Origin of the sequence: Sphingomonas sp. IC-56 (genome assembly GCF_021043375.1) — a bacterium.
In the GTDB taxonomy this organism is placed as follows: Bacteria; Pseudomonadota; Alphaproteobacteria; order Sphingomonadales; family Sphingomonadaceae; genus Sphingomonas.
Genome location: NZ_JAJNDV010000005.1, coordinates 227,986 through 283,246, shown reverse-complemented (window position 1 = coordinate 283,246; position 55,261 = coordinate 227,986). Strand labels below are relative to the sequence as shown.

General features: G+C 65.1%; 61 protein-coding genes (2 of these 61 running past the window's edge). 45 read left to right on the top strand and 16 right to left on the bottom strand.

The features are described from left to right. The 9 genes in view from LQ953_RS09550 to LQ953_RS09510 are tightly spaced (at most 35 nt apart) and all read left to right on the top strand, a layout consistent with a single transcriptional unit that may run on beyond the window. A protein-coding gene (locus LQ953_RS09550; protein WP_231030498.1) for a chemotaxis protein CheW crosses the window boundary here: on the top strand, positions 1–253 show its 3' portion. The gene continues 239 nt to the left of window position 1, outside the view; 253 of the gene's 492 nt are visible here — the last part of the coding sequence; its start codon lies beyond the left edge, outside the window; it ends in the stop codon at positions 251–253. After that, positions 250–1,137: a CheR family methyltransferase gene (locus tag LQ953_RS09545; protein ID WP_231030497.1), complete on the top strand. Its 888-nt coding sequence runs from the start codon at positions 250–252 to the stop codon at positions 1,135–1,137. Before LQ953_RS09550 ends, LQ953_RS09545 begins: the two co-directional genes overlap by 4 nt. Further along, the gene (locus LQ953_RS09540) at positions 1,134–2,174 is read left to right on the top strand and encodes a protein-glutamate methylesterase/protein-glutamine glutaminase (protein WP_231030496.1); all 1,041 of its coding nucleotides are present in this window, start codon (positions 1,134–1,136) and stop codon (positions 2,172–2,174) included. The genes LQ953_RS09545 and LQ953_RS09540 overlap by 4 nt, the downstream gene beginning before the upstream one ends. Further along, positions 2,175–2,564 carry a response regulator gene (locus tag LQ953_RS09535; protein ID WP_231030495.1) on the top strand — a complete coding sequence of 130 codons (390 nt, stop codon included), beginning with the start codon at positions 2,175–2,177 and terminating at the stop codon, positions 2,562–2,564. Then, positions 2,564–3,088 carry a chemotaxis protein CheD gene (locus tag LQ953_RS09530; RefSeq protein WP_231030494.1) on the top strand — a complete coding sequence of 175 codons (525 nt, stop codon included), beginning with the start codon at positions 2,564–2,566 and terminating at the stop codon, positions 3,086–3,088. Before LQ953_RS09535 ends, LQ953_RS09530 begins: the two co-directional genes overlap by 1 nt. Next, positions 3,088–3,447: a hypothetical protein gene (locus tag LQ953_RS09525; RefSeq protein WP_231030493.1), complete on the top strand. Its 360-nt coding sequence runs from the start codon at positions 3,088–3,090 to the stop codon at positions 3,445–3,447. Before LQ953_RS09530 ends, LQ953_RS09525 begins: the two co-directional genes overlap by 1 nt. After that, positions 3,437–4,270 (top strand): flagellar motor protein MotB, encoded by an 834-nt coding sequence (locus LQ953_RS09520; protein ID WP_231030492.1) that lies wholly within the window; start codon positions 3,437–3,439, stop codon positions 4,268–4,270. Before LQ953_RS09525 ends, LQ953_RS09520 begins: the two co-directional genes overlap by 11 nt. A 10-nt stretch (positions 4,271–4,280) precedes the next feature. Beyond that, positions 4,281–4,721 (top strand): hypothetical protein, encoded by a 441-nt coding sequence (locus LQ953_RS09515; protein ID WP_231030491.1) that lies wholly within the window; start codon positions 4,281–4,283, stop codon positions 4,719–4,721. Between the two features lie 35 nt (positions 4,722–4,756). After that, positions 4,757–5,401: a PilZ domain-containing protein gene (locus LQ953_RS09510; protein WP_231030490.1), complete on the top strand. Its 645-nt coding sequence runs from the start codon at positions 4,757–4,759 to the stop codon at positions 5,399–5,401. Between the two features lie 84 nt (positions 5,402–5,485). Here the strand turns inward: LQ953_RS09510 and fliP are convergent, their stop codons facing one another. Genes fliP through LQ953_RS09495 form a run of 3 tightly spaced genes read right to left on the bottom strand, consistent with a single transcriptional unit; the run spans position 5,486 to position 7,048 of the window. Then, positions 5,486–6,226, bottom strand: coding sequence for a flagellar type III secretion system pore protein FliP (fliP, locus tag LQ953_RS09505; protein ID WP_231030489.1), 741 nt, complete (start codon positions 6,224–6,226; stop codon positions 5,486–5,488). Then, positions 6,219–6,812 (bottom strand): FliO/MopB family protein, encoded by a 594-nt coding sequence (locus tag LQ953_RS09500; RefSeq protein WP_231030488.1) that lies wholly within the window; start codon positions 6,810–6,812, stop codon positions 6,219–6,221. Before LQ953_RS09500 ends, fliP begins: the two co-directional genes overlap by 8 nt. Further along, positions 6,812–7,048: a FliM/FliN family flagellar motor switch protein gene (locus tag LQ953_RS09495; protein WP_231030487.1), complete on the bottom strand. Its 237-nt coding sequence runs from the start codon at positions 7,046–7,048 to the stop codon at positions 6,812–6,814. The genes LQ953_RS09500 and LQ953_RS09495 overlap by 1 nt, the downstream gene beginning before the upstream one ends. Positions 7,049–7,245: 197 nt before the next feature. Between LQ953_RS09495 and flgC the strand changes: the two genes are divergently transcribed. Genes flgC through flhB form a run of 5 tightly spaced genes read left to right on the top strand, consistent with a single transcriptional unit; the run spans position 7,246 to position 10,086 of the window. Continuing rightward, a complete protein-coding gene (gene flgC, locus LQ953_RS09490) occupies positions 7,246–7,653 on the top strand; it encodes a flagellar basal body rod protein FlgC (RefSeq protein WP_231030486.1) in 408 nt (135 codons plus the stop codon). Between the two features lie 24 nt (positions 7,654–7,677). Then, a complete protein-coding gene (locus LQ953_RS09485; RefSeq protein WP_231030485.1) occupies positions 7,678–8,001 on the top strand; it encodes a flagellar hook-basal body complex protein FliE in 324 nt (107 codons plus the stop codon). Further along, complete coding sequence (locus LQ953_RS09480; protein WP_231030484.1) at positions 8,001–8,264, top strand: flagellar biosynthetic protein FliQ; 264 nt, start codon at positions 8,001–8,003, stop codon at positions 8,262–8,264. The genes LQ953_RS09485 and LQ953_RS09480 overlap by 1 nt, the downstream gene beginning before the upstream one ends. Beyond that, entirely contained in the window at positions 8,261–9,019 is a 759-nt protein-coding gene (gene fliR, locus LQ953_RS09475) for a flagellar biosynthetic protein FliR (RefSeq protein WP_231030483.1), read from the top strand. Before LQ953_RS09480 ends, fliR begins: the two co-directional genes overlap by 4 nt. Then, positions 9,019–10,086, top strand: a complete 1,068-nt coding sequence (gene flhB / locus LQ953_RS09470) for a flagellar biosynthesis protein FlhB (RefSeq protein ID WP_231030482.1) — start codon at positions 9,019–9,021, stop codon at positions 10,084–10,086. Before fliR ends, flhB begins: the two co-directional genes overlap by 1 nt. Positions 10,087–10,395: 309 nt before the next feature. Here flhB and LQ953_RS09465 read toward each other — a convergent pair whose 3' ends face one another. Then, complete coding sequence (locus tag LQ953_RS09465) at positions 10,396–10,821, bottom strand: flagellar assembly protein FliX (protein WP_231030481.1); 426 nt, start codon at positions 10,819–10,821, stop codon at positions 10,396–10,398. A gap of 84 nt (positions 10,822–10,905) precedes the next feature. Here LQ953_RS09465 and LQ953_RS09460 point away from each other — a divergent pair, with 84 nt between their 5' ends. The 3 genes from LQ953_RS09460 to LQ953_RS09450 are packed head-to-tail and all read left to right on the top strand — an operon-like array spanning position 10,906 to position 12,727. After that, complete coding sequence (locus LQ953_RS09460; protein WP_443026560.1) at positions 10,906–12,009, top strand: flagellar basal body P-ring protein FlgI; 1,104 nt, start codon at positions 10,906–10,908, stop codon at positions 12,007–12,009. After that, positions 12,009–12,305, top strand: coding sequence for a rod-binding protein (locus LQ953_RS09455; protein WP_231030480.1), 297 nt, complete (start codon positions 12,009–12,011; stop codon positions 12,303–12,305). The genes LQ953_RS09460 and LQ953_RS09455 overlap by 1 nt, the downstream gene beginning before the upstream one ends. Continuing rightward, entirely contained in the window at positions 12,305–12,727 is a 423-nt protein-coding gene (locus LQ953_RS09450) for a flagellar protein FlgN (RefSeq protein ID WP_231030479.1), read from the top strand. The genes LQ953_RS09455 and LQ953_RS09450 overlap by 1 nt, the downstream gene beginning before the upstream one ends. A 376-nt stretch (positions 12,728–13,103) precedes the next feature. Here LQ953_RS09450 and LQ953_RS09445 read toward each other — a convergent pair whose 3' ends face one another. Together LQ953_RS09445 and LQ953_RS09440 are read right to left on the bottom strand one after the other, a co-directional pair. Then, positions 13,104–13,505: a flagellar basal body protein gene (locus LQ953_RS09445; RefSeq protein ID WP_231030478.1), complete on the bottom strand. Its 402-nt coding sequence runs from the start codon at positions 13,503–13,505 to the stop codon at positions 13,104–13,106. A 4-nt stretch (positions 13,506–13,509) separates the two neighbouring features. Continuing rightward, positions 13,510–16,251, bottom strand: a complete 2,742-nt coding sequence (locus tag LQ953_RS09440; protein WP_231030477.1) for a hypothetical protein — start codon at positions 16,249–16,251, stop codon at positions 13,510–13,512. Positions 16,252–16,386: 135 nt separating this feature from the next. Here LQ953_RS09440 and LQ953_RS09435 point away from each other — a divergent pair, with 135 nt between their 5' ends. The 8 genes from LQ953_RS09435 to LQ953_RS09400 all read left to right on the top strand — a co-directional run bounded on the left by LQ953_RS09435 (position 16,387) and on the right by LQ953_RS09400 (position 26,136). Further along, entirely contained in the window at positions 16,387–17,421 is a 1,035-nt protein-coding gene (locus LQ953_RS09435; RefSeq protein ID WP_231030476.1) for a flagellar motor switch protein FliG, read from the top strand. Positions 17,422–17,433: 12 nt separating this feature from the next. Continuing rightward, the gene (locus tag LQ953_RS09430) at positions 17,434–18,105 is read left to right on the top strand and encodes a FliH/SctL family protein (protein WP_231030475.1); all 672 of its coding nucleotides are present in this window, start codon (positions 17,434–17,436) and stop codon (positions 18,103–18,105) included. A 255-nt stretch (positions 18,106–18,360) separates the two neighbouring features. Next, complete coding sequence (gene fliF / locus LQ953_RS09425) at positions 18,361–19,935, top strand: flagellar basal-body MS-ring/collar protein FliF (protein ID WP_231030474.1); 1,575 nt, start codon at positions 18,361–18,363, stop codon at positions 19,933–19,935. A 10-nt stretch (positions 19,936–19,945) separates the two neighbouring features. Next, complete coding sequence (gene fliN, locus LQ953_RS09420) at positions 19,946–20,296, top strand: flagellar motor switch protein FliN (RefSeq protein ID WP_231030473.1); 351 nt, start codon at positions 19,946–19,948, stop codon at positions 20,294–20,296. Continuing rightward, positions 20,296–21,627 (top strand): sigma-54-dependent transcriptional regulator, encoded by a 1,332-nt coding sequence (locus tag LQ953_RS09415; RefSeq protein ID WP_231030472.1) that lies wholly within the window; start codon positions 20,296–20,298, stop codon positions 21,625–21,627. The genes fliN and LQ953_RS09415 overlap by 1 nt, the downstream gene beginning before the upstream one ends. Positions 21,628–21,685: 58 nt before the next feature. Then, positions 21,686–23,773, top strand: coding sequence for a flagellar biosynthesis protein FlhA (flhA, locus tag LQ953_RS09410; RefSeq protein WP_231030471.1), 2,088 nt, complete (start codon positions 21,686–21,688; stop codon positions 23,771–23,773). 56 nt (positions 23,774–23,829) lie between these two features. Beyond that, complete coding sequence (locus tag LQ953_RS09405; RefSeq protein ID WP_231030470.1) at positions 23,830–25,470, top strand: flagellar hook-length control protein FliK; 1,641 nt, start codon at positions 23,830–23,832, stop codon at positions 25,468–25,470. A 9-nt stretch (positions 25,471–25,479) separates the two neighbouring features. After that, positions 25,480–26,136, top strand: coding sequence for a flagellar hook assembly protein FlgD (locus tag LQ953_RS09400; RefSeq protein WP_231030469.1), 657 nt, complete (start codon positions 25,480–25,482; stop codon positions 26,134–26,136). Positions 26,137–26,525: 389 nt separating this feature from the next. Here LQ953_RS09400 and LQ953_RS09395 read toward each other — a convergent pair whose 3' ends face one another. The 6 genes from LQ953_RS09395 to LQ953_RS09370 all read right to left on the bottom strand — a co-directional run bounded on the left by LQ953_RS09395 (position 26,526) and on the right by LQ953_RS09370 (position 30,930). Continuing rightward, complete coding sequence (locus LQ953_RS09395; protein ID WP_231030468.1) at positions 26,526–26,927, bottom strand: hypothetical protein; 402 nt, start codon at positions 26,925–26,927, stop codon at positions 26,526–26,528. 142 nt (positions 26,928–27,069) lie between these two features. Then, positions 27,070–27,888 carry a flagellin gene (locus tag LQ953_RS09390; RefSeq protein ID WP_231030467.1) on the bottom strand — a complete coding sequence of 273 codons (819 nt, stop codon included), beginning with the start codon at positions 27,886–27,888 and terminating at the stop codon, positions 27,070–27,072. A 295-nt stretch (positions 27,889–28,183) separates the two neighbouring features. Further along, complete coding sequence (gene flgH / locus LQ953_RS09385) at positions 28,184–28,945, bottom strand: flagellar basal body L-ring protein FlgH (protein ID WP_231030466.1); 762 nt, start codon at positions 28,943–28,945, stop codon at positions 28,184–28,186. Positions 28,946–28,956: 11 nt separating this feature from the next. Next, a complete protein-coding gene (gene flgA / locus LQ953_RS09380) occupies positions 28,957–29,382 on the bottom strand; it encodes a flagellar basal body P-ring formation chaperone FlgA (RefSeq protein WP_231030465.1) in 426 nt (141 codons plus the stop codon). Then, entirely contained in the window at positions 29,382–30,164 is a 783-nt protein-coding gene (gene flgG / locus LQ953_RS09375) for a flagellar basal-body rod protein FlgG (protein WP_231030464.1), read from the bottom strand. The genes flgA and flgG overlap by 1 nt, the downstream gene beginning before the upstream one ends. 28 nt (positions 30,165–30,192) lie before the next feature. Further along, positions 30,193–30,930: a flagellar hook-basal body complex protein gene (locus tag LQ953_RS09370; protein ID WP_231030463.1), complete on the bottom strand. Its 738-nt coding sequence runs from the start codon at positions 30,928–30,930 to the stop codon at positions 30,193–30,195. 116 nt (positions 30,931–31,046) lie between these two features. Between LQ953_RS09370 and LQ953_RS09365 the strand changes: the two genes are divergently transcribed. From LQ953_RS09365 to LQ953_RS09350, 4 genes are read left to right on the top strand one after another with little or no spacing between them, the layout of a single operon-like run. Further along, positions 31,047–31,592, top strand: a complete 546-nt coding sequence (locus LQ953_RS09365) for a flagellar basal body-associated FliL family protein (protein ID WP_231030462.1) — start codon at positions 31,047–31,049, stop codon at positions 31,590–31,592. After that, entirely contained in the window at positions 31,589–32,614 is a 1,026-nt protein-coding gene (gene fliM, locus LQ953_RS09360) for a flagellar motor switch protein FliM (RefSeq protein WP_231030461.1), read from the top strand. The genes LQ953_RS09365 and fliM overlap by 4 nt, the downstream gene beginning before the upstream one ends. Beyond that, positions 32,611–32,985 (top strand): DUF6468 domain-containing protein, encoded by a 375-nt coding sequence (locus LQ953_RS09355; protein ID WP_231030460.1) that lies wholly within the window; start codon positions 32,611–32,613, stop codon positions 32,983–32,985. The genes fliM and LQ953_RS09355 overlap by 4 nt, the downstream gene beginning before the upstream one ends. After that, positions 32,985–33,536, top strand: a complete 552-nt coding sequence (locus LQ953_RS09350) for a MotE family protein (RefSeq protein ID WP_231030459.1) — start codon at positions 32,985–32,987, stop codon at positions 33,534–33,536. Before LQ953_RS09355 ends, LQ953_RS09350 begins: the two co-directional genes overlap by 1 nt. 77 nt (positions 33,537–33,613) lie before the next feature. Here the strand turns inward: LQ953_RS09350 and LQ953_RS09345 are convergent, their stop codons facing one another. Then, positions 33,614–34,030: a hypothetical protein gene (locus LQ953_RS09345; protein WP_231030458.1), complete on the bottom strand. Its 417-nt coding sequence runs from the start codon at positions 34,028–34,030 to the stop codon at positions 33,614–33,616. Between the two features lie 76 nt (positions 34,031–34,106). Here LQ953_RS09345 and LQ953_RS09340 point away from each other — a divergent pair, with 76 nt between their 5' ends. Together LQ953_RS09340 and LQ953_RS09335 are read left to right on the top strand one after the other, a co-directional pair. After that, on the top strand, positions 34,107–34,331 hold the full coding sequence (locus LQ953_RS09340) for a hypothetical protein (protein ID WP_231030457.1): 225 nt from the start codon (positions 34,107–34,109) through the stop codon (positions 34,329–34,331). Next, a complete protein-coding gene (locus tag LQ953_RS09335; protein WP_231030456.1) occupies positions 34,331–36,067 on the top strand; it encodes a hypothetical protein in 1,737 nt (578 codons plus the stop codon). Before LQ953_RS09340 ends, LQ953_RS09335 begins: the two co-directional genes overlap by 1 nt. A gap of 73 nt (positions 36,068–36,140) precedes the next feature. Here LQ953_RS09335 and LQ953_RS09330 read toward each other — a convergent pair whose 3' ends face one another. The 3 genes from LQ953_RS09330 to LQ953_RS09320 are packed head-to-tail and all read right to left on the bottom strand — an operon-like array spanning position 36,141 to position 40,424. Then, positions 36,141–37,049 carry a flagellin N-terminal helical domain-containing protein gene (locus tag LQ953_RS09330; protein ID WP_231030455.1) on the bottom strand — a complete coding sequence of 303 codons (909 nt, stop codon included), beginning with the start codon at positions 37,047–37,049 and terminating at the stop codon, positions 36,141–36,143. An 11-nt stretch (positions 37,050–37,060) separates the two neighbouring features. Continuing rightward, the gene (locus tag LQ953_RS09325; protein ID WP_231030454.1) at positions 37,061–39,181 is read right to left on the bottom strand and encodes a flagellar hook-associated protein FlgK; all 2,121 of its coding nucleotides are present in this window, start codon (positions 39,179–39,181) and stop codon (positions 37,061–37,063) included. A gap of 25 nt (positions 39,182–39,206) precedes the next feature. After that, complete coding sequence (locus tag LQ953_RS09320) at positions 39,207–40,424, bottom strand: flagellar hook protein FlgE (protein ID WP_231030517.1); 1,218 nt, start codon at positions 40,422–40,424, stop codon at positions 39,207–39,209. Positions 40,425–40,702: 278 nt separating this feature from the next. Between LQ953_RS09320 and LQ953_RS09315 the strand changes: the two genes are divergently transcribed. The 14 genes from LQ953_RS09315 to LQ953_RS09250 all read left to right on the top strand — a co-directional run. Next, positions 40,703–41,098 carry a flagellar biosynthesis repressor FlbT gene (locus tag LQ953_RS09315; protein ID WP_231030453.1) on the top strand — a complete coding sequence of 132 codons (396 nt, stop codon included), beginning with the start codon at positions 40,703–40,705 and terminating at the stop codon, positions 41,096–41,098. A 12-nt stretch (positions 41,099–41,110) separates the two neighbouring features. After that, complete coding sequence (fliI, locus tag LQ953_RS09310; RefSeq protein WP_231030452.1) at positions 41,111–42,436, top strand: flagellar protein export ATPase FliI; 1,326 nt, start codon at positions 41,111–41,113, stop codon at positions 42,434–42,436. Further along, positions 42,433–42,855: a hypothetical protein gene (locus tag LQ953_RS09305; protein ID WP_231030451.1), complete on the top strand. Its 423-nt coding sequence runs from the start codon at positions 42,433–42,435 to the stop codon at positions 42,853–42,855. Before fliI ends, LQ953_RS09305 begins: the two co-directional genes overlap by 4 nt. Further along, positions 42,852–43,913 (top strand): peptidoglycan-binding protein, encoded by a 1,062-nt coding sequence (locus LQ953_RS09300; RefSeq protein WP_231030450.1) that lies wholly within the window; start codon positions 42,852–42,854, stop codon positions 43,911–43,913. Before LQ953_RS09305 ends, LQ953_RS09300 begins: the two co-directional genes overlap by 4 nt. A 224-nt stretch (positions 43,914–44,137) precedes the next feature. Then, positions 44,138–45,169, top strand: a complete 1,032-nt coding sequence (locus LQ953_RS09295; protein WP_231030449.1) for a sigma factor-like helix-turn-helix DNA-binding protein — start codon at positions 44,138–44,140, stop codon at positions 45,167–45,169. 125 nt (positions 45,170–45,294) lie between these two features. Beyond that, positions 45,295–45,759: a hypothetical protein gene (locus LQ953_RS09290; RefSeq protein WP_231030448.1), complete on the top strand. Its 465-nt coding sequence runs from the start codon at positions 45,295–45,297 to the stop codon at positions 45,757–45,759. A 178-nt stretch (positions 45,760–45,937) separates the two neighbouring features. Beyond that, a complete protein-coding gene (tmk, locus tag LQ953_RS09285) occupies positions 45,938–46,621 on the top strand; it encodes a dTMP kinase (RefSeq protein WP_231030447.1) in 684 nt (227 codons plus the stop codon). 134 nt (positions 46,622–46,755) lie between these two features. Then, positions 46,756–48,021, top strand: coding sequence for a tyrosine-type recombinase/integrase (locus LQ953_RS09280; protein WP_231030446.1), 1,266 nt, complete (start codon positions 46,756–46,758; stop codon positions 48,019–48,021). A gap of 169 nt (positions 48,022–48,190) precedes the next feature. Further along, a complete protein-coding gene (locus LQ953_RS09275) occupies positions 48,191–50,125 on the top strand; it encodes a hypothetical protein (RefSeq protein ID WP_231030445.1) in 1,935 nt (644 codons plus the stop codon). Then, a complete protein-coding gene (locus LQ953_RS09270; protein WP_231030444.1) occupies positions 50,122–52,266 on the top strand; it encodes a hypothetical protein in 2,145 nt (714 codons plus the stop codon). Before LQ953_RS09275 ends, LQ953_RS09270 begins: the two co-directional genes overlap by 4 nt. Then, complete coding sequence (locus LQ953_RS09265; protein WP_231030443.1) at positions 52,259–52,846, top strand: hypothetical protein; 588 nt, start codon at positions 52,259–52,261, stop codon at positions 52,844–52,846. Before LQ953_RS09270 ends, LQ953_RS09265 begins: the two co-directional genes overlap by 8 nt. Before the next feature lie 121 nt (positions 52,847–52,967). Next, positions 52,968–53,639, top strand: coding sequence for a thymidylate kinase (locus LQ953_RS09260; protein ID WP_330999404.1), 672 nt, complete (start codon positions 52,968–52,970; stop codon positions 53,637–53,639). Between the two features lie 92 nt (positions 53,640–53,731). Beyond that, entirely contained in the window at positions 53,732–54,868 is a 1,137-nt protein-coding gene (locus tag LQ953_RS09255; RefSeq protein ID WP_231030516.1) for a fumarylacetoacetate hydrolase family protein, read from the top strand. Positions 54,869–54,886: 18 nt separating this feature from the next. Continuing rightward, a protein-coding gene (locus tag LQ953_RS09250) for an SDR family NAD(P)-dependent oxidoreductase (RefSeq protein WP_231030441.1) crosses the window boundary here: on the top strand, positions 54,887–55,261 show its start. The gene runs 417 nt beyond the window's last position; 375 of the gene's 792 nt are visible here — the first part of the coding sequence; it begins with the start codon at positions 54,887–54,889; its stop codon lies beyond the right edge, outside the window.

The following is a 55,261-nucleotide window of genomic DNA, read 5'->3' as shown; positions in this document are numbered from 1 at the left end:
CATCCTGGTCGTCAACATCCTGGGCAAGCAGGCCGGCTTCCTGGTCGACGAAGTCAACGACATCGTCGCCATCAACCGCTCGGAAATCCAGCCGGCGCCTGAAGTCGAGACCATCGAGTCCAGCGTCATCGACGGCCTGGTCCGCATCACCACCCGCGCCAAGGACGGCACCCGGGACGAGAACGGGACCATGGTGCTGCTGCTCGATCTCGACGCGCTCAGCCTCACCCGCCACCTGGACCTCGCAGCATGAACGCAGCCGGCAGCGCCGGTCTGGCGCTCGCCGGCAGCTCCGGCAGCGCAGCGGCCCACAATGCGGAGCTGACGCCCCGCGACTTCGCGGCGATCGCGGCGATCATGCACAGCGATGCGCGGATCGAACTGATCCCGGCAAAGGCCACGCTGGTCCAGTCCCGCCTGGCCCGCCGTCTGCGCGAACACGGCCTGTCCCGCTTCTCCGAATATGTCGCGATGGTGCAGTCCGATCCGCAGGAGCGGCATGCGATGGTGGTGGCGCTCACCACCAACCACACGCACTTCTTCCGCGAGCCGCATCATTTCGACCATTTCCGCGAGCATGTCCTGCCCCAGCTTCAGCGCAAACAGGGCCCGGTGCGCATCTGGTCGGCGGGCTGCTCGTCGGGTGAGGAAGTCTACACCATCGCCATGTGCCTGCTGGGCAAGGACCGCACCTCGGCCTCCTGGCTGCGCAACGCCGATGTGCGCCTGCTCGCCACCGATATCGCCCCGCATGTGGTGGAATCGGTGCAGCGCGGCTTCTACGCCGACAATGTCGCCTCGGGCGTGCCCGAGCCCTATCGCAGCGCCTGGATGCGCCCTGCCCCCGGCGGCTTCACCATGGCGGACGAAGCGCGCCAGCTGGTCACGGCCCGCGTGCTGAACCTGTTTCAGCCGACCTGGCCGCTCAAGGCGCAGTATGACGTGATCTTCTGCCGCAACGTCATGATCTATTTCGCCGATCCGGCGAAGGAAGAGCTTGAGGAACGGTTCGTGAAGCAGCTGGCCCCCGGCGGCCACTTGTATATCGGCCATTCCGAACGCCTGATCGGCGCGGCCGCGACGCAGATGAAGTCGTGCGGCCACACCATCTATGCCAAGCCGGATGGCCGCGCGTGAAGCCGGTCCGCACTCTGATCGTCGACGACAGCGCGTCCATGCGCGCGACGCTGAAGCGGATGCTGTCCGCCGATCCGGCAATCGAGGTCGTCGGCGCGGCAAATGATCCCTTCGCCGCGCGCGACATGATCAAGACGCTCAATCCCGACGTGCTGACGCTCGACGTCGAAATGCCGGGGATGGACGGCCTGTCATTCCTGGAACGCATCATGCGCCTGCGCCCCATGCCGGTGGTGATGTGCTCCACCCTCACTGCGCGCGGCGCCGAAGTGACGATCGAGGCACTGCGCCTGGGCGCGGTGGACTATGTCACCAAGCCCAGCGGCACGCCCGAGGATATCGAGCGTGACGCCGAGTTGCTGTGCGAAAAGGTCAAGAACGCCGCGCGTTCGGTCGCCCGCTCCGGGCCGCAGCGCGTTGCCGAGCAGCCGAGCCTTGCCGGCGGCGGCGCGGGCAAGCTGATCGCCATCGGTTCGTCCACCGGCGGCGTCGAGGCGCTGTTCTCGCTATTGCCGGCGCTGCCCGCCGATTGCCCGCCCGTGCTGATCGTCCAGCACATGCCCGCCAGCTTCACGCGAAGCTTCGCGGACCGGCTGAACGGCGATTGCCGCGTTCATGTGACGGAAGCGTCGCATGGCATGCAGGTGCAGCCTGGAACCGTCTATATTGCACCAGGGGGGGAAACACACATGGAGCTGTCCGGCGGCGTCGCTGGGCGGATCACGCTACGTCCGGGAGACCCGGTGACGGGGCACCGTCCTTCGGTGGACGTGCTGTTCCGCTCGGTCGTGCCGCTCGGGGCCGCGGCGGTCGGAGTGATCCTGACCGGCATGGGCTCGGACGGCGCCGAAGGATTGCTGGCCATGCGGCGCGCGGGTGCGCGCACGCTGGGTCAGAGCCGCGACACCTGTGTCGTGTGGGGCATGCCCCGCGCGGCCAAGGAACTTGGCGCGGTGGAGAAAGAAGTTGGTCTGGCTGGCATGCCTGAGGCGATCCTCAAGGCGTGCCGCGAAACGAGTAGAGTTGGGAGCGCGTAAATGCCTGCTGCTGCAGCAATCAAGGTGATGGTCGTGGACGACCAGACCAGCATGCGTGCGATGATCCGTCGCGCGCTGCAGGATCTCGGTTTCAAGGATGTCCGGGACAAACCCGGCGCGATCGAAGCGCTCGAAGCGATCAAGACCGACCGGGTGCACCTGGTCATCTCCGACTTCAACATGCCCGACATGGACGGCCTCCAGTTCCTGGAAGCGGTGCGCAAGGATCCCGTTATCGGGAAGACCGTGTTCATCATGCTGACCGGTTCGGCCGACAAGGAAATCGTGCAAAAGGCCGCCGCTCTGGGCGTCAACAACTATGTCGTGAAGCCCTTTGCCCCCGCCGCCCTGAAGGAAAAGATTGAGCGCGTTTTTGGCGAGTTGAGCTGATGCGCCGCGTCTCGATCGTACAAGGTGAGAATGCGATCGTCGTCGAGCCGGAGGTCATGATCTCCACGCTTCTCGGCAGCTGCGTTGCTGCTTGCCTCTTTGATCCGGTCGCCCGGATCGGCGGCATGAACCATTTCCTCCTGGGTGAGCCCGGGGCCGACCACCGCGTCGGGGTGAGTGAGATGTCGCGCTACGGCGTCCATGCCATGGAATTGCTGATCAACGGCATGATGGCGCGTGGCGCCATGCGGAACCGGCTGCGCGCGCATCTGTACGGCGGGGCGAACATCGTCTCGGGCCTTGGTTCGATCGGGTCGTCCAATGCGGCCTTCGCGCGCCGCTTCATGGCGGATGAAGGTATCGAAGTCGCGCACAGCGATCTCGGTGGCACCTCGGCGCGCAAGGTCGAATTCCTGCCCTTCGACGGACGCAGCCGCTGCACCAAAGTGGCCGAGCGCGTACCCGAACGGCCCCCTGTTCCCATTGCCATGCCGGCGATCGTCGGCGAGTTGGAGCTTTTCTGATGTCGTGCCTGCCCGTTCCCGCCGATACCGTTCAGGGCGAGCCGCTACCGGGCTACGATCCTTATGCGGACGCGCTGCACAGCGTGATCGCGGGCGAACTGCGTGAGATGCGCGACATGCTCGAAAAGCTGGCCGAGGTGCTCGTCGCCGACGAACAGTTCGCCCATGCCCATATCGAACAGCTCCAGTCGTTCGATTACCTGATCCAGCACACGGATGAATGCGCGAGCCTGCTCCAGCGGGTCGTGGAGGGTCAGAACACCCTGACGGCGATCGGCGGGGTCCGCCTCGCCGAGGTCCAGGCGCGCCTGCGCGACGCGCTCAACAATCAATGGCGGGGTTTCACCGATGTCGAATGAACGCCCGATCATCATCAAGAAGGTCAAGAAGGTTGCCGGCGGCCACCATGGCGGCGCCTGGAAGGTCGCCTATGCCGACTTCGTGACGGCGATGATGGCGTTCTTCATGCTCCTCTGGCTGATCTCGAACCCCGACCAGGAACGGCTAAAGGGTCTCGCCCAGTATTTCTCGCCTTCTATCGGCGACGGCACGCCCACCACGCCCGTGATGGGCGCGTCGGAGGGCATGGGTGGCCAGGCGCGCAATTCCTCCACGGACCAGAGCAAGGCCAATGGCACCCCGACCACCGCGGCGGCCACCGCCGGGGCCGCGCGCGGCGGCACCGCCAACGTGCCCGCCTCGATGCGCGTCTTGGCTTCCGAGCTTCAGGTCGCGCTCGACGCGGTCAGCCAGGAGCAGGGCAAGAACACCCAGATCGAATCCACCAAGGACGGTCTGCGCATCACCCTTATGGACAGCGACAAGCAGTCGATGTTCCGCTCCAACACCGCCGAGATGAACCCGTTCGCCCGTTCGCTGCTGGCTAAGGTCGCCGAACGGCTCGCGACCTCTGGCGCACAGCTCGCCATTGAAGGGCATACCGACGGTGCGGGCGGTCAGAGCGACCAGAACTGGCGCTTGTCGGGTGAGCGCGCGCTCGCCGCACGCTCGGCGCTGATCGCGATGGGCATGACCCCGGACCGCTTCTCCGAAGTGATCGCGATGGGCGCGACCAAGCCGGTCTATCCCAACCAGCCCGACCGCGCGGAAAACCGCCGCATCACCGTGCTGGTAAAGGCCGAGGCACCTTCGCTTCCGTCCGACAGCAGCTTCCAGTTCTGAAGGCCAGACGATGAAAAAGGTCCTGTTCCTCTTGGGCACCCTGCTCGCCGGCCTCGGCGCCGGCGGCGGCGCTGCCTATGCCACGGTCAGCATCATGGGTCCCGCTAAGCCCGGCGCCCATGCTGCCGAAGACACCACGCCGCCCAGCTTCGTGGACGGCGGCAAGGTGCTGGCCCCTCTGGTCTTCGCCGATGGCCGTCTGTCGGGTTATGTCCAGTTCCAGCTTCAGCTGGAGGTAGCGCAGGACAAGGTCGACACCGTGAGCGCCCGCCTGCCCTTGCTGCTGCATGCGATCAACATGCGCACGTTCAAGACGCCGATGGCCGCCGGGGTTGACGGCCAGCTGCCCGACGTGGAAGCGTTCCGGAAGGTTGTGATGGCTGCGGCGCCCGAAGCGTTTGGTGCCGGTATTGTGAAGAAAGTGGCGATCACGGCGGCTACGCCCGCCTGACCGTCGAGTGTGTTGAGTAACAGGAGTACCCCGTCGTGAGAGCCGATATCCCTACCCAGGATATGGAGGCCGCCGCCGATCAGGCAGCCCCAGTGGAGCGGGCCGAGCGCATCGTCACGACCCTGCTGATCGGCAAGCTGCACTGCGCCAACAGCCCTGAGCATCTCTGCCGCATCCGCAACATCTCGATGACCGGCATGCTGATCGAAACGCACCGCCCCTTGGGCTTCGGCACCTGGGTGGCGGTGGAGCTGCGCAGCGGCGAGAAGCTTCAGGGCACGGTTGCCTGGAATGGCACCGGCCGCGCGGGCGTGCAGTTCATCGCGCCTATCGACGTCGACCGCATCCTCGCCGAAGCCAAGCAGAGCGCGCCCCCTGCCCGCCTGCGCACCGTGCAACAGCCGCGCGCACCCCGCTTCGAGGTGCAGTGCCCGGCCAGCATCAGCAGCAATGGCCGCTATATCGACGTAATGCTCGAAAACGTGTCGCAGAGCGGCGCGCGCATCACCATGAGCCGCCCGCCCAAGCGCGATACCGAGGTGATCCTGTCGATCCCGGGCCTCCCCACGCGCCGCTGCACCACACGCTGGAGCGACGAACATGCCGCGGGCCTGCTGTTCCTCGAAGTGATCCCCTATTTCGAACTCGACGCCTGGCTCGAGCACATCGACGCCTCCTGAGCTCTTAACGCGTTGACAACAAAAGAGAACCCCGGCCGCAAGGCGACCGGGGTTCTCTTGTTTTCCGCGTCGACAAGATAGTCGCTACGTAGCGAAGCTCTTCACTAGCGACCCCGCCACCAACGCCCATCCATCGACCAGCACGAAGAAGATGATCTTCATCGGCAAGGATATGGTCGGCGGCGGCAGCATCATCATGCCCATCGCCATCAGCACCGCCGAAACCGCCAGGTCGATCACCAGGAACGGCAACAGCAGCAGAAACCCGATCTCGAACGCACGCCGTAATTCGGAGATCATGAACGCCGGCGCCAACGTCGTCAGCGGCGTCTCGGCCCGCGTCGCGATCGGCTTGCCCGCCATGTCGGCGAACAGCTTCAAATCGGTGTCGCGCACCTGGCCCAGCATGAACTGGCGGAACGGCTCGGCGGTGCGCTCAAACGCCTGCGTCTCGGTGATCTGGTTTTTGGTATAAGGATCGACGCCCTGGCTCCACGCCTTCTCGAAGGTAGGCGCCATCACGAAGAAAGACAGGAACAGCGCCAGGCTGATGATCACCGGGTTGGGCGGCACGCCCTGCGCGCCGATGCCGGTGCGCAGCAGCGACAGCGCCACCACCATGCGGGTGAAGCTGGTGACGGTCATCAGCAGGCCAGGGGCCAGGCTGAGCACGGTCAGCATCAGCACCAGCTGGATAGCCTTGGCCGACATGGCGCCGTCCGCGCCTGCCGCTCCGCCCAGGTTGATGGTAGCGCCCTGCGCCTGCGCATGTGCTGCCACCGGCAGCATCACGAGCAGCGCGGCCGCCCCAAGGAGCTTACGCATTCAGTGCCTCACGAACCGCACGGCGGTTCCACCGGGCAGTGTCGCGCGGACGGCGGGTGCGCTTGGCAGCCGTCGGCTTCGCGGCCTCGGCCTTCGCCTTGCGGCGCTCGGACAGGTCGACCACCTCGGCCAACTCCGTGGCAGGCGCTTCGACTACGACGTTGTCCTGCTCGGTCTCCAGCGCAACCTCAGCGACTACTTGCTCGGCAACCTGTTCTTCAGGAGCCTTGGGCAGCTTGATCAGCTTGGCGAAGTTCGCGGCGAATGCCGGCAGTTCGGGCATAGCGATCTTGACCGGCTCGGGCGCGGGCTCAGCCGGCGGTGCGATGATGCCTGTCTCCAGCGTCGCGCTGCCCTCAGGGCCGATCAGCACCAGATGCTCGTGTCCGTCGCGGCGGATCAGCGCCACCGAACGCTTCTGGTCCAGGCTCAGCCGCTCGACCAGCTCGACGCGCTTGCGCCCACCGGTCGACACCCGACCCGGCAGCTTGATGTCATAGCGCTTCACCATCCACAGCGCGCCCGCGAGCATGCCCAGGACCATGCCCAGCGCACCCACCGTGCGCAGCATCGACAGGATATCCATCAGTGGCGCTGCTTCTTCACGAGTTCGGAGACTTCGAGCGACATCTGGTCGCCATCGACCAGGATGCGGCCCGTGGCGACCAGCTCGCCATTGACATAGACAAGGCTGGGATCGTCCTGACCGCAATCCAGTGCGATCATGGCGCCGCGGCTCATCTGCAGGATCTGCCTGATCGGCACTTCGGCCGAGCCGAGCACGATCGACAGGTCCACCATTATTCCATCGAGTACGGACATGCGCTCACCTTTCACGGACCTTATAGGAAGGAAGTTCCGTGCACCGGGCAGTGAGGCGGCAAAATTTGCCTAGGGACTTTTGCGGGGGTCAGGGTTCCGTATATGCCCGGAGGACCTTTTTTCCGCCCATCGCACCGCCCCCGGCAATTCTTGCCTACAATGGGGAAAAGGCCGCTCATGGCCCTGGAGCTACATACATGGACTTGAAGGCTTCGCTTGGTGTCTCCGCTTCCGGCCTGCGTGCGCAGTCGCTGCGCATGCGCGTCATCGCGGAGAACCTGGCCAACCAGGACTCGGTCGCGAACACCGCGGGCGGCGATCCCTATCGCCGCCGCGTCGCCAGCTTCTCGGCGGAAGTCGATCGCGCGACCGGCGCCACTGGCGTCAAGATCAAGTCCATCGAAAAGGACCGCTCCGACTTCACCCGCGTGTACCAGCCGGGCCACCCCGCCGCTGACGGTGAAGGCTATGTGCTCAAGCCCAACGTAAACTCGCTGGTCGAAACCGCCGACATGAAGGCGGCACAGCGCTCCTACGAAGCCAATCTCAATGCCATCGAGGCCGCAAAGAGCCTGACGATGCGCACCATCGACCTTCTCAAGTAAACTCCACTTCAGGGATTATCATCAATGTCCATCGGCGCACTTGATGCGGCGTCGGCCTATGGCCGCGTCCAAGGCCTGGGCTCTGCCCTCGGCTCCTCCTCCGCCCCTAAGGTTGGCGGCAGCGACAATGGCGGCGGCTTCGGCTCCATGGTCGAAAGCCTCGTCACCGGCACCGCGCAGCAGATGCGCACCGCCGAACACGCTTCGGCCATGCAGGTTGCCGGTAAGGGCGACCTGATCGACGTCGTCACTGCGATCGGCGCCGCCGAAACGGCGCTCGACACCATGGTGGCCGTGCGCGACCGCGTGGTCGGCGCCTACACCGACATCATGCGCATGCAGATCTGATGTCGTCGTCGCAGGTCATCGAACTCGCCGAAGCGACGCTGATGCTGGTGCTCACCGTGTGTGGGCCCCTGCTGCTGACGTCGCTGATCGTCGGCGTCTTCATCGGCTTGTTTCAGGCGCTCACCCAGATCCAGGAAACCACCCTCACCTTCGTGCCAAAGCTGATGGCGATGGGTCTGGTCTTCCTCCTCATGCTTCCCACCATGGGGCAGGCGCTGAACGGCTTCATGCTGAAGCTCAGCGACCTGATCATCGCCGGATGATCATGCCCGCCGACCTGGAGCTTCAGGTCACAGCCTTCTTCATCGTGTTCGCGCGCGTCGGCGCCGTGCTGATGCTGCTGCCGATGTTCGGCGAGGATTCGATCCCCGGCCGCATCCGGCTGATGATCGCCTTCGCCATGTCGGCGGCGCTCTATGGCATGCTCGGCGCGCCTGCGCGGGCATTGGTGGAGGGCGGTGCCGTGCTCCCGGCGGTGCTCGTCACCGAACTCATGACCGGCCTCGCGATGGGCATGATCGTCAAGATCCTGTTCTACGCGATCTCTATGGCCGGCTCGATCATCAGCCTTCAGATCGGTTTCTCCTCGGCGGTGATCTTCGATGCCAGCCAGAGCGGCCAGGTGCCGATCCTGTCCAAGATGGCAACAGTCGCCGCCGTGCTGGTCTGCATGGCGCTCCAGGTCCACCATCTGTGGATCGGCGCGATCGTTCACAGCTATCAAAGCTTCCCGGTCGGCGGCCTTCCGCCGATGCATGACTTCGCCCAACTGGCCGTGGCCGCGGTCGGCCGCTCGATGACGCTGGCGATCAGCCTTGCCGCACCCTTCCTGGTATACGGCATCATCTTCAACGTGGCGCTCGGCCTCGCCGCGCGCGTCGCGCCGGCGATCCAGGTGTTCTTCATCGCCCAGCCGCTCAACCTGCTGCTCGGCATCAGCCTGCTGGCCGCGACGATCGGCACGATCCTCACGGTCTTCGCCCAGTCGATGGGTGACGCCATGCAAGGGAGCTGGTGATGGCCGGCGGTGGCGACGACGAAGACAAGACACACGATCCTACAGACAAGAAGCTGGAGGACGCCCGCAAGAAGGGCGACGTCCCGATGGCGCCGGAGATGCGCCACGCCACGATGTTCGTGGCGATGCTCGTCGTCATGGGCGGCATGGGCGCCTACACGCTCCAGCTCATGGGCGGCGTCTTCGTCCGGCTATGGGGCAGTGCCGAGGATTTCCGCATGGATCCCGCCGGCGCGCAAAGCGTGGTCACCGGCCTGATGGGTGCGGTCGCCTCGGCCATGTTGCCGCTTCTGGCCTCGCTCTTCGCCCTCGCGCTGCTGGGCGGCGTGCTTCAGGGCAGGCCGATGATCTCTTGGAGCCGCGTCAAGCCGAAATGGTCCAAGCTCAACCCTGCCAGCGGCGCCAAGCGCATGTTCGGCAAGCAATCGCTGATGGAGTTCGCCAAGACGCTGGCCAAGCTGTGCCTGGTGGTCGGCATCGCCGCAACCATCGCCTGGCCGCATGCTTCCACCATCGACCGGCTGGTCGGCGCAGACCTCAACTCGGTCGGTGCGGCGATCAACGACATCGTCGATGCGATGCTGCGACCGATCGCAATGATGGTCGGCGCGCTCGCGCTGTTCGACTTCGTCTGGCAGCGCCGCTCCTTCATGAAGCGCATGAAAATGTCGCTTCAGGAGATCAAGGACGAGTACAAACAGTCCGAAGGCGATCCCAAGATCAAGGGCAAGATCCGCCAGCTCCAGATGAAGCGCTCACGCAGCCGTATGATGGCCAATGTGCCCAAGGCTAGCGTGGTCATCACCAACCCGACCCACTACGCCATCGCGCTGCAGTACGACCACGGCGCCATGGCAGCACCAGTGGTGGTCGCGATGGGCGTGGACGCGCTCGCCCTCAAGATCCGCGAGATCGCCGGCGCACACAACATCCCGCTGGTCGAAAACCGCCCGCTGGCCCGCGCGCTCTACGCCAGCGCCGAGATCGACCAGCCCATCCCCGTGGAGCACTACGCGGCGGTGGCCGAAGTCATCAGCTACGTCCTGAAGATCTCGAAGAAGCTCTGACTTTCAGATCCTCCCCGGAGGGGGAGGTGGCACGCGCAGCGTGACGGAGGGGTATTGCCCGCGAGGGACGTACCATGAGGAGAGTACCCCTCCACCATGCTTGCGCATGGTCCCCCTCCCCCGGAGGGGGAGGATTTAAGAGGCTGAGCCCCTCGCATCAGTTCCCCGGCGAAGGCCGGGGCCCAGCTGCAATGCCGCCCGAGAAGGCAGGATGCACTTTCTACTTCATCGAGACTGGGCCCCGGCCTCCGCCGGGGAACAAGGTTACACTACGTAACGGCACCAAGCGCGAGCGCGCAAACGCCGGCCTCAAGCCTCGACGTCGTACTTCGCCAGTTCCACGCGCACGCGCAGGTCGATCTCGGCCAGGATCTGCGCCAGCACGGGCTCGTCCGGCGTCTCGAGCGTCTGCGACCACTGCGCGATCTCGCGCAGCCGCTCGACGCTCGGCGTACCCACCAACACTTCCTTGTGCAGATGGTCGAGCATCTCGACCCCCTTCTCGGCCTGGGCGGCCAGCCGGCGGCGGCGGTCCATCATCGGATCGGCGGCGGCAAGCGTCACCAGCATCGCGACATTGGGCACGGGAACGGCAACGCTGGTCTGTTGCTGCAGCGGCAATGGCGCCGCGGCAGGCGCCTTGTCCTCGCGCGTCACCGAGAACCCGTCGGCAACCTTCGGCAGCGCAGTCAGCAGACTGCGCGCCATCAGTTGGGAGATGTTCTCGATCCGCACGAAATACTGATCCTTCGAGCCCTGTTGGCTCTCCCTTGTCCTATAAGAAGATTACGGAAGACTTTCCACTTTCCGAGGGGATTCATGAAGCGTCTGGCCGCACCGTTCCTGCTCCTGATGGCAACCGCCGGCTTCGTGCCGAACGCGGCTGCCCAGACGCGGATCAAGGACATCGTCGACGTCGAGAACGTCCGTGAGAACCAGCTGGTAGGCTACGGCCTGGTGGTCGGCCTTGCCGGCACCGGCGACCGTATGCGCAACACGCCCTTCACCGAGGAATCGATGCAGGCGATGCTGGAGCGCATGGGCGTCAACGTCCGTGGCACCGACATGAAGACGCAGAACGTCGCCGCGGTGTCGATCACCGCCACCATGCCTCCCTTTGCGCGCTCCGGCTCGCGGATCGATGTGCAGGTGGCAGCACTCGGCGACGCATCCAGCCTTCAGGGCGGCACGCTGATCGCCTCGTCGCTGCGCGCGCTTGATGGCGAGATTTACGCGGTCGCCCAGGGCAACGTCGCCGTTTCCGGCTTCAAGGGCCAGGGTGCCGCCGCCAGCGTCAGCCGCGGCGTCACCACGTCGGCCCGCATCGCCGGCGGCGGCATCATCGAGCGTGAGGTGCCCTATGCCCTCGCCTCGGCGCAGAGCCTCAAGCTCGCACTCAAGAACCCCGACTTCGCCACGGCCAGCCGCATTGCCGGCGCGATCAACGGCCGGTTCGGCGGCACCGCCAAGGTGCTCGATCCCGGCACGGTCGAAGTGGCGCCTGGCGGCGGCTTCTCCGGCAACGTGATTGAGTTGGTCACCCAAGTCGGCGACCTGCCGATCAAGGTCGATCAGCCCGCCCGCGTCGTGATAAACGAGGCCTCGGGCACCGTGGTAATGAACAGCGAGGTCAAGATCAGCCCCGTGGCGATCGCCCAGGGCGGCCTGACCATCACCGTTACCGAAACCCCGCAGGTTTCGCAGCCCGCAGCACTCTCCAACGGCCAGACCACCGTCGTGCCGCGCACCCAGGTGCAGGTCGATGACGGCAGCGGCGCCCACCTGGCAATGGTCGGCGGTGCTTCGCTCCAGTCGCTGGTGAGCGGACTGAACGCGCTGGGCGTCTCGCCGCGCGACCTGATCACCATTCTTCAGGCGATCAAGACCTCCGGGGCGCTCCAGGCAGAGATCGAGGTACAATGATGAACGACATCAAGCCGCTTCCGAGCGCCCCTGCCCCCACGCCGGCCAAGCCGGTGTCCAAGCAGGACGCCAAGAACCAGCAGACCGCACAGGATTTCGAGGCCGTGTTCCTCGGCCAGATGACGCAGCTGATGATGCAGAGCGTCCAACAGGACGGCGACTTCAACGGCGGCGCCGGCGAGGAAATGTTCCGCGGCATCCTGGGCGAAAAGCTCGGCACCGAAATGGCAAAGCGCGGCGGCATCGGCCTCGCGCCCGCCGTCCTCGACCAGATCATCCAGCTTCAGGGAAAATGATGACCGAGCACCTTCTCGACGCCATGGTTTCGCTCACCTCCCTCATGGAAGAGGAAAGCGAAAAGCTGGCCCGCACCCCGTATCTGGCCGAACTCCCGGAGATCGCCAACGCCAAGCTGCGCCTGACCGGCCGCATCGAAGCCGAAGTCGCCCGCCTGAAGCGCGGCAACCAGAACTGGATGGCCGCGCTGGACGAAGAAGCACGCATCGTGCTGACCGACGCCACCCGCCACCTGCTCGACGCGTCGGAGGTCAACAAGAAGATCCTGTCGCGCCAGATCGAGCTGTCGTCCGAGATGATGGCGGCGATCGCCACCGAGGCCAAGCGCCTGACCGGTACCCGCAACATCACCTATGGCGCGTGCGGCGGCATGGGCGGCATGGACGCCCCCGCCCCCATCTCGATCAACGCCCGACTGTAACCACCGGAACAGCACGAACGAAAAGCCCCGCGCCTCAACCCGAGGCGCGGGGCTTTTTTTCATGTGTGCTGAAGACCCACAAGTTCCCCGGCGAAGGCCGGGGCCCAGCTGCAACGCAGTCGGACAAGAGGGGTTGAACCCTAGACTTCATCGAGAAGCATGCAGATCGTAGATTTGAATGTTTGGTAGGGGCGGCGGCCCCAGCCCCCCGGAAAGACCGGGCGGCAAAGAGGGATCGGCCGCCCGGCCGAAGTCCCGTAAGTGCGACCCTCGGGGCTCTGCAACCCATGTGGGTGCACAGCGCCGTTTGAGGAACTACGCACTTTCCCTGACTGGTCCCAGAACGGGCCAGACCCGTGCCAGCGCTCGGTCGGCCTTAGCTGCGGCCGATCGCCGACTTCATCATCTGCATCTGCTTGCGGTACAGGTTGGTCATCGCGGTGAAATCCGCCTGGACCTCGCCCATCTTGAGCAGCTGGTCTTCCAGCGTGACGTTGTTGCCATCCGGCTTGGTCTCGCTGATGTCCTTGTCGAAGATAACGCCGGCATTGACCGGCTGCACCGCGCCCAGGCTCTTCATCCGCCCGGTCAGCTCGACCTTGGGCTTCTGGATCATGCCGCTGCCGCCGACGAGGCCGGCAAAGCTCGGCTGCTCGACTTCGCGCGCCTTGTAGCCCGGCGTTTCGCTGTTCGCGATGTTGGTCGCGATCACCCGCTGGCGATCCGACAGGTTCTGCATGCGGGTGCGAATGCCATCAAGGATGGGAGGCGTGTTCATACGCTCAGAATCCGATCGTGGTGGGGGTGGAGGACAGGCGGGTCAGCGCCGCCTGATAATTTGCTAATTGGGCGTTCTCGCGGGCCGTGGAGCCGCCGCCGGAGCCGGTGTTCTTGACGCCGTCGACCAGCTTCGTCTTGCCCTCGTCCCAGAACAGCGAACGATACGCGGTCTGGCTCATCGAGATCGCCGAAGAGACCTTGCCCAAAGCGAGTTTGGCATTGTCGAGGGTGGACAGGTTGAGCGCGTCGTTGAGGCCCAGCCCATAATTGCCGCCAGGGCGCACCTTGGGCGCGTTGCTCGAAAGCTTTGCCCGCGCCGCGATCCGCTGCGGCTCGATGCCAAGCTTCTGCAACGCGTCGGCGCCGCCGGATCCGGAGATCAGCTCCAGCTCATGACCGGCCTTCATGGTGATCTTGAGCTGCTGCATGCCCTTGATGGTCACAGTGGTGACCGTCGCCTTGGACGCTCCGATCATGCCCTGCATGCGCGTGGCGATCGACTTCATCGTGTCGCCTGCTTCGATCGTCACTCGGCGCAAGGCTCCATCGTCGGCACGTATCGAAAAGAAGTCGCCGCTCTGAAGTGTGGTCTGCGAGGTGACCTTCTCGGTCACGGTCTGGTTGATCGTGCCGCGCCGCAGCCCCAGCGCGGAAAGCGCATCCGCTCCGCCCTGATCGGCCGCGATCCGTACCGGCTCGGTACGTACCAGCGGCTGTCCGAATTGGTTGACGCTCTGCACGGCGCCGCTCGTCACGTCGATACGGGCGACGAAGCCATCGGTCGGACCCGTGCGCGTGCCGCTCAGTTCGCCGGTGGTACGGCCCCCTGCGTACAACTCGCCGTTCATGAAGGCGATGCTGTCGACCTGGTCGTCGGCGGCGGTACCCAGATACGTGACCGACGCGCCGCTCAGCCCGGCGTCGATACGCGCGACAAAGCCGTCGCGGCCCTCGCTCTTGGCGTTCGCCTGCGTTCCCGAAACCGCCACGCTGGTCGCGCCGCCGATCGCGATCGAGCCATCGTCGGCTACTGCGATCGCCCGCACATCGGCAGCGCCAAGGCTGATGCTACCCAGCTGGGTTGAGAGCGAACTGCCCTGCAACTTCAGGACCGACGACGTACCGCTCTGGTTGACCACGGCCAGCACGTTGCCGGACGCATCCACGGTGAGCGCATTGACGGAGTCAGACCCCGCGGCCGTGATGCTGAAGCGCTCTGCCAGCTTTCCATCGGCACCGATCCGCGCGACGAAGGCGTCGCCGTCATTTGCTGCGGAACGGCCGCCCACGAAGATCGAGCCATCGGCACCCACGGTCACGGCCTTGGCCGTGTCGACACCGCCAGACCGGATCACGGTCGAGAATTTCTCTTCCCCGGCCGTTGTGTACTTAGCAACGACCATGTCGCCACCGTCTGCGGTGACCGAACCGAACGCGCCCGACACGGTGCCGGCCACGACGATGCTACCATCGGCGCCGATCGACACGGCAGCGCCGGTGGACGAGCCGCTGGCACCTAGGCTGCGCTGCCACACGACGTTGCCCAGACTGTCCATCTTGGTGAGGAACAGGTTGTCGTCGCCATCCGACAGATTGGCGCCAATGTCCCCGCTGGTCGTGCCCACGACATAGCTGTTGCCTTCGCCGTCGGTCGCGACCGCCGCGGCATCGGTATCGGCATAAGCGTTGCTCGACTTGGTGACGGTGGTGGTCACCTTTCCGGTCGTCGGGTCCTTGGTCGCCGTGGTGGTGCTGGTGGTCTTGCCGGCAAGCTCGTTCTGCGCAGTCGCCTGGCGATCGAGCGCGGCGATGTTGCCCATCGCGACCTGGGTCGCCCCACCCGCGGGATCGTTCAGGCGGAACACGCGCGTCGACGTGGGCGCATCCAGCGGCGTTTGCCCCGTCGCCACGACGATCGAGTCCTTCGCCCCCACTTGCTCCATGCTCACCTTTTCGGTGCTGAGCGGGGTGTTGAGGGTGATGCCGAACTTGCCGTCACTTCCCTTGGTGACTTCGAACCGCGCGGACCAGCGGGTCTCAGGCGTGCCGTCCGCCTCGGTCATGGGGGTCCCGTCGGGATTGTAGGCCAGCGACGCGGTGACCGCGGCGTTCAACTGGTTGACGACCGAGTTGATCGTGGGCGGCTGTGTGCCCTGCGACAGGTCGACCGTGAAGGTCTCGTTCTGCGTGCCTCGCGCGATGGTGATCTTGAACTGCTCTTGTCCGGTCATGCCCGGAACGGCGTCGGAGCGCTGCTTGACGATGCCCTTGCCTGGCGTCGCATAGGATTGTGGCGTCGCAACCTTGGTCGAACTGACGGTGGTGCTGCTGTTGCCGAACGCCAGGTTCACATCGTCCGATGGCGCACTAGCAAGGAAACCCTGAAGGTCGGCGAGGCCCTTGCCGAATGCCTTTTGATACTGCGCGCGCAGCGCGTCGGATGCAGTCTTGGTGGTCGCCGCCTCGGCAAGCACGCGCAACTTGTCCAGTGCCTTGTAGGCCGTGAAGCTGGTCGCGACGTCGTCGCTCAGCAGCGTACCGAAACTGTCGGCGACCGACTTCTCGATTACGCTGCTGGAAGCCAGGATCGCACTGAGCTGGGCCGAGGCCGACTTGCCACTCCCAGCATCCTTCCACGGGGGCGTGGCGGTTTCCAGGCTGAACGCCGCCTTGGCGGTCCGAACGGCCTTGCTCTCGAACGTAACGGGCGAAAAGGTGCCGAACGAGTTGGTGCCGGTGAGCATGCTCAACCCAACCAGACTTCCCGATAAATTAACCGTCATCGCGACCGCACCTCACCATCACCCTCCTATAATAGAGGGACGCGTGGCTCGCCGTGTGCGGCTACGACCATTAAATTTCCGTGAGGGTCCCTGAGAATGAGCCTGATGGCGCCGATTGCCGAACCGCCCGAACTCAAGCGCTTCAGCGGCCCCCAGCGCGCGGCTGCGCTGATGCTTGCCCTTGGCAAGGAACATGGCGCCCCCATCTGGGAGCAGCTGTCGACCGAGGAAATCAAGGAGCTTTCCTCCAACATTGCCGGCCTTGGCCGCGTGCCGTCGACGGTGGTCGAGCACCTGCTGATCCAGTTCACCGGCGAAGTCGCGTCGATGGCCTCGATGCACGGCAGCTACGAGACAACCGAACGCCTGCTCGGCGGCATCCTGCCCAACGACAAGGTCCGCGAGATCATGGAGGACATTCGTGGTCCTTCGGGCCGCACCATGTGGGACAAGCTGTCCAACGTCAGCGAAAGCGTCCTCGCAGGCGCCCTCAAGCACGAATATCCCCAGACCGTCGCCGTCATCCTCTCCAAGCTGCGCCCGGACCATGCCGCGCGCGTGCTGGCTGAACTGCCGCGCGAATTCTCCGTCGACGTCATCATGCGCATGCTGCGCATGGAGACCGTCCAGAAGGATGTGATCAACCAGGTCGAACAGACGCTCAAGAGCGAGTTCATGACCAACCTGTCGCGTTCGCAAAAGCGCGATCCGCACGAGGCGATGGCCGAGCTGTTCAACTCGCTCGACCGCTCGACCGAGGAAGCGATGCTCACTGCGCTGGACAACAAGGCGCCCGAAAGCGCCGAGCGTATCCGCGCACTGATGTTCACCTTCGAGGATCTGGGTGGCCTGCTGCCGACCGCGGTCTCGGTGATCGTGCGCAACGCCGACAAGCGCGAAATGGCGCTGGCTCTGAAGGGCGCGCCGGAAAATCTCAAGCAGCTGTTCTTCGGCGCGATGACCGAGCGTGCGGCCAAGCTGATGCGCGAGGACATGACCGCGATGGGTCCGGTCCGCGCCCGCGACTGCGAGGAAGCCCAGTCCGCCCTCGTCCGCCTGGCCAAGAGCCTGGCCGACCGGGGCGAGATCCTGCTGGTCGATCCCAAGTCCGACGACGCGATGATCATCTAAGGAACGGCGCCCATGACCTTCCAGAATGTCGAGCGCTTCGCCTTCGACCGCATCTTCTCGATCGGCGCCGACGACGGCAAGTCCACGCCCGCGCCCGACCTCAATCTGGAGGTCACCGCGCTCAAGGCCGAGATCGCGCTGATGAAGGCCGATCACGAGGCGCAGATCGCGCTGGCCCGCGCCGAAGGGTTTGAGGCCGGGCTGCAACAGGCCCGCGCGGAACGCGACGTTGCACTGCTCAGCGCGGTCGACGCGCTCCAGGCCGGCATCGAGGCACTCGACGAGCGCTTCGCCGAAGTGTCCGAACGCGTGACCGGCGAAGCCGCCGAGATCGCGCTGGCGGCCGCCGACATGATCGCCGGCCGCGCGCTGGAGGCGGCACCCGCCGACACCATCGACCAGGCGATCGGCCGCGTGCTGGGCACCGTTGCGCGTGGCACCGAACTCGAAATCCGCGTCCACCCCGATCTGATCGAAACCGTGGAAGCCAAGATCGCCGACCGCCAGTCCAAAGACCGTCGCCGCTTGGCGATTACGGTGATCGGCGACGTCACACTCTCGCCCGGCGACGCGATGATCGGCTGGGACCAAGGCGGCCTCTCGCTCGACGCCGGCGCACGCCGGCAGGCCATCCAATCCGAACTCGCCGCCCTGCTTCCCAGCGCAGCAGACGCGATCAACTGATCGCCCGCAAGGACACGAAAAGGGCCACCGCCACGCGCCTAAGCGCTTGGCTGAGTGGCCCTTTTCGTGCCCGGCGCAAATGTGAAGAACGCCCTACGTATCTTCACTAGGCAAAAAATTCCCACCCGGCACAATCTGCCGCCCGCCACCCTCCTATAAGTTAGTCGAGGGGCATTTCCGCCCCACGGTCCACTTGGCGGGGCGGTTTTGGAAGCGATCAAGAAACTAGTCGGGCAGATTGGCCCGCAGCGGCTGATGATCATGGGAGGCGTCGCGCTCGCGCTGCTCGCCGCCCTGACCTTCATGGCCACCCGCGGCTCGGCTCCGCAGCTCGGCTATCTCTACACCGACCTCGATCCATCGGCGGCGGCGACCATCACCGAGAAGCTCAAGGCACAGAACGTGGAATACACGCTCTCCGCCGACGGCACCTCCATCATGGCGCCGCAGGACAAGCTGGCTGAGCTGCGCATGAGCATGGCCGGCGAGAAGCTGGGCGGCAAGATCGGCTATGAGGTCCTCGACGAGGAACAGCCCTTCGGCGTTTCCGCCAGCCGCGCCAAGATGAACGAGACCCGCGCCGTCGAAGGCGAGCTCGCCAAGTCGATCCAGACCATTCAGGATGTCAGCGCCGCGCGCGTGCACATCGTCATGCCTGAGCGTGCGATGTTCGCGAACGAAAGCCGCAAGGCGACCGCTGCGGTGACGGTGAAGACCAAGGGCCACCTCTCGTCCGAGAGCGTCGCCTCGATCCGCTACCTCGTCTCCTCTTCGGTCCCCGAGCTTTCGCCGGAGGCCGTGTCGGTGGTCGACCAGACCGGCGCCCTGCTCGCCCGCGCCGGCGACGCAAGCACCGCTGGTGCCGGCGACGCCGACGAGCGCCAGGCCGCCGTCGAGACCAAGCTGCGCCAGGAAGTGGAATCGCTGCTCGAACCGATCGTCGGCCAGGGCAAGGTCCGCGCCGAAGTGTCGGCTCAGATCGACCGTGACCAGACCCGCGAAGAATCGAACGTGTTCGATCCCGACAAGCAGGTGATCTCGCGCCAGGTCACTGTCGAAACCGGCGACCAGAACCAGGAGAACGACGCGGCTCCCGGGCTCGCCACGGTCGGCGCCCAGCTGCCCGAGGCGCAGGGCCAGGCCAACAATGGTCCCGGCTCGTCCAAGCAGTCGCGCTCGAACCAGAATTCCGAAGACACCACCTACGACAACAGCTCGACCAAGACGGTCACGCTGCGCACCCCCGGCAAGGTCACGCGCCTCACGGTCGCCGTGATGGTCGATGGCGGCGAAAAGGGCCTGCCCCAGCCGCAGATGCAGCGTCTCCAGCGTCTGGTCGAGAACGCGGTCGGCATGGACGCAGAGCGCGGCGACAGCGTGGTGGTCGAAAGCATGCGCTTCACCGGCGACGACAGCCTGGCCGACAAGGACACCGGCTTCTTCGCCAACCTGCCGATGGACAAGATCTGGACCCTGCTGCAGATCATCGTGATCGGCGCGGTTGGCCTGATGGCGATCCGCATGCTCAAGCCCAAGGCCGTTGCTCAGCCCGAGCTGCCTGCGCTTGCCGGCGCTGCCGATGGCGGTCAGCTGTCCGCCCAGTCGCCCGAGATGCTGGCTTTGGCCGAACGTGCCGCCGATGGCGACGCCGACGCCATGAAGCAGCTCGAAGCGCTCGGCAGCGAGCAGCAGCCGCTCCTCGATCAGGAAATCGCCCTCGCCCAGGTGGACGGGCGGATCAAACTCTCCGCGCTCAAGCGCATCGGCGAAGCCATCACTGCAAGCCCGCCCGAGGCGGCTTCCGTGATCCGCCAGTGGATGAATGCATAAGGACATGGCCATGAACATCGAACCCCACGACATCATCCCCAGCGATGCTTCGGACTCGGCCGGTCCCGTGTTCGAGGATTTCGCCGGCAACCACGCCGAGAACCCCGCAGCGCAGGGCGTCGAAGCCTTGGAAGCGGTCCACGACGTCCCGGTAAAGGTCCAGGCCGTGCTCGGCCGCGCCCGCATGCCCGTTGGTGAGCTGCTCCAGCTCGGCTCGGGCACCGTGGTCGAACTCGACCGCCGCGTCGGTGAGCCCGTCGACATCTTCGTCAACGATCGCCTGATCGCCCGCGGCGAAGTCGTGCTGATCGACAACGCGCTTGGCGTGACCCTCACCGAAATCGTGCGGCAGGACCGTTGATGCCCACCATCCGCATGTTGTTGGTTGGCGTACCCGGCAGCGAGTTCCGCCTTGCCGCAGAACTCGCGCGCGGCTCGGGCGCTGACGTGACCATGGCCGACACGGCCGACCAGGCGCTGGAGCTTCTCCGTGCCGAGGGCGCCGACCTGGTCATGATCGATGTCGAAACCGACGTGCCCGGCTTCATGGCCCGCCTGCGCGCCGAGCGTTTCCCGGTGCCGGTCCTGGCCTGCGGGATCGAAGCGCCGGCCGAGCGTGCCGTCGCCGCGATCCGCGCCGGCGCCCGCGACTATGTTCCCCTGCCCCCGCAGCGTGACCTGATCGCCGCCGCCATCGCCTCGGTGGTGGAGCGCAAGCCCACCAGCAGCATCGGCGACCATCCCGCCGTCGCCCGCGCCATGGCACTCGCCAGCGCGGTCGCCCCGACCGGCGCTCCCGTGCTGGTCACCGGCGAAAAGGGCAGCGGCAAGGAAACCATGGCGCGCGCCATCCACGAGGCCTCGGGTCGCGGCGATCCGCTGCTGGTCGCCGAGTGCGCCGGCGTCGCCGCCGAAGTGCTGGAATCCGATCTGTTCGGCCACGAAGCCGGCGCCTTCCCCGCTGCCGCCGCGCGCCGCATCGGCCGCCTGGAGCAGGCCGGCACCGGCAGCATCATCCTGCGCGAAGTGGGCGCACTCGCCCCCACCACCCAGGCCCGCCTGCTCGCCGCGATGATCGAAGGCCGCTTCACCCGTGTCGGCGGCACCGAGCCGGTGCCCTTTCGCGCCCGCCTGATCGCCACCACCAGCATGGACCTGGAAGGCGCAGTCGAGGGCGGCAGCTTCCGCGCCGACCTGCTGGTTCGCTTGGGGCTGGTCCGCGTCGCGGTACCGTCGCTGCGCGAACGCGGTGACGACGTGATCCAGCTCGCCAAGCACCTTGCCGAACGGCTCGCCCACAATGACGGCGTGCTCGTCCGCCCGTTCAGCGCCGCTGCCCTCGCGCTGCTCGCCAGCTACCCCTGGCCCGGCAACATTCGCGAGCTCGAGGATTGCGTCCACCGCGCCGTTCTGCTCGCCGCGGGCCCCGAGATCGACGCAGGCGACTTCGTCCTTTCCGACGGCAGCCGCCTGATCGACCTCGAGCAGAGCGAGCAAAGCCGCTTCCAGATCGAAAGCCTGGTCGGCCGCACCGTCGAAGAGGTCGAGCGCGAGCTCATCCTCCACACGCTGGAGCGCTGCCAGGGCAACCGCACCTCGGCTTCGAACATCCTTGGCATCTCGGTGCGCACCATGCGCAACAAGCTGCGGACGTTCATCGAAGCCGGCATCGCCGTCTCGCCTGCGATCTGATCCAGAACCTTCATCCTCCTTCTCCGCGCCGGAGAAGGTTTAAGGACCAAAGAAGCTGATGCCTCCCGCGATCAACACCCTCTTCCAGCGCATGGGCCTGAACCGCGATCTGGCGCTCGCCGGCGCGGTCGTGGCGATCATCGCCATGCTGATCCTGCCGATCCCGGGCTGGCTGCTGGACATGGGCCTGGCGCTTTCGATCACCGTGTCGGTCATGATCCTCATGACTTCGCTGTTCATCGAAAAGCCGCTGGAGCTGTCGGCCTTTCCGACGATCCTGCTGGTCGCGACGATGCTGCGCCTCGGCCTCAATCTCGCCTCCACCCGCCTGATCCTGACTCACGGTCACGAAGGTCCCGATGCCGCCGGCGGCGTGATCGGCGCGTTCGGCGAGTTCCTGATGGGCGGCGACGTCATAATCGGCCTCACCATCTTCATCATCCTGATCGTCATCAACTTCGTGGTGATCACCAAGGGCGCGGGCCGCATCGCCGAAGTCGCCGCGCGCTTCAGCCTCGACTCCATGCCCGGCAAGCAGATGGCGATTGACGCCGATCTCTCCGCCGGCATGATCGACGAAGCCCAGGCCAAGGAGCGCCGCGCCGAAGTGGAGGCCGAAAGCGGCTTCTACGGCGCGATGGACGGTGCGTCGAAGTTCGTGAAGGGCGACGCGGTCGCCGGCCTGCTCATCACCGCCGTCAACATCGTCGTCGGCCTGATCGTCGGCGTCACTTCGCACGGCGTGCCGATCGGCGAAGCCTTCCACACCTACACCGTGCTCACCGCCGGCGACGGTCTGGTCAGCCAGATCCCGGCGCTCATCATCTCGATCGCCGCCGGCCTGCTCGTGTCCAAGGGCGGCATCGCCGGCAAGACGGGCGCAGCGCTGGGCGACCAGCTCGGCCGCTATCCCAAGGCGTTCGGTATGGTCTCGTTCCTCATGGGCGCACTCGCGCTCATGCCGGGCCTGCCCTTCATCCCCTTCGCCGCCTTTTCCGCGGCCGCCGGCTTCGCCGCCTGGAAGATGAGCAAGAACGCCGAGACCAAGCAGGTCATGGAGCGCGTCGCCGCCGCCCAGGAACAGGCCGCCGCCGCCAACGCCATTGTCGAGCAGCCCATTTCGGAAACGCTGGCGATCGACGCCGTCCGCATCGAGATCGGCTACGCCCTGCTGCCGATGATCAACGAAGCCGAGCGTGAGCCGCGCCTCGACGATCAGGTGCGCGCGCTGCGACGCCAGATGGCCACCGACTTCGGCTTCGTGCTACCCTCGGTCCGCATCATCGACAATATGGGCCTTCAGCCCAACGAATATGTCATCACCATCAAGGAGACGGAGGCCGCGCGCGGCAATATCCGCCTCGACAAACTGCTGCTGATCAATCCCGGTGGCGGTCCGGTCGGCCTGCCGGGCGAAGCGACCCGCGAGCCGGTGTTCGGCCTGCCTGCACTCTGGATCGACCGCGAACTGCGCGACGAAGCCGGCTTCCGCGGCCTCACTGTGGTCGAATGCGGCACGATCATCACCACCCACCTGACCGAGCTGGTCAAGGACAACATCGCCGACCTGCTCTCGTACACCGAGACGCAGAAGCTGCTGACCGAAGTCCACAAGGACTCCGAGAAGCTCGTCGCCGACATCATCCCGTCCAAGGTGTCGATCTCCAGCGTCCAGCGCATCCTCCAGAACCTGCTGTCTGAAGGCATCTCGATTCGCGACGTACCCACGATCCTAGAGGGGATCGCCGAGGCCGCGCCGCTGACCAACAATCTCACCTCGATGACCGAGCATGTCCGCTCGCGCCTCGCCCGCCAGATCAGCGCCAGCCAGGTACGCGGCGACGCGATCCCCGTGGTAACCCTGTCGCCCGAATGGGACCAGGCCTTTGCGGAATCGATCCTGGGCACCGGCGACGAGCGTCAGCTCGCCATGGCGCCCTCCATGCTCCAGAAGTTCATCGCCTCGACCCGCGAGACCTATGACCGGCTGGCGCAGGATGGCGAGATCCCCTGCCTGCTCACCAGCCCGTCGATCCGCCCGTTCGTCCGTTCGATCATCGAACGGGTGCGCCCGGCAACGGTGGTGATGTCGCAGAACGAGATCCACGCCCGCGCTCGAATTCGCGCGCTCGGCACCATCGGCTAACTTCTCTCCTATAATGACTGATGCGGCTCCTTGAGGGCCGGGCAAGAGGCGCCTGAATGCAAGTCAACGCTTTCGGTTTTCCCCTGGGAGCCAACATCGCCGGCGGCAACGCCGCCGCGGGTGCACCGGCGCTCGGGTTTCTTCAGGCGCTCGGCGTCGCGGGCGCCGGACAGCCCACGCCGGTGGGCGGCCCCGCCGTGCTGCCGGTAACGAGCCTTGCCGATGCAGGCCCTACCATGGCGCTGACCGTGGGTGCTGCTCCGGGCCAGGGCTTCGGCGGCGCCGCGCTGCTGCCTGCCGCTACGCCGGTTGGGAACGCGAACGCGGCCACGCCGCTCCTGCCGCAGGGCAACGACGCGCTGGCGACCCTGACGACCCTTCCCGCTACCGCGGCAATGTCCGCGACTGCGGGCGATGCGTCGAACGTCGGCGTTCTTCCCGCTGCGCAGCCTTCGGCGCCGGAAAAGCCGATCCTCGCCACGCTGCAGACGACCACCTCGCTCTCGGGCCTGCTCGCCACCGCGGTGCGCCCGGCGACCGAGGCGCCGGCGGCCCCCGCGGCCGTTCCCGCCGAGTTGGCGCAGCCTGCCATGGCGCAGCCCGAAAAGGCCCAGCCGCTCGGCAAGCCCGCCAAGCTGGCCCAGGCCGACGCCCCACTCTCGCCGCAACCCGTGCAGATGCCGCTGATCGAAGGCAATCCGTCGGTCCCGCAGCAGCCCCAGGCTGCCGTCGCCGCCCACGTGCCGGCGAAGGATGCCGCCCCGGCCAAGGGCGGCAAGCCGGCTAAGCCCGCTGCGCCCGAAGCCGACGCACCCGCACCCGCACCTACGGATGCGGCGGCTCAGCCGATCCTGACCGCCGTGCCCATCGCCGCCCAGCCGGTGCCGCCACAAGCCGCGGCACAGCAGGCGCCGGCCGACGCGCAGCCCCAGCTTGCCGCTCGTCAGCCGCGCGCCACCGCCGGCGTCCAGGCCAACCCCGCCGAAACCCCCACGCGCGCCGTCCGCAAGACCGGTGCCGAACCGGCGCAACAGGGCGATTCCGCGCAGACCGCGTCGAAGGACGTGGCCGGCAGCGATTTCGCTCGCGCGGTGCAGGCCACCGGGGGCGACAATGCCGCCACGTCGCAGGACGGCGGCCAACCGCGCGATCCGCAGGTGAAGCTAGAAGGCGCCGTCGCCTCGGTGTCGCAGCCCAGCCACACCGCATCGGCGGCCGGCACTGCCGCTGCAACGCCCGCCGCGCCGCTGCCGCAGGAACCCGTCGTCGCCACCCGCCCCGGCCAATTCGGCCACGCCATGGGCGTGGAGATCGCCCGGAAAGTCGAAGCCGGCGAGGAAACCCTGCGCGTCCGCCTCAACCCCGACAACCTTGGCCGCGTTGAAGTGACGCTCGCCTTTGAGGACGGCAATCTCAAGGCAACCGTGCGCGCGGAAAGCCAGCGCGCGCTCGACCTGCTGCGCCAGGACATGCCCGACCTTGCCCGTACCCTCGACCAGGCCGGCGTCCGCACCGACGCGCAGAGCTTCCGCTTCGAAGCGCGCGCCGACACCGGCGGCGGCCAGCAACAGGGCAACGGCCAGCAGCAGCAGCGCGGGCAGAACCCGCAGCAGCAGCACGCCCAAGCCGACGATCTCGAACCCATCCCTGCCTATCGCGCGATCCGCGCCGACGGGCAGGTCGACCTTCTCGCCTGAGGACCAGCCATGACGACCGTGAACACCAACGCCGCCGCCATCACCGATGCCAAGACCCAGGCCGCGTCGAGCAAGCTCAGCGCCGACTATGACATGTTCCTCAAGCTGCTGACCGCGCAGATGCAGAACCAGGATCCGCTCGATCCGATGGACACCGCGCAATACACTCAGCAGCTGGTGCAATATTCGCAGGTCGAACAGTCGATCGAGCAGACCTCGACGCTCAAGACCATGCTTGCCACCATGGGCACGCAGAACCTGACTCAGGCCTCGTCGCTGATCGGCCGCGCGGTCGAGACGGACAGCGCCACCGCCGGCCTGGCGAGCGGCTCGCCCGCCCAGTGGGTATGGGATGCGCCGCGCAACGTCACCAGCATGACCGCGACGATCAAGGATGCGACGGGCAAGGTGGTCGACACGCGTGAGGTCAAGGCCGGAGCCGCCAGCGGCGCCTTTGAATGGGACGGCAAGACCAGCGCCGGCAAGGAACTGGCGGGCGGCAACTATACCGTTTCGTTCGAGGGCGTTGACGCAGGCGGCAACAAGCTCGCCGTGACGCCCCACGCCGTCGGCAAGGTCAGCGACGTGCAGCTCCAGGGCAATGACGTGCTGGTCACGATCAACGGCATGCAGATCGCCTCGGGCCGCCTCGTCCGCATCGGCTGACCCAAGCTCCCAGGAACCGGCTTACAGGCGCCGGCGGCATGCTCAGGCAAGCCGCCGGCGCTTCGCGTTTTGGGGCCGCTGCCAATGTGTAGGGGCAAACCCGTAGCGGTGATCTGCTGAGCCCCTGGCGCAGTCGCCCAGTGCCGCCGCTGCTATAATGAAAGAAGAGAAGCGAGCGGACGTTTTCATCCCCTCTACGGATCGCTCGCTTCTCCGATTTTCCGTGTTTTCCCTGGACACGGTTGTAAAGCGTACGGCAGGCCGGTTGATCTCAACCGGCCTGCTTTCGTTTGCGCGCTGCAGGTGGATCCCAGCCCTTCAGCCACGAAAAAGGGCCGCGCAGTTTCCTGCCGGCCCCATGTCGCGTTGTGTAATCTGTCAAACGGGCGTCAGTGCACTCGCGCCTCCGCCCTGCGGCCCAGCTCGCGGGCATGCGCCGCCACCAGGCACAATTCGGCGTACAGGCGGTCCCAGAAGGGCGCAGGAATGTCGAGCGGCGCTTCGCCGCCCTGGCGCAGCCCTAGCGACGCAGCCGGCTGCAGCGCTAGCTCGAAGCGCGTGCCGAACATGCCGTCCACCCGCTCCTCGGGCAGCGGATGCGGCACGGCGAGCCTTGCCGACATGATATAGCCCGACAGGACGTCCACGCCATACCCGTCCAGCAGCACGCGCGGCCGGCCCGTGACGTCGGGACGCTCGAGCACGATCAGCGCCCCGGTGGGGTGCTCCTCGACGCTCACCATCAAGCGGCTGCCAAAGGCATCGGTGATTTCACGAATTCGCGGGAACAAGCACAACTCTCCTGTGTCCCTTCCATTATAGAAGGATAAACCATTCGAAGGCCGGCCACGCGCGACAAAAAAAGAAGGCCGGGATGTTTCCATCCCGGCCTCCATTTCGTCAGGGCCGAAGCTCCAGGGTTTAAGCCTGGCCTTAACGGAACAGCGAGGTGATCGTCTGCGGCGCCTGGTTGGCGATCGACAGAGCCTGCACACCCAGCTGCTGCTTGACCTGCAGAGCCTGCAGCTTGGCAGATTCCTTGGCCAGGTCGGCGTCGACCAGGTTGCCGATGCCGCCCTCGATGGCGTCCGACAGCTTGCTCACGAAGCTCGACTGACCGTCGATCTTGCGCGAAGCCGAACCCAGCACGCTCAGCTTGGTGTTGACCACCTTCTGCTGCGCGTCGATGTTGTTGACCATCGTCTTCGCGGTCGCTGCGTCCGTGAACGTAGTGCCGAGAGCGGTGACAACAGCACCGAAGTCCTGGTTTGCAACCGTCAGGGGCGAAGATGCCGTGTCAGTCGACTGCAGCGCGCTGACGCTGCCGCCGCTGGCCTTCAGCAGGTTGGTTCCGTTGAACTCGGAGGAGTCGATGATCGTGTTGATCTGCTCCTTGAGTGCATCGAAATCCTTGCCAATTGCGGTGCGGCTGTCGCTGTCGAGGCCCGCGTCGGAAGCTTCCGTCGCCTTTGCCTTCATCTGGTTCATCAGGTCCGAGATCTGCTCGGCACCGGCGACTGCGACGTCAGTCGTGCTCTTCGCACGGCTGAGCGACGAAGAAACCGCCTTCAGGCCGCCCACGTCACCGCGGAGCGTCTGGGCGATCGTGTACGATGCCGAGTCGTCCTTGGTCGAAGCAACGCTCAGGCCGGTGTTGATGCGGCTCTGAACCTGCGAGAGGCCCTTGTTGGTCTCGGTGAGGCTCTGAAGAGCCGCCATCGCGCCGGTGTTGGTGTTTACCGAAAAGCCCATGATAATTTCCTTCTAGGATAAGAACCGCTTCTGCGGTCCGGGCCGGAAGCGCCGGCCCTCGACTTGATGCGTCTGCATCTTGCCCTTCCATCATGGGAAGAAATTCGTGACCAACCAAATAATCTTTGAAATTTAGGTGGTTACCAGAAAGTAAACGCCACCCGTGCCCCTGCTTTCTACTTGTTTGGACAAGGATTTTTGCGGCTTCGGCTCGGCAAAAAAGAGCACCCCGCCAAACGAAAAAGCCCGCCCGGGTCTCCCCGGACGGGCCTTTCCTCAGCCAACGGCCGAAAAATTAGAACGGAAACAGCGCGTCGTAGATCTGCTGGCCCCAGCGCGCCTGCTGCGCGTCGGTAAGCTGGCCCTTGCCGCCATAGATCACGCGTGCCTCGGCGATCTGGCTGTGCTGGATCGAATTGTCGCGGGCGATGTCCTCGGGCCGGATGATGCCGGTGACGATCAGCTCGCGCATTTCGAAGTTCACCCGCACTTCCTGGCGGCCCTTGATCATCAGGTTGCCGTTGGGCAGCACCTGGGTGACGATCGCGGCCATGGTCATGTTGATCGTCTCGGACCGTGCGGTCGACCCGCCCCCGGCGTACTTCGACCCCGAGTTCGTCTCGAACACCTTGCCCGCGTCAGCGCCCAGCACGTCCGCCACCGGCTTGATGCCCAGCAGGTTGCCCAGGCCGCCATTTTCCGAACCGCCGCGCGTGCGCGACGTCGTGTTGCCCAGGTCGGCCTTGTCCTGAATGTTGATCTTGATCTTCAGGATGTCGCCCTGCTCGCGCGCGCGCTGGTCGCGGAAGAACGCGCCGGCACCCGTGCGGAACAGCGAGGCGGAGGCCGCCTGCTGCTGCGGAGCGCCCTGCCCGCCGGCCACGCCGGGGCGACGCGCGCGGTCTGCGGGTGCCGACAGCGACGCTTCCAGCTCGGGCGTGTCGATCGGCGACATTTCCGACAGCTTGGGCGCCTTGCCTACCTGCTTCAAACGTCCGGCGGCACCGCAGCCCGACAGCGTGGCGCCCAGCGCCACGACGAGGATCATCTTACGCATCTGCAAACTCCTTAGGGTGCGGCGATCCGGACGATGCCGGATCCATCCACGGTGCCGTCGAGCGTACGGCTTGTGCTGTTGGTCACCACGCGGACCAGGTCGCCCTTGGCGCCCCCGCTCAGCGCACGGCCCGCTGCGGTAATGACCAGCGGCCCGCTGGTCAGCTTGATCGTCACCGGCTCGCCGCGGCGAACCAGCTGCGGCGTCATCACGTCGGTGCGGCGCACGATCGTGCCGGGCGCCAGGTTGCGGGTGGCTTCCATGCCGGCCGCATCCTCGATGCCCAGCGCCCCGCGTGCGGCGGCGGTGGTGCGATCCTCCATGGTGAAGTCGCCCGCCTCCAGCCGGTCGCCCTTGGACACGGCATGCCCAAGCACCGCGACCTGCACATTCTCGGGCGGTCCGCCCAGAAGCGCCAGTGCCAGCAGGAAGCTCATCAGCGCAGCTGGCTGGTGGTGGCCAGCATCTCGTCAGCGGTCTTCACCACGCGGCTGTTCATTTCATAAGCGCGCTGCGCGGTGATCAGGTTGGTGATCTCCGCCACCGGATTGACGTTGGAGGCTTCGACGAAACCCTGCTGCAACGTGCCGAGACCCGGCTCGCCCGGCGCCGCTACGGTCGGATTGCCCGATGCCGCGGTCTCCAGGAACAGATTGCCGCCCTTTGCTTCCAGCCCGCCTTCGTTCATGAAGGTGGCGAGCTCCAGCTGGCCCAGCTGCTGCGGCTGCGCGTCGCCGGCAACCACGGCCTGCACCAGGCCCGACTTGGAAATGGTCACGTCGACCACATTCTGCGGCACGGTGATGCCCGGCAGCACGCGGAAGCCGTCATTGGTCACCAGTTCGCCCTGGTCCGACACGCCGAACGATCCGTCGCGGGTGTAGGCGGTGGTGCCGTCGGGCAACTCAACCTGGAAATAGCCATGACCCTGGATTGCCAGGTCATAGCGGTTGTCGGTCTGGTGGATCGCGCCCTGCTCGTTGATGCGATAGACCGCGGCGGTCTTCACACCCGAACCGATCTGGATGCCGGTGGGCACGTTGGTGGTGGTCGACGATGCCGAACCCGGGCGCACGACCTGCTCATAGAGAAGGTCCTGGAACTCCGCGCGCTGGCGCTTGAAGCCCGTGGTGTTCATGTTGGCGATGTTGTTCGAGATCACGTCGACATTGGTCTGCTGTGCAAGCATGCCGGTGCCGGCGATGGAAAGCGTACGCATGGTTCTGTTTCCTTCGAATGAGTGCGCGTCAGCCGACGCGGCTAAGCTTGTCGATCGCCGCCTTGCGCATGTCGGCCATGCTGTCGGTCAGGCTCTTGCTGGTCTGGTAGGCACGCAGGATCTCGACCATGTCGGTCGTTTCCTGGATCGCATTGACGTTGGACGCCTCGATGCCGCCGCCGCGGATGCGGGTTTCGGCCGAAGGCAGTTCGCGGCCGCCCTGCCCGCTCAACAGCCCGTCGCCGCGCGGGTCGAGCTGGGCTTCGTCGAACGAGGTGACGGCCAGGCGCCCCAGCGGGCCGGTGCGCCCGTTGATCGTGCCGTCCAGGCCGATGGAGATGTTGGCGGCTTCTTCTGGCGGAATGGTGATCGGCTTGCCGCCCTCGCCCAGCACCTTGTTGCCGCTTGAGGTCGCAAGCTCGCCGGTCGGCAGCATCTTGAGCAGGCCCGCACGCGTATACGCGGTGGTGCCATCGGGCGCCTGCACGCTCAGATAGCCCTTGCCCTCGATCATCACGTCCAGCGCGTTGCCGGTCGGCTGGAACGTGCCCTGCGTGGCATCGTGCACGGCGCCATAATCCAGCACGAACGACGTCTTGTTCGCCGGTTTCACGACGCTGTCGGTCTTCTCGACATATTCACGGAACACCGGCTGCTCACGCTTGAATCCGGCCGTATTCATGTTCGCGAGGTTGTTCGCGGCAACATCCATACGGCGGCGGAGCGCCTGTTCCTGGCTCAGCAATACATAAGAGGAGATGTCCACCGGACCGTCCTTCACTTTTTTGTCGCTAGGCAGAAATTGCCGGGTGACGCCTCTATAATAGGAAGAAATCGGCCAGCGCGGTCGGCGGAACGCAGATTTTCTAGAGGACTATAGGAATGTCGTCGGACGAGATCGTCGAAGAAGGTGCCAAGCTGGCGCCGCCCAAGAAGTCCAAGAAGAAGCTGATCATCATCGGTTCGGCTGCTGCGGTGCTTCTGCTGGGCGGCGGCGGTGGCGCGGCCATGATGCTCTCGAGCGGCGACGCCAAGGCTGAAGCCGCTGCCGAGGGCGGCCATGGCGACGAAGCCGCAGCCGAAGCCCCTGCCGAAGGCGGCGAAGGCGGCGAAGGTGGAGCCAAGGAAGCATTTGTCGACGTGCCGCCGATGATCGTGAACCTGCGCTCGCCCGATGGCGCCGCGCGCTTCCTCAAGATCCGCTTCATGCTGGTCCCGGGGCCCAAGGGCACTGTCGAGGGTCTGAAGGAAAAGCTTCCCCTGATCCTCGACGCCTATCAGCCCTTCCTGCGCGAACTGCGCCCCGAAGATCTGGCCGGCTCCGCGGCAGTGTTCCGTATCAAGGAAGAGATGCTGTCGCGCGCCACCCAGGCGGTCGGTGCCGGCATGGTGAAGGACGTTCTGATCCAGGATCTGGTGCAGCAATGATCGATCTCGACGATTTCGACCTTCCCGATCCCCCGGCGGCGCCGTTCGCCGCCGATGGCGAGATGAAGTTCGACCAGGCTGATATCGACGCGCTGTTCGGCGATGTCGGCGGCCCGGTGGAAAAGAAGAAGGGCCTGCGCGCCGTCATCGAATCCAAGGTCATCAGCCAAGAGCGTCTGCCGATGCTCGAGGTGGTGTGTGACCGGGTCGTGCGCGCTTTCGCCAGCTCGATGCGCAACCTGACCTCCGACGCGATCGACGTGAGCCTTGAAGAGGTGACCTCGATCCGCTTCGGCGACTTCATGAACCGGATCATGCTCCCCGCGATGGTCGGCGTGTTCCAGGTGAAGGAGTGGCAGAATTTCGGCCTCATCACCGTCAATTCGTCGCTGATCTATTCGGTGGTGGACGCGCTGCTCGGCGGCCGCGGCGGCGGTGCCCAGCCGGTCGTGATCGACGGCCGCCCCTTCACCACCATCGAAACCACGCTGGTTTCGCGCATGCTCGAATTGGCGCTCTCGGACTTCTCCGAAGCGTTCAAGCCGATCGAGCCGGTGACGATGCAGCTTGAGCGTGTGGAATCGAACCCGCGCTTCGCCGCCATCGCCGGCACGTCGAACATTTGCGCGGTGGCAACCTTCCGCGTCGACATGGATGGCCGCGGCGGCGAATTCTCGCTGCTCTTCCCCTATGCGACGCTTGAACCGGTCCGCCACAAGCTGCTGCAACGCTTCATGGGCGAAAAGTCCGGCCGCGACAGCATCTGGGAAGCGCACATGGCGTCCGAGATTCGCAAGACCAATGTCACGGTCGACGTGGTGCTCGGCGAAAAGGCCATGCCGCTTGCTGAACTGAAGGCGCTGGAGGTCGGCCAGACCATTGCGCTGCACAAGAGCCCCGACGATCCGCTCGACCTCGCCTGTGGCGGCGTCAAGCTCGCCCAGACCCAGATCGGTCAGCGCCGCGGCAAGGTTGCCGTCCGCCTGATCTCCGATGTTGCCAAGGAAAGGATGCCCGCATGAGCCTCGCGCTTCTCGCCAACGCGCTCACCATGATCTTCTGCATGGCCGTGCTCGTGCAGAGCGTCCGGATGATGCGGAGCCTGCGCACCGTCAAGGACGGCGCTCTGACCGAAACCGTCAACGCGCTTGAGAAAGCCACTGCCGGCGCCCGCGCTGTGCTCGCCGACATGAAGTCGACGCTCGGCACCGATTGCGCGCAGCATGCCCGCCTGGTCGAGCAGGCTCGCGACCTGCGCGACGAGCTTTCCGACATGATCGGCATCGCCGATGGCGCGTGCGAGCGCATCGTCAACGCGGTCAGCCTCGCCAATGCCCAGCGCCCGGCCGTCGAAGCCGACGCCAAGGCTGACGCCGAAGCAGAGCACGCCTGATGGCTCGCCCTTCCCTCCTCCTGATGACCGCCGCCGCTTCGGCGCTCGCGGTCGTCGCCAACGCGGCCAGCATCGCCGCGCCTGACGCGCAGAGCGTGCCCAAGACGCGTCTCGGGAACTCGATCGAGCAGGACATGAGCGCCAGCGACGCCGCCGCGGCCCGCCGCAAGCGTGGCCTCGATCTGCGCGAACAGGCTGCCAAGGCTGCCGAGGCACGCCTCCAGGCCGATCTCGCCGCGCGCCAGCAACAGGAAACCGCTCCGACGCAGACCGCCGCCAACGGCCAGGCCGAGGCGCCCGAAGCGCAGTTCGATGAACTCGCCCGCATCTATCAGGCGATGAAGCCTGCCAAAGCCGCGGTGGTGTTCGAACAGCTCGACATGGAAGTGCAGATGAAGGTCGCGCAGCGCATGCGTGAGCGTTCGACCGCCATGATCCTCGCCGCCATGACGCCCAAGGGCGCCGCCGCGCTTTCCATGGCCCTCGCCCGCCGCAGCGCCGGTCGGCCACAGGTCGCGGCTACAGGCGCAAAGCCGCCAAAGGCGCGCTAAGCCATTGACCTGAAAAACGAAAAGGCCGGAGTATCCACTCCGGCCTTTTCTTTTTCCGCGTCTACCAGATAGTTGCCTCAGCTGGACGAGGCGGAAACCTCGACGATCAGCACCCGCGAAATGCCCGGCTCGGCAATCTTCAACGCGGCAGTCAGGTCATGGTCCAGCTCCTCGGCATCCACTGCCCTCAGACCCGAAGCATTCAGCCGCGCGAACTCCAGTCCGGCAGCAACGCTCGCCTGCCGCAGCATCGGCATCTCCGCAGTCGCCTTCGCAGCAGCTTCGGCATTGGCCGCTTCCAGCACCAGCTTGAAGCGCAGCGATCCGCTCACCCGATCAGCATCGATGATCGGCACGACCACCTGCTCCATCGTCACCAGGTTGAGGCCCTCGGCCCCACCCCCGCCGCCACCCGACGCCCGCGCATCGCCCCCGCCCGGCAGCGGCATCACCGCAGCCGTCAGCGCCAGCGCTGCCATGGTCCCGTTACGCACACCAATCTCCTGTAACCGGGCAGCCGCTTAGACTGCCAATCCTCTATAATAGGAGAAACTGTTAGCAGGTGTTTCCTTGAGCTTTGATCAACGCCCCGGAAAAATGCGCGTGGTCTCGGACGGCAGCCAGTCGCCCCAGATGCGCCGCACCGACGCGCCTACCGATGCAGCAGTGCCGCAGCTTGCGCTGCCCGCTCCTGCCAAGCAGGGCCTGCCGATCCTGGGCGCCGCGCTGTTCGTGATCGCCTGCGCGATCGGCGGGGTCGCCATCGCCATCATTCGCCCGCTCGGGCTCGGCTGATGCGCACTGCCCTTCTCGCGCTCAGCGCCACCGCCGCTGCCGTCACGCCCGCCGCACAACCGGCGAGCATCAGCGCCCTCCCACCTTTCGCCGCTGAACTCGCCGAACTGCCGCCGATCACCGGCGGCGCCGGCTGGCACGGTGAGACCGGGCAAAAGGCCTGGGACCTGCTCGCCACCGTCGCCCCGGCCAAGCGCCAGGCAGCGCGCTGGAACTTCGCGCTCGGCCTGCTCGCCAAGGAACGCGGGGCCGAAGCACTCGGTGTGCTCGATGTCATGGCTGAGAGCGACGAGGATCTGAAACTCGTCCTGCCGTATCAGCTCGCACGCGGAGTCGCCTTGACGCTGCTCGGCCGCGACGCCGACGCGGTCGAAGCGATGGGCAATCCCGATCTTGCCGCAAATCCGGAAGCTTGTGCCTGGCGCCTGCGCGCGCTCGCGCATCTCGGCTCGGCCCCTGCGGCGGTCGGACAGATCAACTGCGCCCTGCCCGCGATCAACGGTCGCGCGCCCAACGACCGTGCGCCTTTCGTCCTTGCCGCCGCGCGCGCCGCGATCGACACCAATCAGCCTCAGCCTGCGCTCGCCTGGCTCAAGCTCTTCAGCGAACAGAACCCCGACGCCAACCTGCTGCGCGGCCGCGCCCTTCTCGCTGCCGGCGATCTCGACGGCGGCAAGCTTCTCCTTGAGCGCGCCAAGCGCAGCGGTTCGCCCGAAGTAGCGGCAGAGGCGGACCTGGCACTCACTCAGTCGCAGCTCGCCGCCGGTAAGATCGATCCGAAGACGGCGCAGAAGCAACTCGATGAACTACGCTATCGCTGGCGCGGCGGCCCAGTCGAGGAACAGGCGCTGCGCCTGTCCTTCAAGCTCGCAAGTGATGCGCATGATCTAAGCGGCCAGCTTCGCGCCGGCGCCACCCTGTTCCGCTATTACAAGCTCGGCAGGGAAGCGGCACCGATGCTCGCAACCGTTCAAACGCAGATGGCCGCAATCTTGGCCCCAGGCAGTGGCGTTCCGCTCGCCGACGCAGCTGGGCTCTACTGGGACTATCGCGAGCTGGCGCCTGGCGGTGCCGAGGGCGACTTGCTGGTCCTGCATCTCGCCGATCGCCTCGGCGAAGCCGGTCTGTACGGCCGCGCTGCCGAATTGCTGCAATATCAGCTGACGCAGCGTGCGCAGGATGTCGCGCAGGGTCCCTTGTCGGTGAAGGTCGCCTCGCTTCAGATCCTCGCCAACAGGCCAGATCGCGCGCTCAAGATCCTGCAGGACACCGAACAGCCCAGCTATTCGGACGCCATGCGCCAGGACCGCAAGCGCATGGAAGCCATCGCGCTCCACAAGCTCGGCCGCGATGCCGCCGCCATGGCCGCGCTTGAAGGCGTACCCGGCGGCGCCGCGGTAAAGGCGGAGCTTCATTGGCGTTCCAAAGATTGGGGCGGGTTCGTAACCGAGAATGAAGCCAGCCTACCCTCCCCGCAAGGCATGACTCAGCCACAGCAGGCGGCGGTGCTGCGCCAGGCGGTAGCGCTCGGCATGATCGGGGATGAGGGCCGGCTCCACAAGCTGCGCGCTCGTTATATCGGCGCCTTCAAGACACTGCCCAGCGGCCAGGCTTTCGATGTCCTCACGGGCAAACCCGGCGACGCCAATCCCGCGACGCTCAGCGCAGCCATGGGTGCCATCCCGGACGCCAGTCCGGCGGGCTCGATCGGGAACCTGCTCGACGCGGGTGCCTGACCTTCCCCCTTACGCCGATCAAAAAAAAGCCCCGCGAAAGCGGGGCTTTTTCGTTGGCGGTGTTGCCGAGGCCTCACCGTATATAATTCACCAGGCTCAGCGAGCTCAGCTGCGAGAACACGGAATAACTCGCCTCAAGCACCGCCTTCTGCTGGGCAAGATCGATCGCCACTTGGCCCAGGTCAGCATCCTCGTTGCTCTCGATCACACCGCTCAGCAGCAGCGCCCGCTCGTCATTGCGCTTGGTCATTGTCTCCAGCTGCGCCTGCTTGCGGCCGTTCTCGGCATTGACGCTGCGGGTTGACGTCAGCCCCTTGTCGATCTGGTCCATAGCCGTCTTCAGCGCAGTAATCTGGTCCTCGGTGGGCGTCTCGCCAAACGGGCCGGCCTGCGCAAGCGTGCGGAACGCGGCGTAGAGATCCTTCCCTGCCGAGCTGGCCGAGATACCATAGGTCAGGTCCACGCCATCGGCGATGCGCGCGCTGGACTTGATGCCATCATCCTGGAACGCTGCGTCCGCGTCGGTCGCTGCAACCTCGGCGAGCGAAGCTGGAATGAACGGATCGCCAACCGTCTGTGAACCGCCGAACAGCGGCGCACCGCCTTCGGACAGGTTCAAGGCGCTGCGGAACTGACTGAATGCGGACTGGACCGCCTCCTGCAGTCCATCGGCCTTGCCGGTACCGATCGCGTTCAGAACATCCACGCGCAGTTCGGACGTGGCAGTATCGATCCCTTCCAGACTGCCCTGGTACAGCGACAGGCTCGTGTCCACGCGCTTCGCAACCGTTGATTGCGCTTCCTGACGCGCCAGCATGCTGTGCGCCGACAGGTTGCGAACGGTCTCCGTGCCAAGGTCGGCGTAGGTAGTTGCCTTCTTTCCGGTGGAAAGCTGAGCCTGGGTGACCGCCAGCTTCTCCTGCGAACGCATAATCGCATCCGACAGGGTGCGCTGGAGCGGAATGGTAGCAACGCGGGCCATCTATCTAATCCTTATCGCATCATGCCGAGCAGGGTGTCGTACATCTCGCTCGCGGTCGAAATGACGCGAGCGGCGGCAGAATAGCTGTTCTGCAGCACGACCATCTGGGCGAGTTCTTCGTCGATATTGACGCCGGCAAAGCTGTCGCGGCGGCTGACCGCGTCATCCATGCGCGCCGCGGTGTCCGTCATTCGGCCCTCAGCCTGGTTCGCCTGGAGGCCTACGCGGCCCAGGAACTGGCTGGAGAACCGCTCCAACGTAGCCGTTCCGTTCCTGCCGAAGTCTACAGCCTTGTCGAGCTGGTTCACGAACGCAGTGGCGTTGCGCAGATCGCCCGCGCCCAGCGCCTTGCCGCCGATCGCCACATCGCTCTGCAACTGCGCCAGCGGCATCTTGGCCGGGCTCGCGAGAATGTCGGATCGGACCTGGCCCTGAGCGAGCCCCGTGCTGGCGCCAGTGACGCTCAGGAGCGTGGAAAAATTGCGCCCGGTGCCCAGGCGATTGGTCGAGTCCGAGGGGACCGACAAGGACGAACCTGCCGATCCGGAGCTCGGCTCGAACTGCAACCGCCCCTTGTCGTCCAGCGCGAAGTCACCAAAGTCGCCCAGCGGGCTTGCGTTCAGGTCGCTGACCAGATCGTCGAACGTACCGCCGGCAGCTGGTTCAAGGGTGTGGCTTGCCAGCACGCGTCCGGTGGCGTCGCGCAGCACCATCTGCGTCGTTTCACCCGCAGCGAAGCCATGCGGATCGGTGGCTTTGAAGCCTGAGGGCACCAGCGAACTGCTGTCGCTGCGCACCATGTCGTTCAGCCCGAAGAACTGCGACACGCCCGAACCGCCACGGTCACTCGGCTTGGCCGCATCCTGACCGATCGCAACACCGTTGCCGGTGCCGTTCGCCGTGATCTTCAGCTTGCCGTCAACGAAGCTGGCAGTCGCAGCGCCACCCACACCGGCGGCGTTTCCGCCAAAGCCGATGTTGATCGCCGAAACCATCTGGTAGATCGTCGCGGTCGGACCCAGCGCATCGAAATCGACCTTGGTCTTGGCGACCAGCGTGCCGTCGGCCTTGGTCACCGCAAAGGTCGCAGCGCCCGTGAAGCCCAGCCGGTCGCTTCCAGCCAAGCCGGTCTGACGGCCATCCAGGCTCGCCGGCGGCGGAACCGTGGAGCCGGCGTTGGAAACGCTATTCAGCGTCTGTGCCAGCCCGCCGAACATCACGCCCAGCTGGTCGGTGAATTCAGGTAGCGCCCGGTCGCGTAGGTCGATCAGCCCGCCCAGTCGCCCGCCGATGGTAGCACCGTCGATCTTCTCGCCCGTGGCAGTACCCGCGCCGCCATCAGTGGCTGCAAACCGGATCTCGATGCTCGGATAGGTCGGCTGCGACGTGCCGTCGCCACCGGTAGGATAGGAAAGCTGGCGCAGCTTCCTATCGAGCAGTGCCTGGCCAGTATTGGTTTCGATCGCGACGCGCCCATCGGGCTGTTCGCGAACCGTGACCGCCATCAGCCCACTGAGTTCCTGGATGGCGTTCATCCGTTGATCGGCGGCACCGCCGGCATCCTTGCCCAGCCCAGTGGCCGACGCCACGCTTCCGTTCAGATCGTGGATCCGTGACAACAGCGAATTGATCTTGTCGACCGTATAGCCGACTTCGGCCTCCACGTCGCCGCGCAGCCCGGCGACATCGCCCTGGATCTGCTGCATGGACGAGATCGCGTCCTGCACATTGGCGTTGAACACGGCGGTAGTCTGTTCGGACGCCTGCGAGCCGGTCATCGCGACAGCGGACGCGGAGATCGCGTCCAGTCGCGCGGGCAGTCCGGTGGAGGCTCCCGGCTGGCCGAGCAGCGCCTGCAAGCGGTCGAGATATGTCGAGCTTGCCTCCGCACGGCCGTAATCGCCCGCGCGGCGGTATACCGTGGCTTCCAGGAACTTGTCGGCGACGCGGGTGGGCTCGCCCACCACGACGCCGCTGACCTGTCCCGCGACCACACCGGTGGACAGGTTCACGCGTTGCCGCGCGTAACCCGTCACACCGACATTGGCGATGTTGTTCGAAACAGCACGCAACCCGGCCTGTGCCGCAGCAAGGCCAGAGGTTGCAGAGCTGAGTATGTCGTTGAGCGCCATCGCCAATCAGTCTCGCTCTAAAAGATTAACGCTTCAGGTCGCTCACTTCGCGGAGCATGTCGTCCACGGTGGTGATGATCTTGGACGACGCGCTATAGGCGCGCTGGAAGCGGATCATGTTGGTGAACTCGCTGGCGAGATCGACCGTCGATGCTTCCAGCGAGCTGGACGCGATATCGCCCGCGCCCAGCGAACCCGGCGTGTTCAGCGTGACGCCGCCCGAAGCCTTGCTCACCGTGTAGGCATTGCCCGACAGGCGCGTCAGGCCGTCCGGATTCTGGAAGGTCGCGATTGGAAGCTGGAACACGTCGCGCGTGCTGCCATCGTCGAAGATCGCGCTGACGCGGCCCGTCTTGCTGACGTCCACGCTCACCAGATTGCCAAGCAGGCCGCCATTGACGTTCGACGAGACCACCGACGAGGGGCCACCAAACTGCGTAATACCGTTGATGCCGCCGCTCGGCGAGCCGGGCGTGCCGAATTCCAGCGTGATCTCTTCGGATGCGGCGCCGGCTGCAGCCCAGTTCGGCTTCACCTTGAACTCGCCGGTGATCGACCCTTGCGTCGCGTCGGTGATCGACTTCAGGCTGCCATCGCCGTTGAATTCCATCGTGCCGCCGGCGATCTGAGCCGGCGTCGCGTCGGGCGAGCTGACCGAGAAGCTCCAGAGATTGGCGCCGGTCTTGGTGAAGGTGGTGGTCAGCGTATGCGAACCGCCACGGGAATCGGATACGTCGAACGAGCGGTTGAACGTGCCTTCGGGCGAACCGACAACGGCGTTGTCCTGAAGGTTCGCGCGCAGCTGAAGGCGCGTGGTCGGCGACGCCGTGCCAACCAGGTCGCTGACGCGGACCGGCTCCAGCGCGTCGAGGCTGCCGGTGTTGGTGAAGTCACCCGCGCCGTTCAGGCGCCAGCCCTGCAGGTACAGGCCCGAGGAATTGCGCAGGAAGCCTTCTTCGTCCTGCTTGAACGATCCGGCGCGCGTGAATGCGACCGAGCTGTCGCCCTCGGTGCCCGTACGCGTGATAAAGAAGCCGCCACCGTCGATGGCGAGGTCGGTCGAGCTGCCCGAGGCCTGAAGCAGGCCCTGCTTGGAAACCAGTGCCGTCGGCGCAGCGGCCACGCCGCCGGCCGAGTAATTGGCCTTTGCGCGGCCATCGGTCACCAACGTGCGGAACTGGGCTTCGACGCCCTTATACCCGACGGTGTTGATGTTGGTGATGTTGTCCGCAACGGTCGCCATCGCGGCCGACTGGGCACTCAGACCGGACACACCGGCATAAAGAGCGGAATATAGGCTCAAGTTTCTGCACTCCTGACGATCGCCCGCCGTTCCCGCGAGCCATAGTCAGCATAATAGGACGCGGATCGGCGCGACCCAACGAACCCTCAAATTTGGTGCCCGCAACCGGCCCGGGGCGCGGCCAGATCAGGCGATAGGCAAAATTTGCCGCCCGATCGCAACACCTGCCCGTCGCCGCCTCTATAATGCTGGCAACACCCAGAAAAAGGTTTGCTCCCATGCTCCGCATCACGCTTCGCGATGGAGAAAAGGCGATCATCAACGGCGCGGTCATTCGCGCAGTCGGCCGCACGCAATTCGCGGTCGAAAATCAGGTGTCGATCCTGCGCGGACGCGAAGTGATGCGTCCGGAGGAAGCGACCACGCCGGCTCGCCAGCTCTATTTCGCCGCCATGCTCGCGTATATCGATCCCGACAACCGCACCTCGCATCAGGACACGGTGGTGAGCCTGCTCGGCACTTTGGTGGCCCGCTTTGCCTCGCCGACCGCGCGTTCGGCCTGCATCGCGTTCGCGCATGACATGGCGCAGGGCGAATATTACCGCGCGCTCTCCGCCGCACGCGACCTGATCGCGTTCGAGAGCGAAGCCGACGAAGCCGTCCAGGCCGCCTGAGGCTCGACGCTCGTGCAGACGCTTGCCAGCGCAGCCCGCGCGATCCGCGACATGGTGCCCGACCGTCGGTTCGGGCGCGTGGTTGCGGTACGCGGCGCCTTGATCGAAGTCGAAGGCCTGACCGGCGTCGCCCAGATCGGCAGCCGCGTCGAAATCTTCGGCGCGAATGGCAAGGTCGAAGCCGAAGTGACTGCGCTGGACCGCGAAGTCGCGCTCTGCCTGCCCTTCACTGATCCGCAGGGCGTAGGCCTTGGCGCGCGCGCCGATCTCGCCGCCGGCCAGTTCAGCGTCCGCCCCTCCTCTGCCTGGCTTGGCCGCATGATTGACGGCCTTGGCCGGCCGGTCGACGGCCTGGGACCGCTACCCAACGGTGCCGACCCGCAGCCGATCAAGGCCGCGCCGCCTGCCGCCTCCAGCCGTGGCCGCGTCGGCCATCGCATCGAAACCGGCGTCCGCACGCTCGACCTGTTCGTGCCCCTCTGCCTCGGCCAGCGCCTGGGCCTGTTCGCAGGTTCGGGCGTCGGCAAGTCCGTCCTGCTGTCGATGCTCGCGCGCTGGACCAATTGCGACGTCGCGGTGATCGGCTTGATCGGCGAGCGCGGCCGCGAAGTGCAGGAATTCATCGAAGACGATCTGGGACCCGAGGGCATGGCCCGCTCGGTCGTCGTCGTCGCCACCTCCGACGAACCCGCGCTGATGCGCCGCCAGGCCGCCTGGACGACCATGGCCGTCGCCGAGCATTTCCGCGACCAGGGCCTCAACGTCCTCTGCCTCATGGACTCGGTTACCCGCTTCGCCATGGCGCAGCGTGAGATCGGCCTCGCCTCGGGCGAGCCGCCCGCCACCAAGGGCTATACCCCCACCGTGTTTGCCGAACTGCCGCGCCTGCTGGAACGTGCAGGCCCCGGCGGCCCGGGCTCGGGCATGATCACCGGCCTGTTCACCGTGCTTGTCGACGGCGACGACCATAATGAGCCGGTAGCCGACGCCGTGCGCGGCATCCTCGACGGGCACGTCGTGATGCGCCGCGCCATTGCCGAGCGTGGCCGCTATCCCGCCATCGACATTCTCAAGTCGGTGTCCCGTACGTTGCCGCACTGCATGAACGACGAACAGAATGCGACGCGCCTCGCCGCGCGCAAGCTGATGTCGACCTTCTCCGACATGGAGGAGATGGTCCGGCTCGGCGCCTATAAGGCCGGTTCGTCCCAGGAAGTCGACCGCGCGGTCGCCCTGGCGCCGCAAATCGAACAGCTCATCAACCAGGGCAAGCACGATCCCGGCAATGCTGATGCCGCCTTTGCCGCGCTCGCCGAAATCGTGAGTGCCGCCCAATGACGCCCTTCGACACTGCGTTGCGCGTCCATCGCCGCGAAGTCGACGCCCTGAAGGCATCGATCAGCACCGAGGTCGACCGCATCTCCACGCTCGACAGCCAGACGCGCGCCCATGAAGAGCGGCTCCGCCAGGAGCGCGCGCTCGCTTATACGATGCCGTTCGCGTCCGACGCCTACACCATGCGGATGAAGGCCGAACGCATTCGCCTCGACGAAGCCGCGAATCACGCGCAGATCCGCCTGGGCCAGCTGCGCGCCCAGACCGTTGAAGTCTATGGCACGATGCGCGCGATCGAAGGCGCCGCCGAGCGCTTCCAGGACGATGCCGACCGCACCGCCGCCGTCGCCGAGCAGGGCGCGATCGACGACATCGCCGCGGCCAAGTTCATCGCGGCGCGCCGAAAGGGACGCGGCCAATGATCCCCCGCACCGAACTCGCCAGCCTGACGCCGGCGCAGCGCGCCAACGTGATTTTCTCCGAAGCGCAATCGGCGCTGTCCAACCGCCTGTGGCGCGCCGCGCTTGGCGACGGTGACAGCAAGGGCGATCGCGACTCCACGTCGCTGACCGGCAACCGCATGAACATGGACTCGCTGCTCGGCCTGCTGAGCGGCGGCGACGCCCAGCCCATGAGCGGCGCCGCGGGACATTGCGCCTGCCAGTGCGCCTGTTCGTGCCACACCCAGAATGCCCGGCACGACGAAGCCGCTGCGGGAGGCCTGGGCAATGCAGGTGGTTTCGGCCAATCCTCCAATGACGACGCGCGTCGCAAAAGCCTGTCCGAACCTGCCGCCATCATCGCGGCTCCGGTCGCCGGCGTCGCAGGCGGCGGGCTCCAGCTTGGCACCAATGCGCGTTACGCTGGCGTCTTCGCGCTCGCCGAGTCGCGTACCGGCATCCCGGCCTCCGCGCTCGCCGCGATCGTTGACGCCGAAGCCGCCAAGGGCTCCGACGGCGCCTGGAACATCCATTCCCGCAATCCGCGCTCCAGTGCGGCCGGGCTGGGCCAGTTCCTCAGCGGCACATGGCAGGATCTCGCCCAGACGCCGGGCACCTGGCTCAACGGCCATGCCGCCGAGCGCGGTTGGCTGGACGGCCGCGGCCGGGTGCAGCCCGCTGCCCGCGCGGAGCTGCTCGCGCTACGCTATGATGCGCAGGCCTCGATCCTCGGCGTTGCAGACCTGGCCAAGAACAACCTCAACCGACTCGAACAGGCCGGCGTTCGCGTGCGCAGCGATGCAGAGACGCTCGCCAAGGCGGCCTATCTTGGCCATCATCTGGGCCTAGGCGACGCCAGGAAGTTCCTGGCGGGCGGGATCGAGGGTGGCCGCGCACGCATGCTGCTTTCCGCCCAGATCGGCAGTTCGGCCGCCGAACAGCGAATCGCCAGCACCGGCGACGCGACCCAGGCGCACCGCCAATGGCTGCTGGGATTCATCGAGCGAAAAATTCGCCCTGATCAATTCGCCGCAGCCTGATTTTTCTTCCTATAATAAAATTGTGAACGCGCTCCCCTCTGGAAAATCAGGGTGGATTCGGCGTTAACCATCTGATCGATGGACCTTTTTTTCAGGTCGAGAGTTGCCGCTACGCAATTCCACCTATGTGAAGGTTTATCAGTCCTTTAACTAGTTAACGGCATTTGTCCCTTGTGAACGGAGCGCGACAGCGTCCCGCCGCGAACCAGGGGAAGCCAATAACAATGTCGAAGACCACGATCGCGCTTGAAGCCGCCGTTGCTGTCGTTCTCGAGAACACGCCCAAGGACGCGCCGCAGACCAACCGTCAGCGCGTCTATGTCGACCGTGCCTTCGCGCAGATCCTCAAGCTGATCGCCCCGCGCATCCGCCACTTCGTCCGCCAGTATGGCCTGGTCGCGCATTTCGACGACGCTGAGCAGTGCTGCGCCATCGCCGTGCACCGCGCCATCGAAGCCTATGACCCCGCCAAGGCACAGTTCACCACCTTCGTGAACTGGCAGATCCGCGGCGAGCTCCAGAGCCTGCGCTTCCGCCTGATGACCGACCAGCGCCCCTCGGCCAAGAAGGTCGAAGCCACCACCGTGTCGCTCTCCGCCCTCGCCACCGGCCCGGACGGCGAGGAAATCTCTCCCGAGGCGATGATCGTCGATGAGGACGCGCTGGAGCGCACCGAATCCGCCGCCTCCGACTATCTCGCAGACGGCGCCATCTCGTCGCTGATCGACGCCTATGTCGATCACCTGCGCAAGGTCGGCATCGAGGCACTCGCCCGCCGTCCGCGCCCGAAGCGCCAGGAAGCAGCCCTTCGCCGCGAAGGTCCGCGCCTCAAGACCGCGACTCACGGCATCGACCCCGCCGAACTTGAAAAGCTGGAAGCCAAGCTCGAACGTGACCGCGAGATCGTCGCCCGCCGCGTGTTCCAGGCTTCGACTCTGGACGATCTATCGCTCGAAACCGGCGTGACCAAGGAGCGCGTGCGCCAGATCACCAAGCGCGCCGCCAAGACCATTGCGGAGATCGCCGCTGCCGACCCGCGCTTCGCCGTCATGGCCGAGTTCGACCGTCCGGCTCCGAAGCGCCGCCCGGCTGCCGCACCGGCCGCTACGCTGCTCCCGGATGCAGACCTGCCCCACAACCGCCTCGCCATGGTTCGCGCCGTGGAAGCGACGGAACTGACGGCAGATGCCATCGCCGCCATCGAAGGCGTCGAAGCGCCTCTGCTCGCGCTCTCCGCGAACGCCCGGCTGCATTGATCGGTATTTAACTGAAGGATCGCGGCACGCCCCGCCTCCTCTGCTCTATAATGTACTCAGGTTTTTGAGGGGAACCTGATGTACGCGAAGACGCCATGCTCACGATGACGACAGGGTGGACGGCCATGCCGCACCCCAACCGCCACCTCACTGCAAAGGCAGAAGCGGTAGCCCGCCTCGCCCGGCCCCTGCTGGACGACGGCCCGGGCTTGCTGATGGGTCTGGAGCTCGACTCCGCCGACAGCCTGCGTGTCATCTGGTGGCGCTGCGACGACTTCTCGGAAGTGGCGCAGATCAATGCATGCCCCGAAGGCTTCTGTCCCGAAGACACGGACGAAGGCGCGCTTCAGGAAGCCGCATTCGAACTCCTGGAATATCTCGGCGGCCGCTGGCCCAATCCGCCCGTCGCGGTCGGTGTCATCACCGACGGCACCGGAGTCGCATTCACGCCCGACCATCCCCAGCCTTCCGCGCCCGGCTGGCTGCTACGCCATGTCGGCGGCGCCGCGCCGCTGCTCGCCATCGTGCCGCTCGACCCACAGGGCCCCTGCGCGCTTCTGGCACGTCCGGAAACGGGCGTCTTCCACTAGGGCTCAGCCCCTTCCGCCTCCATGCTTGGACGCGTAAGGGCATCGCCATGGGCAAGTTGATCGCGATCGAAGGGGGCGTTATCAAGCCCGCCGCTAGTCTCACGACTGTCCAGTCGACCGCAAATAGCACGGTTGTAGTCGTGAGACATGGTGGCGTCTCGCCACAGGAGAATGAGCAATGAGGCCGGCGTTCCTCGCCGTCGAAGGGGTCGACGGGTGCGGCAAGACAGGGATCGTCGCTGCCATCGTCAATCACCTTGCAAGCCACGGCATCGATGTTCTCGCTACGCGGGAGCCGGGCGGCACCCACCAAGGTGAGCAGATCCGCTCTCTGATCCTCTCCGGGGCTGACGACGCCTGGGATCCACACTCCGAACTGTTGCTAATGACCGCTGCCCGCGTCGAGCACGTTCGGCGCGTGATCCTTCCGGCCGTAGCGTCAGGACGGTCGGTCGTCAGTGACCGCTATGTGGGGTCGACAATCGCGTACCAGGGAGCCGGGCGCGGCATGTCCGTCGACTTCATCACGGGTCTCCATGCGGCCGCCGTAGGGGACGTCTGGCCCGATCTGACGATCATCCTTGATCTAGACGCCGGGATTGGACTCTCACGCAGTCGCAGGAGGCTCGGCGCCTCGAACGTGGACGAAGGCCGTTTCGAGACGCTCGACCTTGAGTTCCATCGCCGAATCCGGCAATCCTATCTCGATCAGGCGAGGATTTCGCCAGATCGGCACGTCGTCGTCGACGCATCGGGGACGCCAGCGGAGGTTCTTGATCGGACCTTGTTTGCAATCGACGCTTGGAACGCGCAGCGACAGCACGGATCGTCGCTACAGTTGAATTTTCAGGGTGGAACCTGATCCATCCTGAAAGATTCATGGTTCGTTCCTTGCGGAGCAGAGCCGCCGCGCCATTCGAAGAATACTTGGCGAGGCAAGGATTTTGGACACCATTCCACCTGTATCGGATGGTCTAATCCCGAATCGAGCGAACCGTGCAATCCGTTACCGCCAGCATAAAGATCAAACCGGACGCCTTCAGAAGCACGCTTGCCGACGTGCTAGGTAGCAATGTGACATCCACCAGGCATCCGGCCGCCTTTGACGATCAGATAGCGACAGTGGAAGGCATCAACTTCGTCTTCGATTGCAACGGTAACTATGTAGACGAGATCAATGGTTGGTTTCTGATCCAGGCCAGAAAGACGACGTCGCCAGCAACCCGGAACACACTGACGGGGGCAGTAAAGGCGATCTTCTCCTGGTTCGACCAGAACGACTACGACTGGCGGGTCTGCACCGAGTTAGCCCACGCCAACCTCATGCTCCAGCACTTCCGCGGAACGACCGAGGTGGATGGACGCAGAACGAAACCAAGAGTGGGAAAAGCCACCTGGAACCAGCGCATCGGATACTGGCTGCGCTTTCTCCGCTTTGGTGAAAAGAACGGCTTCGTAGATGAGATAGGATACGATCTTGAGGACGTCCGCCAGCGTGGCCGATCCGACCCGCTGATACGTGCCCTGCTGCCCGACGAATTCCGCTCACTAATCGATCTTGTACCGACGCAGCGGCTTCGTGCCGGAATGAACGTGCTTGCTGGAACCGGCATGCGGTCTAGCGAGAACGCTGCGCTGACCATCGCTGACGTGCCGCCGCTCGCCGAGTTCGCCGGCTCGTCATACCGGCCACGCGTCATTGTTGGAAAGGGCGATAAGAAACGTGAGATCCTATGGCCCTTCACAGCCGCAAAGAGCGTCTGGGCCTACCACCGGATCGAACGTTCCCTAGCCGTCGACGAACTCAGCCGCCGCATCATCGCCGGTCAACGATCGGCGGAAAGCCCGGTACTCGCATGGGGCGAGCAGGATGGCGTACGCGTTCTACGCGAACGCGACGATGCGCCGCTATGGCTCCGTGAAGATGGGGAACCCCTGTCGCCCAAGCGCTGGGGCAAGGAGTTCACCAGCATCCAAAAATCGGTCGGCACTCGCGTGTCGCCGCATTGGCTGCGGCACACCTACGCGGTGGTCACTCTGTCCAACCTCATCAAGCAGCAGATCCGCATCGAGATAGCTGAGGCGAAACTGGGGACTAGCGGACGCCGCGAATACTTTCGTAGCCCGCTGGACGAGGTCCGGCGGCGTTTAGGCCACTCCTCCATCGAGACGACCATGGTATACCTCGACCACGTCGCCGAGCATCGACACCTGCTCCATCTCGCCATCCGCGACATGGAGGACGGTTACCTCGATGCTTGATTCTAGTACCCACCCCAGCCCAGTCCTTGCGCTTAATGTCGATGCAGTTCGCGCTGCAATCCGGGAGTCCCTTAGCTTCCGTTTCGAGCCGCTTCACGGCAACGGAAACCCTTGCGACATTAGTCTTGCAGACTTTGTCGACACGCGGATCGCGTCCATCGCAGGGGATATGCTCGTCGCTTTGTGGGAGACCTCCGCAAGGCTTAAGTCTTCTTCCGTAAGCAAAAATCTTGAAAGCGCCCGCTGGTTCTTGCGATATCTCCTTGACGACATCTCGGCGGTTGCAGCCGCTCACGCGCCGGCGAAAACGCAGGACATCACCTTTCAGACAGTACGCGATTTTGAGCGATGGATGCGGGCGCGCGAGAGGAAGATAATATCGGTTCTGGATGAACGGGCACAGCAGCTTGAGGAGAGACTCAGATCTCCGCTTATAGCCGGCAAAGAGGGTAAGGTTTCCCTGGCCGCACTTGGGGCTGAGATGGATTGGCCGACTGGGTACATTCATCAGCACAAGCAACTGGTGAACATGGTGTCGGTCGCTGCCGCTGAAATGGGAAGCAGCATCCGCCTGCCAGGCGACCAACCGGCAGTACAGCGCGTTGCCAAGAAAGGTCCTATAGGCTCCAAGCGGGTCGAAGTTACCTACTACGCAGTGGCAAAATTACTGCGTCGCATGCAGGACGGCGGATGCGTCTTCTCTCCCGGGTTCGTCGTCCCCGAACTGACCGCGCTTCAGCCCGATGGTCCGGTAAAGACGCCGGCTCTCGACGGACGGGAACGCAAACTGCTTCGCAAAGCGTGCTTCACCGCTGTCCGATCCGTCAGAACGAGGCTGCTTGTGGACGGTCCAGCCAAGGCGCAGAGCGGAGTAAGCCAACCTGGACAGGATCTGCGCGCTTGGGCGGCGGAGACGAACAACCTCCTCGCCTACCTGTCGACGCAGTGGCCCGGTCAGGTACCCCACAGGTCCAATCGCCTGTGGGACGCGATCTACAACGCGCTGCCAACTCACGGCGGCGACCATCACCCACATGCTCTGGCGCTCCAACTCTGTCCTGGCGGCCTGGACCTAGTGCCGTTCATCGTCCTCATCGGCATGAACAGGCATGCTCCGCTGAACCTGTCCTCCGTCCTCGACCTGTCTTGGTGTCCGGAAACTCCTGACCAGCACTGCCTCCAGTGGAGCCCGACGCCCAAGCACGCCCGAATCATGTTCGACAAGCCGCGGGCTGCCAGTGACCGCGAGTTAATCGATGTTCCAGATCGTGGTGATCTCGACATCCCCGGCCTGCTCCGTATGGTAGCCGCGATTACCGCACCGCTTCGAGAGCGGCTGCCGAAAGCTGACCGAAATGCTCTATGGCTCTATTTGGGATTAAAGGGCGAGATTCACCGGATAGATGGACCGACCCTCGGCAGGTACTTCAGGCAATTTCTCGATAGACACGAACTCGCTGCCACTGATGCGAGGAACGGCATCTTCTATCGCCGGTTGCGTCCCACGGCCATCTCCGAAGTCGCGATGGCCTCCGGCATCGGAGTGGCGCAGAACGCGGCCAGTCACTCGCAACCAGCCCAAACGATCGCATATGCGTTGAACCCCACATCCCATGTCCGGCTCGCTGCGGAGGTGGCATCCGCTCAGAGCAAGGCGCTGACCAGCCTTCTTGATGGATATGGGGGCCGACCAGACGAACAGGAGATAGCGCGTGTAGCCGCCGAGCTGAACCTACCAACCGGTGCGGCGCTCGAAATCGTGCTGGGTAAACGCGACAAGCTCTTTAACGCCTGCGTCGACGATCGGAACGGCGCCGGCCCTGAGCCTGCGGGTCGTAGATGCGGCAGGTTCGAGGCATGTCTGGTTTGTTCGAACAGCATCATCGTCGAGCGACATCTGCCTCGGCTGATCGCCTACCAGGAACATTGGATATCCATGACCGAGATGATGTCCGCTGACGCATGGAACGATGCTCATGCGCTCAACTGTGCTATCGTCGATGAGCACCTAACCAAGTTCCCGGCGAAAGTCGTTTCCGCGGCACGGGCCACGGTTGCGGCATCGTCGACGCCCATCCCTTACCGCCGGTTCATGCAATCGTGATCGGGGAGCTTACTCAGAAGGTCAGCCTGGCGAAAACGGGCATGGAAGCCAGGCGTCGCCGCGTACCAGCTGTCGGCTGGACTGTACCACTTGAAACGGTCGTCACCAGGTCAGGTAGCCGACTCGCCGACCTGACATGGGACTTCTCGCAGGACCATGCGGAACTCGGCAAGGCGAACTGGTCGGGACCGATTATGATCGACGGCATGGTTGTCGGTGACACGTCCGACGACGCCCATCGCAGTTTGATCAATGTCCTCCAGCAGGCCGTGGCCGCACGCTGGCTGTATGCTACCCGCGACGACGGACGACGATGGAATGCGAAGCGCGCGTACGATGCCGTAAACGCGTCCAATCGCTTCGTGCAGTGGCTCGCCTCAATCGGCATCACCCAGCCGGAAGAAATCACTGAGGATATCCTCGTCGTGTGGCTCGAAGAAGTTAGAGTCAGAAGGGACGGCACGCCGCGCACCTATCGTCATCAGCGCACGCTCTTCGATCCTCCGCTGCTGCTCTGGCGCATGCGATCCCGCGTGGATCGCTCTCTGCCTAACGCACCCGAAGGATCTCTCCCCGAAGACTATATCGACGCGCAGGACGACACCAAGCCCGTTCCGTTGATACCCAGACCCGTGCTTGAGCACGTGATTGGTGCCGCGCATCGATACGTTGCTGTATATTCCTCCGACATCAGGTCGGCGCGAAAGTTCCTCGACCATCTGGCACATCAGTGGTCTGACGCCACCGGCCGACCCATTCCGACCTGGAAGCGAGGCGATGCCGAATACAAGCGGTTCGAAAAATGGATTGGAAATCGCTTCGGTTGGGCAAGCGCGACAGCTCGGGGAAACATGGGGAATCCTGCGCCTTGGAATGAAGACGGCGCCTTCGTTATCGATCCGGATACGGGTTTGCCCTGGATCAAGGGAGTCATGTCTCGACGCCACCTCCAGCAACTGGAAAACAGCCTCAGAACCTCCTGCTACATCGTTATCGCCTTCATGACCGGTGGGCGCAACACGGAGATGAACCAACTCCAAGTCGACTGCACCTCGGTACGTGCAGACGAGCAGGAGCGTGTGCGGGAGTTCTTCATCCGCGGCAAGGTGACCAAGCACCGTGGTGACGGACAGGACGTGGAATGGGGCGTTCCTCAGATCGCCGTCCATGCTGCAGGCATCATGCTCGACATGTGCGCACCGTGGCGCAAGCGGACGGGATCTGCACGTCTGTTCGTGACGCAGACGGGCGAGAAAATGAACGACTCGATCGTCAACAACGATCTAAAGGTGTTCCTGGAACGAATCGGCGCACCCTATGTGAACGGCAAGCCGTTCCCGCTTACCACCCATCAGTTTCGCGTCGCGCTTGCGCAGTGGCTCGGGGCGGAACCCATCGGCGAACTGGCCGGCGCCTTTCACCTAAAGCAGCTGAACACCGCCGCCTTCCGAGGTTACCTACGCGAGGATCCGGAGTTTCGCTCCCTGTTCGAGGCATTCGAGGTTCAGGCCGGAACAGACCACCTGGGCATGCTGATGCATGAGCCGGTCATCAGCGGTCGCATGGGCGACGAGATAATGGCGTCACGGACGCCCGAACGGCAGGCCGCTAACGAAGCTGAGGTTCGGATCATGAACCTAGCCCAAGTTGGACGGGAAGCCCCGTCGCCGCGCGTCATGCAGAAGCTCAGGAAGGTCGGCCGACCGATCTACCTGACGTCCTTCAGCACTTGCGTGTTTGATGCCGATGCCGCGGAATGTCTGAAGGGGCGGCCCCCGCACGAACGCGACCGCCCCCTGACTCACCGCTGCAGTCCGCTGACGTGCGCGAACTCCGCCATCACGAGGCTGCAGATACCGGCGTACCTTGAGAACTGCGAGGCTTACTTGGCTATGGTGGCCGACCCAACTTCAAGCTCGTCGCAGGTCGAATTGGCACGTCACGAAGCCAGCACGCTTGTGGAACTGATAATGCCCCATAGACCAGTTCTGAATGCCGAGCTTGCCGCCATCCACGATCGTGTGGTGAATGCAGATGCCCGGGAAGCCGAAACCGTCTCCCTTATTCGTCGGCGCAATGAAGTCGAGCAGCTTCTCGACAGGATCGACATCGTGACCCGGGGGGTGGCTGATAATGCCTAGGGCACCAACTGCCGGAGCTCGAGCGGCGGCCGTTGCCAGCCGCCGCGCCCAACAAGACGCCAGGCTAGCCGATCTCCGCGACCGCCTCGCACGCGCTGCCGCCGAGATCGCAAGCGGCGCCCTCGATCGCGCCACGTTCAAATTGTCGAACGTGTATGGTGACGCTGGTATTTCGAAGGCGACCTTCTACCGATTCAGGCAGGCTGACGGCGAGGTGCAGCGACTTTGCGTTGCGCTAGAACCTCCCCCTCCGCCTGTCTCCGCCGTCGAGCACGACGTGGAGGACACACATGATGCTGATCGCATAATCACGCTGATGCAGCAGGTGGTCACAGCCAAGGCTTACATCGCCATGCTGCAGGTCGAACGGCAGGGAACGGAAAAGACCATCAAGGGGCACAAGGGCTCGATCAGGGTCCTTCAGGACAGAATGGCGCATCTGAGCGCCCGTCTTCTGACAAGTGATGAGCGAGTTAGGTCCTTGGAGCGACTGCTCCGTCAGCATGGCATCGACTTCCCTGATGCCGCCGCGGCGGCATCAGGGAAGCCTGACCTTCGCGTCGTCAAGGATAAACAATAAACCAAGGAGGAAGCGGATGATCATGCTCGACATCGCGCGTGACAAAGGACTCCGCCGCCCTGGCCTCATTGCTGGGAGATTCTCAAGGGTGACCAGTACCCGCAGTCCTAAGAAGCCTAGAATACGTTCTGTCGCGAGACGCCGCAGGGCAGGGGCGATAAGCGCCGACGGCGTCGGCAAGAACACGGCTGCACGCGGGTTGTGCGATGCACTCAACGAGTCGGGCCAAAAGGCCGTGGTCATCGGCTTCCCGCGCTATGGCGAAACCGTCGCAGGCGTGACCATCGGCCGGTTTCTGGCCGGCGACATGCCGGTAGCCGTCACGCCCGAAGCTGCCGCGGTCCTGTACGCGCTCGATCGCCGCGAATGGCTTTCTCATATCGAGGAAGCCCGCGACACGCATGACGTGGTGATCTTCGACCGCTACATCGCCTCCAACATGGCCTATCAGGCCGCGCGTGCGGATCCGGCCGCGGCGCGCAACCTGATGGACTGGATCGCTCGGCTTGAGCTGGATCAGTTCGCCCTGCCCGCCCCAAGTCTCTCGCTATATCTCGACACGCCTTGGGACCTAGCCCGCGAACTCATCCTGCAAAAGGCACAGCGCAGCTACACCGACCGCAGCTTCGATGAATATGAGGCCGACATCGCGCTTCAGCAGCGGGTGCGCGCCAATTACGAAGCGATCGTCGCCGCCGATCTGCTCGGCCCATGGCGCGTGATACAGACCAGCGCCAACGGTTCGATGCGCCCGCGAGAAGCTATTGTCAGTGAAATAGCTTGTCATATATGAAACAACGCGCTTTCTACGCCGTTGGGACAGCTTGACAGGCCCGCGTTCACGGCACCATGGTACCGCTATCAAACCTATAAAGTGGATGAGGAATCTTGGAAGCACCGACCGCCGCAGCCTTGCTGCCTCATGACCACGCACAGGCCGTCCTGGTCGGTCGCGTGCTCCTCGACGCTGGCCCCACCCCCGTACTCCTTCGCGACGGCCAGGTACTCGACCTGTCCGCCGTTGCGCCGACCGTGGCCGACCTGCTCGACCGTGACGATGTCGCGACGCTAGACGGCCCCGTAATCGGCTCGGTGGACGCACTGGGCACGCCTGAAGGTCTCCGCCTCCTGGCGCCGATCGACTTGCAGGTGGTCAAGGCCTGCGGCGTCACCTTCGCCCTCTCCGCGATCGAACGCGTGATCGAGGAACGCGCCCGCGGCGACGCGGACAAGGCGTCGGCCATCCGCGGCGAACTGGAAGCCAAGGTCGGCTCGGGCATCCGTTCGGTCGTCCCCGGCAGCGACGAAGCCGCCAGCCTCAAGGCTGCGCTGATCGAAGCCGGCATGTGGTCGCAATATCTCGAAGTCGCGATCGGCCCGGACGCGGAGGTGTTCACCAAGGCGCCCGTACTTTCGGCGATCGGCTGGGGCGGCGATATCGGCATCCGCTCGGACAGCGACTGGAACAACCCCGAACCCGAAGTCGTCCTGATCGTCGACCGCAACGGCACGCCCAAGGGCGCGGCGCTCGGCAACGACGTCAATCTGCGCGATTTCGAAGGGCGCAGCGCGCTGCTCCTCGGCAAGGCCAAGGACAACAACGCCTCGACCAGCATCGGCCCGTTCATCCGCCTGTTCGACCGCACCTTCACCATGGACGATGTCCGCTCGGCGGTGGTCGATCTCCATATCACGGGGCCGGAGGGCTACACGCTCCAGGGCACCAACAAGATGAGCGAGATCAGCCGCGATCCGACCGATCTCGTCCGCCAGGCGCTCAGCGAGCACCAATATCCCGACGGCTTCGCGCTGTTCCTCGGCACGTTGTTCGCGCCCGTCCAGGACCGCGACCATCCCGGCCGGGGCTTCACGCACAAGGACGGCGACGTCGTCCGCATCTCCACGCCAAAGCTCGGCACGCTCGTCAACCGCGTGACCACTTCCAAGGCCGCTGCGCCCTGGGACTTCGGCATTCGCGACCTGATGCGCAACTTGGCCAAGCGCGGCCTGCTGCACTCCTGATCACAAGGCACCACTGACATGCACGACCTCCAGGCCGCCCCGCCTCCCCGCGACCAGCGCGCCGTCTATCCCAGCCTGCGCGGCAAGCGCGTCCTTATTACCGGTGGCGGCTCGGGCATCGGCGCCGGCCTGGTAGAAGGCTTCGTCGCCCAGGGCGCCCGCGTCACTTTCTTCGACATCGCCGAAGCGGATTCGCACGCGCTTGCCGAAGCGCTGTCGGGCGCCGAGCATCCGCCGGTCTTCGAACGCGTCGACCTGACCCACATTCCTGCGCTTCAGGCAACGATCCAGCGCCTGACCGACAGCGGCGGCGCGTTCGACGTGCTCATCAACAATGCGGGCAATGACGATCGCCACACGGTCGACCAGGTCACGCCCGATTACTGGGACAAC

Coding starts and splice junctions, on each gene's coding strand:
- LQ953_RS09545 (WP_231030497.1), top strand. CDS start 250: ATGAACGCAGCCGGCAGCGCCGGTCTGGCGCTCGCCGGCAGCTCCGGC.
- LQ953_RS09535 (WP_231030495.1), top strand. CDS start 2,175: ATGCCTGCTGCTGCAGCAATCAAGGTGATGGTCGTGGACGACCAGACC.
- LQ953_RS09530 (WP_231030494.1), top strand. CDS start 2,564: ATGCGCCGCGTCTCGATCGTACAAGGTGAGAATGCGATCGTCGTCGAG.
- LQ953_RS09525 (WP_231030493.1), top strand. CDS start 3,088: ATGTCGTGCCTGCCCGTTCCCGCCGATACCGTTCAGGGCGAGCCGCTA.
- LQ953_RS09520 (WP_231030492.1), top strand. CDS start 3,437: ATGTCGAATGAACGCCCGATCATCATCAAGAAGGTCAAGAAGGTTGCC.
- LQ953_RS09515 (WP_231030491.1), top strand. CDS start 4,281: ATGAAAAAGGTCCTGTTCCTCTTGGGCACCCTGCTCGCCGGCCTCGGC.
- fliP (WP_231030489.1), bottom strand. CDS start 6,226: ATGCGTAAGCTCCTTGGGGCGGCCGCGCTGCTCGTGATGCTGCCGGTG.
- LQ953_RS09500 (WP_231030488.1), bottom strand. CDS start 6,812: ATGGATATCCTGTCGATGCTGCGCACGGTGGGTGCGCTGGGCATGGTC.
- LQ953_RS09495 (WP_231030487.1), bottom strand. CDS start 7,048: ATGTCCGTACTCGATGGAATAATGGTGGACCTGTCGATCGTGCTCGGC.
- flgC (WP_231030486.1), top strand. CDS start 7,246: ATGGACTTGAAGGCTTCGCTTGGTGTCTCCGCTTCCGGCCTGCGTGCG.
- LQ953_RS09485 (WP_231030485.1), top strand. CDS start 7,678: ATGTCCATCGGCGCACTTGATGCGGCGTCGGCCTATGGCCGCGTCCAA.
- LQ953_RS09480 (WP_231030484.1), top strand. CDS start 8,001: ATGTCGTCGTCGCAGGTCATCGAACTCGCCGAAGCGACGCTGATGCTG.
- fliR (WP_231030483.1), top strand. CDS start 8,261: ATGATCATGCCCGCCGACCTGGAGCTTCAGGTCACAGCCTTCTTCATC.
- flhB (WP_231030482.1), top strand. CDS start 9,019: ATGGCCGGCGGTGGCGACGACGAAGACAAGACACACGATCCTACAGAC.
- LQ953_RS09460 (WP_443026560.1), top strand. CDS start 10,906: ATGAAGCGTCTGGCCGCACCGTTCCTGCTCCTGATGGCAACCGCCGGC.
- LQ953_RS09455 (WP_231030480.1), top strand. CDS start 12,009: ATGAACGACATCAAGCCGCTTCCGAGCGCCCCTGCCCCCACGCCGGCC.
- LQ953_RS09450 (WP_231030479.1), top strand. CDS start 12,305: ATGACCGAGCACCTTCTCGACGCCATGGTTTCGCTCACCTCCCTCATG.
- LQ953_RS09445 (WP_231030478.1), bottom strand. CDS start 13,505: ATGAACACGCCTCCCATCCTTGATGGCATTCGCACCCGCATGCAGAAC.
- LQ953_RS09440 (WP_231030477.1), bottom strand. CDS start 16,251: ATGCTCACCGGCACCAACTCGTTCGGCACCTTTTCGCCCGTTACGTTC.
- LQ953_RS09435 (WP_231030476.1), top strand. CDS start 16,387: ATGAGCCTGATGGCGCCGATTGCCGAACCGCCCGAACTCAAGCGCTTC.
- LQ953_RS09430 (WP_231030475.1), top strand. CDS start 17,434: ATGACCTTCCAGAATGTCGAGCGCTTCGCCTTCGACCGCATCTTCTCG.
- fliF (WP_231030474.1), top strand. CDS start 18,361: ATGATCATGGGAGGCGTCGCGCTCGCGCTGCTCGCCGCCCTGACCTTC.
- fliN (WP_231030473.1), top strand. CDS start 19,946: ATGAACATCGAACCCCACGACATCATCCCCAGCGATGCTTCGGACTCG.
- LQ953_RS09415 (WP_231030472.1), top strand. CDS start 20,296: ATGCCCACCATCCGCATGTTGTTGGTTGGCGTACCCGGCAGCGAGTTC.
- flhA (WP_231030471.1), top strand. CDS start 21,686: ATGCCTCCCGCGATCAACACCCTCTTCCAGCGCATGGGCCTGAACCGC.
- LQ953_RS09405 (WP_231030470.1), top strand. CDS start 23,830: ATGCAAGTCAACGCTTTCGGTTTTCCCCTGGGAGCCAACATCGCCGGC.
- LQ953_RS09400 (WP_231030469.1), top strand. CDS start 25,480: ATGACGACCGTGAACACCAACGCCGCCGCCATCACCGATGCCAAGACC.
- LQ953_RS09390 (WP_231030467.1), bottom strand. CDS start 27,888: ATGGGCTTTTCGGTAAACACCAACACCGGCGCGATGGCGGCTCTTCAG.
- flgH (WP_231030466.1), bottom strand. CDS start 28,945: ATGCGTAAGATGATCCTCGTCGTGGCGCTGGGCGCCACGCTGTCGGGC.
- flgA (WP_231030465.1), bottom strand. CDS start 29,382: ATGAGCTTCCTGCTGGCACTGGCGCTTCTGGGCGGACCGCCCGAGAAT.
- flgG (WP_231030464.1), bottom strand. CDS start 30,164: ATGCGTACGCTTTCCATCGCCGGCACCGGCATGCTTGCACAGCAGACC.
- LQ953_RS09365 (WP_231030462.1), top strand. CDS start 31,047: ATGTCGTCGGACGAGATCGTCGAAGAAGGTGCCAAGCTGGCGCCGCCC.
- fliM (WP_231030461.1), top strand. CDS start 31,589: ATGATCGATCTCGACGATTTCGACCTTCCCGATCCCCCGGCGGCGCCG.
- LQ953_RS09355 (WP_231030460.1), top strand. CDS start 32,611: ATGAGCCTCGCGCTTCTCGCCAACGCGCTCACCATGATCTTCTGCATG.
- LQ953_RS09350 (WP_231030459.1), top strand. CDS start 32,985: ATGGCTCGCCCTTCCCTCCTCCTGATGACCGCCGCCGCTTCGGCGCTC.
- LQ953_RS09335 (WP_231030456.1), top strand. CDS start 34,331: ATGCGCACTGCCCTTCTCGCGCTCAGCGCCACCGCCGCTGCCGTCACG.
- LQ953_RS09330 (WP_231030455.1), bottom strand. CDS start 37,049: ATGGCCCGCGTTGCTACCATTCCGCTCCAGCGCACCCTGTCGGATGCG.
- LQ953_RS09325 (WP_231030454.1), bottom strand. CDS start 39,181: ATGGCGCTCAACGACATACTCAGCTCTGCAACCTCTGGCCTTGCTGCG.
- LQ953_RS09320 (WP_231030517.1), bottom strand. CDS start 40,424: ATGGCGACCGTTGCGGACAACATCACCAACATCAACACCGTCGGGTAT.
- LQ953_RS09315 (WP_231030453.1), top strand. CDS start 40,703: ATGCTCCGCATCACGCTTCGCGATGGAGAAAAGGCGATCATCAACGGC.
- LQ953_RS09305 (WP_231030451.1), top strand. CDS start 42,433: ATGACGCCCTTCGACACTGCGTTGCGCGTCCATCGCCGCGAAGTCGAC.
- LQ953_RS09300 (WP_231030450.1), top strand. CDS start 42,852: ATGATCCCCCGCACCGAACTCGCCAGCCTGACGCCGGCGCAGCGCGCC.
- LQ953_RS09295 (WP_231030449.1), top strand. CDS start 44,138: ATGTCGAAGACCACGATCGCGCTTGAAGCCGCCGTTGCTGTCGTTCTC.
- LQ953_RS09290 (WP_231030448.1), top strand. CDS start 45,295: ATGCCGCACCCCAACCGCCACCTCACTGCAAAGGCAGAAGCGGTAGCC.
- tmk (WP_231030447.1), top strand. CDS start 45,938: ATGAGGCCGGCGTTCCTCGCCGTCGAAGGGGTCGACGGGTGCGGCAAG.
- LQ953_RS09275 (WP_231030445.1), top strand. CDS start 48,191: ATGCTCGTCGCTTTGTGGGAGACCTCCGCAAGGCTTAAGTCTTCTTCC.
- LQ953_RS09265 (WP_231030443.1), top strand. CDS start 52,259: ATGCCTAGGGCACCAACTGCCGGAGCTCGAGCGGCGGCCGTTGCCAGC.